The sequence below is a fragment of the Acanthopleuribacter pedis genome (assembly GCF_017377855.1).
GTDB classification, from domain to species: domain Bacteria; phylum Acidobacteriota; class Holophagae; order Acanthopleuribacterales; family Acanthopleuribacteraceae; genus Acanthopleuribacter; species Acanthopleuribacter pedis.
The window spans coordinates 1-57,671 of sequence record NZ_JAFREP010000016.1; the positions used below are offsets into that span (position 1 = coordinate 1).

General features: G+C 55.6%; 48 protein-coding genes and 2 tRNA genes (1 of these 50 running past the window's edge). 23 read left to right on the top strand and 27 right to left on the bottom strand.

What is annotated here, in order from left to right; all coding sequences use genetic code 11:
• Positions 1 to 451: 451 nt before the first annotated feature.
• Positions 452 to 1,468 carry a LysM peptidoglycan-binding domain-containing protein gene (locus J3U88_RS16920; RefSeq protein ID WP_207860112.1) on the top strand — a complete coding sequence of 339 codons (1,017 nt, stop codon included), beginning with the start codon at positions 452 to 454 and terminating at the stop codon, positions 1,466 to 1,468.
• Positions 1,465 to 2,370 carry a hypothetical protein gene (locus J3U88_RS16925; protein ID WP_207860113.1) on the top strand — a complete coding sequence of 302 codons (906 nt, stop codon included), beginning with the start codon at positions 1,465 to 1,467 and terminating at the stop codon, positions 2,368 to 2,370. Before J3U88_RS16920 ends, J3U88_RS16925 begins: the two co-directional genes overlap by 4 nt.
• Positions 2,371 to 3,058: 688 nt before the next feature.
• Here J3U88_RS16925 and J3U88_RS16930 read toward each other — a convergent pair.
• The 8 genes from J3U88_RS16930 to J3U88_RS16965 form a co-directional block, all read right to left on the bottom strand.
• Positions 3,059 to 3,670 (bottom strand): integrase core domain-containing protein, encoded by a 612-nt coding sequence (locus tag J3U88_RS16930; RefSeq protein WP_207860114.1) that lies wholly within the window; start codon positions 3,668 to 3,670, stop codon positions 3,059 to 3,061.
• Between the two features lie 98 nt (positions 3,671 to 3,768).
• Positions 3,769 to 6,852 (bottom strand): tetratricopeptide repeat protein, encoded by a 3,084-nt coding sequence (locus tag J3U88_RS16935; RefSeq protein ID WP_207860115.1) that lies wholly within the window; start codon positions 6,850 to 6,852, stop codon positions 3,769 to 3,771.
• A gap of 256 nt (positions 6,853 to 7,108) precedes the next feature.
• Entirely contained in the window at positions 7,109 to 7,867 is a 759-nt protein-coding gene (locus J3U88_RS16940) for a nitrilase-related carbon-nitrogen hydrolase (RefSeq protein WP_207860116.1), read from the bottom strand.
• An 8-nt stretch (positions 7,868 to 7,875) separates the two neighbouring features.
• Positions 7,876 to 9,042 (bottom strand): methionine aminotransferase, encoded by a 1,167-nt coding sequence (locus J3U88_RS16945; protein WP_207860117.1) that lies wholly within the window; start codon positions 9,040 to 9,042, stop codon positions 7,876 to 7,878.
• Between the two features lie 146 nt (positions 9,043 to 9,188).
• The gene (locus tag J3U88_RS16950; RefSeq protein ID WP_207860118.1) at positions 9,189 to 10,523 is read right to left on the bottom strand and encodes an SRPBCC family protein; all 1,335 of its coding nucleotides are present in this window, start codon (positions 10,521 to 10,523) and stop codon (positions 9,189 to 9,191) included.
• A gap of 31 nt (positions 10,524 to 10,554) precedes the next feature.
• On the bottom strand, positions 10,555 to 12,558 hold the full coding sequence (locus J3U88_RS16955) for a pyridoxal phosphate-dependent decarboxylase family protein (protein WP_207860119.1): 2,004 nt from the start codon (positions 12,556 to 12,558) through the stop codon (positions 10,555 to 10,557).
• A 249-nt stretch (positions 12,559 to 12,807) separates the two neighbouring features.
• Entirely contained in the window at positions 12,808 to 13,725 is a 918-nt protein-coding gene (locus tag J3U88_RS16960) for a methionyl aminopeptidase (protein WP_207860120.1), read from the bottom strand.
• A 64-nt stretch (positions 13,726 to 13,789) separates the two neighbouring features.
• On the bottom strand, positions 13,790 to 13,957 hold the full coding sequence (locus tag J3U88_RS16965; protein WP_207860121.1) for a hypothetical protein: 168 nt from the start codon (positions 13,955 to 13,957) through the stop codon (positions 13,790 to 13,792).
• 469 nt (positions 13,958 to 14,426) lie between these two features.
• On the opposite strand from J3U88_RS16965, the gene J3U88_RS35030 reads away from it, so the two are divergent.
• The 4 genes from J3U88_RS35030 (at position 14,427) to J3U88_RS16985 (ending at position 17,309) form a co-directional block, all read left to right on the top strand.
• Positions 14,427 to 14,729, top strand: coding sequence for an HU family DNA-binding protein (locus J3U88_RS35030; RefSeq protein WP_207860122.1), 303 nt, complete (start codon positions 14,427 to 14,429; stop codon positions 14,727 to 14,729).
• 152 nt (positions 14,730 to 14,881) lie between these two features.
• Entirely contained in the window at positions 14,882 to 15,574 is a 693-nt protein-coding gene (locus J3U88_RS35035) for a MerR family transcriptional regulator (protein WP_207860123.1), read from the top strand.
• Between the two features lie 31 nt (positions 15,575 to 15,605).
• A tRNA-Pro gene (locus J3U88_RS16980) sits at positions 15,606 to 15,682 on the top strand.
• A gap of 217 nt (positions 15,683 to 15,899) precedes the next feature.
• A complete protein-coding gene (locus J3U88_RS16985; RefSeq protein ID WP_207860124.1) occupies positions 15,900 to 17,309 on the top strand; it encodes a DUF512 domain-containing protein in 1,410 nt (469 codons plus the stop codon).
• Positions 17,310 to 17,321: 12 nt separating this feature from the next.
• Here the strand turns inward: J3U88_RS16985 and J3U88_RS16990 are convergent, their stop codons facing one another.
• The 6 genes from J3U88_RS16990 to J3U88_RS17015 all read right to left on the bottom strand — a co-directional run bounded on the left by J3U88_RS16990 (position 17,322) and on the right by J3U88_RS17015 (position 21,013).
• Complete coding sequence (locus tag J3U88_RS16990; RefSeq protein WP_207860125.1) at positions 17,322 to 18,110, bottom strand: aminotransferase class IV; 789 nt, start codon at positions 18,108 to 18,110, stop codon at positions 17,322 to 17,324.
• Between the two features lie 2 nt (positions 18,111 to 18,112).
• Entirely contained in the window at positions 18,113 to 18,643 is a 531-nt protein-coding gene (gene hpt, locus J3U88_RS16995) for a hypoxanthine phosphoribosyltransferase (RefSeq protein ID WP_207860126.1), read from the bottom strand.
• A gap of 42 nt (positions 18,644 to 18,685) precedes the next feature.
• The gene (locus J3U88_RS17000) at positions 18,686 to 19,153 is read right to left on the bottom strand and encodes a hypothetical protein (protein ID WP_207860127.1); all 468 of its coding nucleotides are present in this window, start codon (positions 19,151 to 19,153) and stop codon (positions 18,686 to 18,688) included.
• 195 nt (positions 19,154 to 19,348) lie between these two features.
• Positions 19,349 to 19,747 (bottom strand): hypothetical protein, encoded by a 399-nt coding sequence (locus tag J3U88_RS17005; RefSeq protein WP_207860128.1) that lies wholly within the window; start codon positions 19,745 to 19,747, stop codon positions 19,349 to 19,351.
• Positions 19,748 to 19,838: 91 nt separating this feature from the next.
• On the bottom strand, positions 19,839 to 20,408 hold the full coding sequence (locus J3U88_RS17010) for a hypothetical protein (protein ID WP_207860129.1): 570 nt from the start codon (positions 20,406 to 20,408) through the stop codon (positions 19,839 to 19,841).
• Positions 20,405 to 21,013: an RNA polymerase sigma factor gene (locus J3U88_RS17015; protein WP_207860130.1), complete on the bottom strand. Its 609-nt coding sequence runs from the start codon at positions 21,011 to 21,013 to the stop codon at positions 20,405 to 20,407. The genes J3U88_RS17010 and J3U88_RS17015 overlap by 4 nt, the downstream gene beginning before the upstream one ends.
• Positions 21,014 to 21,259: 246 nt before the next feature.
• On the opposite strand from J3U88_RS17015, the gene J3U88_RS17020 reads away from it, so the two are divergent.
• Entirely contained in the window at positions 21,260 to 21,817 is a 558-nt protein-coding gene (locus J3U88_RS17020) for a hypothetical protein (RefSeq protein ID WP_207860131.1), read from the top strand.
• A gap of 1 nt (position 21,818) precedes the next feature.
• Here J3U88_RS17020 and bioA read toward each other — a convergent pair whose 3' ends face one another.
• Positions 21,819 to 23,126, bottom strand: coding sequence for an adenosylmethionine--8-amino-7-oxononanoate transaminase (gene bioA, locus J3U88_RS17025; protein WP_207860132.1), 1,308 nt, complete (start codon positions 23,124 to 23,126; stop codon positions 21,819 to 21,821).
• A 223-nt stretch (positions 23,127 to 23,349) separates the two neighbouring features.
• Between bioA and metH the strand changes: the two genes are divergently transcribed.
• Positions 23,350 to 27,054: a methionine synthase gene (gene metH / locus J3U88_RS17030; protein ID WP_207860133.1), complete on the top strand. Its 3,705-nt coding sequence runs from the start codon at positions 23,350 to 23,352 to the stop codon at positions 27,052 to 27,054.
• 88 nt (positions 27,055 to 27,142) lie between these two features.
• Here the strand turns inward: metH and J3U88_RS17035 are convergent, their stop codons facing one another.
• Positions 27,143 to 27,949, bottom strand: coding sequence for a flagellin (locus tag J3U88_RS17035; protein ID WP_207860134.1), 807 nt, complete (start codon positions 27,947 to 27,949; stop codon positions 27,143 to 27,145).
• 125 nt (positions 27,950 to 28,074) lie between these two features.
• Between J3U88_RS17035 and J3U88_RS17040 the strand changes: the two genes are divergently transcribed.
• Together J3U88_RS17040 and J3U88_RS17045 are read left to right on the top strand one after the other, a co-directional pair.
• Positions 28,075 to 28,674, top strand: coding sequence for a hypothetical protein (locus J3U88_RS17040; RefSeq protein ID WP_207860135.1), 600 nt, complete (start codon positions 28,075 to 28,077; stop codon positions 28,672 to 28,674).
• A gap of 9 nt (positions 28,675 to 28,683) precedes the next feature.
• On the top strand, positions 28,684 to 29,226 hold the full coding sequence (locus tag J3U88_RS17045) for a GNAT family N-acetyltransferase (protein WP_207860136.1): 543 nt from the start codon (positions 28,684 to 28,686) through the stop codon (positions 29,224 to 29,226).
• 95 nt (positions 29,227 to 29,321) lie between these two features.
• Here J3U88_RS17045 and J3U88_RS17050 read toward each other — a convergent pair whose 3' ends face one another.
• Positions 29,322 to 31,139: a M14 family metallopeptidase gene (locus J3U88_RS17050; RefSeq protein WP_207860137.1), complete on the bottom strand. Its 1,818-nt coding sequence runs from the start codon at positions 31,137 to 31,139 to the stop codon at positions 29,322 to 29,324.
• Positions 31,140 to 31,449: 310 nt separating this feature from the next.
• Between J3U88_RS17050 and acs the strand changes: the two genes are divergently transcribed.
• The gene (gene acs, locus J3U88_RS17055) at positions 31,450 to 33,423 is read left to right on the top strand and encodes an acetate--CoA ligase (protein ID WP_207860138.1); all 1,974 of its coding nucleotides are present in this window, start codon (positions 31,450 to 31,452) and stop codon (positions 33,421 to 33,423) included.
• 428 nt (positions 33,424 to 33,851) lie between these two features.
• A complete protein-coding gene (locus J3U88_RS17060) occupies positions 33,852 to 34,796 on the top strand; it encodes a coiled-coil domain-containing protein (RefSeq protein ID WP_207860139.1) in 945 nt (314 codons plus the stop codon).
• Here the strand turns inward: J3U88_RS17060 and J3U88_RS17065 are convergent.
• The 4 genes from J3U88_RS17065 to J3U88_RS17080 all read right to left on the bottom strand — a co-directional run bounded on the left by J3U88_RS17065 (position 34,788) and on the right by J3U88_RS17080 (position 37,757).
• Entirely contained in the window at positions 34,788 to 35,030 is a 243-nt protein-coding gene (locus J3U88_RS17065) for a hypothetical protein (protein ID WP_207860140.1), read from the bottom strand. The two genes, J3U88_RS17060 and J3U88_RS17065, sit on opposite strands and share 9 nt — an antisense overlap.
• The gene (locus J3U88_RS17070) at positions 35,027 to 35,566 is read right to left on the bottom strand and encodes a hypothetical protein (RefSeq protein WP_207860141.1); all 540 of its coding nucleotides are present in this window, start codon (positions 35,564 to 35,566) and stop codon (positions 35,027 to 35,029) included. Before J3U88_RS17070 ends, J3U88_RS17065 begins: the two co-directional genes overlap by 4 nt.
• A gap of 197 nt (positions 35,567 to 35,763) precedes the next feature.
• On the bottom strand, positions 35,764 to 36,678 hold the full coding sequence (locus J3U88_RS17075; RefSeq protein ID WP_207860142.1) for a TIGR01777 family oxidoreductase: 915 nt from the start codon (positions 36,676 to 36,678) through the stop codon (positions 35,764 to 35,766).
• A gap of 26 nt (positions 36,679 to 36,704) precedes the next feature.
• Positions 36,705 to 37,757: an alkane 1-monooxygenase gene (locus J3U88_RS17080; protein ID WP_207860143.1), complete on the bottom strand. Its 1,053-nt coding sequence runs from the start codon at positions 37,755 to 37,757 to the stop codon at positions 36,705 to 36,707.
• Positions 37,758 to 37,796: 39 nt separating this feature from the next.
• Between J3U88_RS17080 and J3U88_RS17085 the strand changes: the two genes are divergently transcribed.
• Positions 37,797 to 37,994, top strand: a complete 198-nt coding sequence (locus J3U88_RS17085; RefSeq protein ID WP_207860144.1) for a hypothetical protein — start codon at positions 37,797 to 37,799, stop codon at positions 37,992 to 37,994.
• On the opposite strand, the gene J3U88_RS17090 is transcribed toward J3U88_RS17085, so the two are convergent.
• Both J3U88_RS17090 and J3U88_RS17095 read right to left on the bottom strand, forming a co-directional pair.
• Positions 37,976 to 38,047: transfer RNA gene (locus J3U88_RS17090), tRNA-His, on the bottom strand. The genes J3U88_RS17085 and J3U88_RS17090 overlap by 19 nt on opposite strands.
• An 88-nt stretch (positions 38,048 to 38,135) precedes the next feature.
• Positions 38,136 to 38,909, bottom strand: a complete 774-nt coding sequence (locus J3U88_RS17095) for a transglycosylase SLT domain-containing protein (protein ID WP_207860145.1) — start codon at positions 38,907 to 38,909, stop codon at positions 38,136 to 38,138.
• Positions 38,910 to 39,179: 270 nt separating this feature from the next.
• On the opposite strand from J3U88_RS17095, the gene cls reads away from it, so the two are divergent.
• A complete protein-coding gene (gene cls / locus J3U88_RS17100) occupies positions 39,180 to 40,592 on the top strand; it encodes a cardiolipin synthase (protein ID WP_207860146.1) in 1,413 nt (470 codons plus the stop codon).
• Positions 40,593 to 41,252: 660 nt separating this feature from the next.
• Here cls and J3U88_RS17105 read toward each other — a convergent pair.
• The 3 genes from J3U88_RS17105 to J3U88_RS17115 form a co-directional block, all read right to left on the bottom strand.
• On the bottom strand, positions 41,253 to 41,900 hold the full coding sequence (locus tag J3U88_RS17105) for a hypothetical protein (protein ID WP_207860147.1): 648 nt from the start codon (positions 41,898 to 41,900) through the stop codon (positions 41,253 to 41,255).
• A complete protein-coding gene (metG, locus tag J3U88_RS17110; protein WP_207860148.1) occupies positions 41,900 to 42,277 on the bottom strand; it encodes a methionine--tRNA ligase subunit beta in 378 nt (125 codons plus the stop codon). Before metG ends, J3U88_RS17105 begins: the two co-directional genes overlap by 1 nt.
• 197 nt (positions 42,278 to 42,474) lie before the next feature.
• A complete protein-coding gene (locus J3U88_RS17115) occupies positions 42,475 to 44,331 on the bottom strand; it encodes a DAHL domain-containing protein (RefSeq protein WP_207860149.1) in 1,857 nt (618 codons plus the stop codon).
• 569 nt (positions 44,332 to 44,900) lie between these two features.
• Between J3U88_RS17115 and J3U88_RS17120 the strand changes: the two genes are divergently transcribed.
• From J3U88_RS17120 to J3U88_RS17155, 8 genes are all read left to right on the top strand, one after another.
• The gene (locus J3U88_RS17120) at positions 44,901 to 45,947 is read left to right on the top strand and encodes a lysylphosphatidylglycerol synthase transmembrane domain-containing protein (RefSeq protein WP_207860150.1); all 1,047 of its coding nucleotides are present in this window, start codon (positions 44,901 to 44,903) and stop codon (positions 45,945 to 45,947) included.
• A 236-nt stretch (positions 45,948 to 46,183) separates the two neighbouring features.
• Positions 46,184 to 47,515 (top strand): divergent polysaccharide deacetylase family protein, encoded by a 1,332-nt coding sequence (locus J3U88_RS17125; RefSeq protein ID WP_207860151.1) that lies wholly within the window; start codon positions 46,184 to 46,186, stop codon positions 47,513 to 47,515.
• A gap of 62 nt (positions 47,516 to 47,577) precedes the next feature.
• Complete coding sequence (locus J3U88_RS17130) at positions 47,578 to 48,612, top strand: UbiA family prenyltransferase (protein WP_207860152.1); 1,035 nt, start codon at positions 47,578 to 47,580, stop codon at positions 48,610 to 48,612.
• Between the two features lie 326 nt (positions 48,613 to 48,938).
• Positions 48,939 to 50,828 (top strand): 30S ribosomal protein S1, encoded by a 1,890-nt coding sequence (locus J3U88_RS17135; RefSeq protein WP_207860153.1) that lies wholly within the window; start codon positions 48,939 to 48,941, stop codon positions 50,826 to 50,828.
• A gap of 81 nt (positions 50,829 to 50,909) precedes the next feature.
• Complete coding sequence (locus J3U88_RS17140) at positions 50,910 to 51,326, top strand: (deoxy)nucleoside triphosphate pyrophosphohydrolase (protein WP_207860154.1); 417 nt, start codon at positions 50,910 to 50,912, stop codon at positions 51,324 to 51,326.
• A 212-nt stretch (positions 51,327 to 51,538) separates the two neighbouring features.
• Positions 51,539 to 52,108 carry a hypothetical protein gene (locus tag J3U88_RS17145; RefSeq protein ID WP_207860155.1) on the top strand — a complete coding sequence of 190 codons (570 nt, stop codon included), beginning with the start codon at positions 51,539 to 51,541 and terminating at the stop codon, positions 52,106 to 52,108.
• A 14-nt stretch (positions 52,109 to 52,122) separates the two neighbouring features.
• Entirely contained in the window at positions 52,123 to 53,553 is a 1,431-nt protein-coding gene (purB, locus tag J3U88_RS17150) for an adenylosuccinate lyase (RefSeq protein WP_207860156.1), read from the top strand.
• 2 nt (positions 53,554 to 53,555) lie between these two features.
• Complete coding sequence (locus J3U88_RS17155) at positions 53,556 to 54,326, top strand: Rossmann-like and DUF2520 domain-containing protein (protein WP_207860157.1); 771 nt, start codon at positions 53,556 to 53,558, stop codon at positions 54,324 to 54,326.
• A gap of 40 nt (positions 54,327 to 54,366) precedes the next feature.
• Here the strand turns inward: J3U88_RS17155 and J3U88_RS17160 are convergent, their stop codons facing one another.
• Positions 54,367 to 56,769: a bifunctional serine/threonine-protein kinase/formylglycine-generating enzyme family protein gene (locus J3U88_RS17160; RefSeq protein WP_207860158.1), complete on the bottom strand. Its 2,403-nt coding sequence runs from the start codon at positions 56,767 to 56,769 to the stop codon at positions 54,367 to 54,369.
• A gap of 734 nt (positions 56,770 to 57,503) precedes the next feature.
• Between J3U88_RS17160 and J3U88_RS17165 the strand changes: the two genes are divergently transcribed.
• A protein-coding gene (locus J3U88_RS17165; RefSeq protein ID WP_207860159.1) for a hypothetical protein crosses the window boundary here: on the top strand, positions 57,504 to 57,671 show its 5' portion. It continues 90 nt past the right edge of the window; only the first 168 of its 258 coding nucleotides appear in the window; it begins with the start codon at positions 57,504 to 57,506; its stop codon lies beyond the right edge, outside the window.

Consider the following 57,671-nt stretch of genomic DNA (forward strand, 5'->3'; position numbering starts at 1 on the left):
AAAAAAGCTTGGAAAAACTGGTCGAGCTCGTCTTGGAGAGAGCCTTTTAAGAAGTTGGCAAGAAAAAGGACCAAAATCGGGAAGCTGAGTTTACGGCAGCGCGTGAAAGCCGTGGGGGAAAGCCGGTGCTTTTCCTTAAAGTCCTGGGAAAAAATAACTTCCTTGGTTTGCTCGAGCAAAGCAACGTTGAACGACTTCGTCTATAAGAGAAGATTTCACACGAGACGACTTTTTGACCTTTTCTGGTTTTAAATCGGCGATTAATTAACCTCTCCTCCTGTCATAAAAACCTCATTTGAGAATAAATTTCGGTGGGCTTATCAATCAAGCCCGCCAGAGCATGTCTCATGCCGCAATTTTACCATAAACACCTAGTTACAAACAGGTTAATCTGTAATTTTCTCTCTTAACTTAACGGCATTGACCGTATGCGTATGCTGCCGGTAACCCGATGATGTTCTGGGATCCTGATGGTAAACATTGGCTAGCCGTAGAAGAGGGCCAAACACTAACTTCTATAGCAAAAAATGAAAATGTATCGTTGCAGTGGTTGATTCTCGCGAATAACATTGAGAATCCTGATCTCATAAGGGCAGGAAGCAGGCTATGGATACCTGAGGTTAAGGAAGAAGGGGATTTTGTAGAAATGGTAGAAGAATCAGTTAGTTCCGATGGAACAATGATGCATTTATATATATCGGAGCTTTTTGTTGATGGGCAATACCAATTCATAAAAAATTCTTCAGCTATGAACTTTTCTGATGCGCATTTTATGGATGAATATACTGATTCATGGCAACACATGAATGGACGCCTGATTAGATCTTTGAGTGACTCCCTTAATCGTATGAAGTACAACCAAGGAATCGGTAAGATGTCTAGAATTTTGAAAGAGGCTGCAAAGAACCAGAACAACACTTCTCAGAAAGCTAGGTTGGCTTACGATTTAAGAAACAGGCTACTGGATCAAACTAGAAGTCGCCTTACTCGAGAAGGGCGAGCATTGTCTGAGCTTTTGAAAGATAAACCAATGCCGTATGAAAAATTGATAGACCGTAGAATAGATAAATTCATCAAAGCCCACGGTCGTCAGCCTACTGCAGCCGAGATAGAAAATGCAATAATTGGTTCGGCTGGACGTTCTAATATTATGGTTACTAGAATAGCCAAAGCCAGTATTGTCGGCGGAGTAGTACTTCTGACATACCAAGTTTATGACGGGGTTTCATCTACTGTTAATGCTCCAGAGGGATATAAAACTCAAGTTGCATCTTATAATTTGGGTCGATTCGGAGGAGGCATGCTTGGCGGCGTTCTTGTTGGAGCCGGGGCTGGCGCATTGATCGGATTGTACACGACTAATCCAGGTGCGATTTTTGCAGGGGCTTTACTTGGTGGTATTATCGGTGGCTATCTTGGAGAAGAAGCGGTGATAGTTGTGCTTGATGAGATGTGGGGTCTCAAATGAAACAGGAGTATTCATTCACCTTTGCAACTGACGAATTTTTGATCGTGGATTGGTTTGGAGAGAGTTATTTTGAAATAGAAAGGCCAAAGTCTCTCTATGATGCATTTCTTTTTTCATCTCGCGAGGAAGTATTTCTAGTCTGTAAAATTATAGGATCTGCGGATTTGATTTTTAAAATTAACGGAGATGGGCTGAAGTCTTTCAAAGGAACACCTCAAAGATCTCTGTTTAAGTCCTGTGATGGAAAAAGTGTTTTTGCCGTCGAAAAACATATAGTACTCGTGTTTAAAGATGGAGGGTGGGAAAAAGCAGCAAGTTTAAGTAGTGGTTACAACATATTCAAGCTAAAAGGATCCCTAGGAGCTATGTATGTTATTGCTTCTGATGGCAGCAATGCGCGGGAGTTTTACCTTGCTCATGAAGAATGTTTAGTCATTGACGATTTCAAAGTATTGAAACCAAAAGGCCTAAGAAGACGCCTTGTCAGCCTTTTCGATTTCTCAAGTGACGGTTTTCATATACATAATTTCGGAAAAGCAGGGAATTCTCTAATTGCATTTCTTAGCTCCTCTGATTACAACAACCAACACCAGCTAGTTTCATATCCTGACGGGCTCTTAATAAAAAAATTCGTTGATCGGTTTGTTTACTCATCTTTTCGCGATGGCAAGTTATTATTACTATCAGATTCAGGTAAGTTGTTTTTGTATTCTGATACCGAAGGGTTCGAATTAAAAGAACAAGCGTTCTCTGTTCAAGGTGCAACTATGTGCAATAAAGGGTGTTTGTTTTATTTAACAACAAATGAATTGAGAGGCGAAAATGGTGCTATTCTAAAAGTACTCCCTGCTGAATACCAAGCCAAGAACAAAGTGATTTTTGATATTTTGTTTCGCCCGTAATGTCTCAAAAAGATCTCGAACTCGAAACGGAGCTAACCCGTTTTTCTCCAGCCTCTTGACAGCGCTCTGGTTGACAAGAAAAAGGAAACAATCCAAAGCCAACATACCAAGTTATCACTCAGCTAAATCAAAAGGAGTGATAACTATGTAAGAATCGATCAAGCGTTACGTAAAATGGTACAAATCCAGAATCAAAAACGAGGTAGCACAGCGCTATCTTGACAGGCTAAATCTCAACAACCAGGATGCTATCGAGAAGTTTGAAATTGCTTATTGTGATGGAAGCTATCTGAAACACATCAAGCGACAATCATCTTCTCCTTTGTCATACAAGAACTTCAAACAGAGTTTTGCCGCCGATGGTTTGTTAGATGGAGGTCATCAAGAGAAGTTTCGTTCGGGGCTCATTTTCCCGTTATACGGCGACGATAATTCTTTGAAGCAGGTGTGGGTTAGCAAGGTTAGTGAACGTTTGAAATCGGGACGATATGAGCTTCTTTTGAACGCGTAGTGTCCCAAAAATAACAAGGCTGGCAAATCAACCTGAAATCCGCGTTACGGAAGGGACATTAGCCTTCCGCCTTGGTGAAAAATGGCCAAAATTTTGTCGGGGAGTGGACCGTTTTTGATGCAAAGTCTTCATTTGGGCGCACTTCTGCCTTGGACTCGGATCCAATCCACCCTCTTCCTAACCTGAAACGCGATCATAAAAGCTGAGCAGGCCGCCCAGCCGGGTTCGTCGTCGGATTTTGCCCTGTGACCGGCCCTGTTCGCCGGAGATCAGCCGGTTACCGAGTCCTGGGTGGGGGCGTTTCTCATGGTAGTGGATCACGTATTCACGCAAAAGGTATTCATGTTGTACCCTGGAGAAAATCACGAATCGATCCAAGCATTCCTCTCGGATGCTGCGAATTACGCGTTCCACATGGGCGTTCAGGTTGGGTGAACGGGCCGGTAGTTTTACCGTGGTCACGCCCGAAGCCGCCAAGGTTTGTTTAAATTTGTTGCCGAACACCGCCGCCTGGTCGTGAATGAGATATGATCCCGCTTTCAGGAACCCGTGGTTTTCGTCGGCTTCATTGCAGGCGATCTGAACCAACCACGCCTGCGTCGGCTCATCCGCGATGCCGGCGATGTGGATTCGTCGTGACGCCAAATGCATCATTACCAAGACATGCACGCGCTGAATGCCCCAGCCGCGGGTCAGTTCCACCGTAAAGAAGTCCTCTGCAATCATACGCGACCACTGCTGCTCCAGGAAATGACGCCATGATCGGGCGCGTTTTGGGGCGGGGTTCAAACCGCCGTCCTCCAAAATCCGTGCCGCGGTGTTTTTCGAAAGCGAAACGCCGACCTGCTTCAGTGGTCCAACGGGTGACCGGGCTGTCGGTCGGTTCGTTATGCGGCCAAGTCGTTGCCCATGGGTAGGTGGATGCGGACCCTGGCGCCTTGGTCGGGGCCCTCGCTGAGGATGTGGATCTCGCCGTTGGCCAAGGCCAAGGCGTTGGCGGCGTAGTGGAGGCCGGAGCCGGGCCGGCCCGGTCTCGTGGTGTAGCCGTTTTCGAAGAGTTTGTGGTGCTCTTGTTGGGCGAAACCTTCGCCGTTGTCGGTGATCTCGATGATGACCTCGTTCTCCGTCCCGTCCAGCGCGGTGATGGTGACCAACCCGGTTTTTACGTTGCTCGCGGCTTCGATGGCCTGGAACGCGTTTTCCAGCAGGCAGGATAAAATTCGGTGGAGTTTGAAACGGTCCAGGGTCACGGGTGGTAACTGCACCAGATCGCAGCGGATTTCGATGGGTTTTTCGAAGGTGCGGTGGCGCTCTCTGGCGACCAGTTTTTCAATCAGTTGTTTGAGGTCAGTGTGTTTTTCGTAGCGGGCGTGGGCGACGCGACGTTGCTCGGCGAGAATGGCTTGGATTTTGGCGACACACTCGCCGAGGCGGCGGTTCTCGGTTTCGAGGTTTTCGACCTGTTTGTTCCACGACTGGGAAATACTTCTCAGGGCGCCCGGCAATTTCTCGAAATTGGCCTGGTGGGAAAGTGCTTCCAGGGCTTGGCGGTGCTCCACGAAGATGTCGTGGATTTTTTCCAGCAGGGCGCGTGGCCGTCGGTTGTTGAGTTCGCTTTCCATAACGTGCAGGGAGGTGCGCACGCTGGTTAAGGTGTTGCCGAGGTTGTGGAGCACCTCGCCGGCAACCTCGGCCATCCCGGCCAAGTGGGCGGCCTCGGTGAAGTCTTCTTGGGTTTCGGCCAGTTCGCGGATCATGGCGGCTTTGGTAAAGGCCAGGATGGCGTGTTCGCGGAAAAGCTCGAGCCGCTCCAGGTCGGGGTCTTTTAAATCGGCGAGGTTCATCTCAAAAATTAAAAAACCAAAAATCCGGTTTTCCTCGCGGATCTCGGCCACCAGCATTTTTTCGGGGAGTTCTTGGGCGCGCCATGCCTGAAGGTAAGGGAATTCAGGCTTCACGGTCGCGATGCTAATGCCGTCGCCGATGGTTTTGGCGGAGGCGGCCAAGATGCGCACTGCTTTTGCCGGAATGTCTTTGATGGGCTTTTGACGGCCTTGATCGGTACGGTAAACCAGGTCGGGCCCGTTTTGAAGGAAGGCGACGTTGTCACAGCGGGGCAGTAAGCGGGCGCCCTGCTTCAGTAAGGCGTCGATGACGGCCTCGAACTCAAATTCTTGGTTAATGGTGCGCACCAAATCTTCAAAAGTTTCCAGTTCATCCATGCGTTTTTGCAATTGGGCGGTGCGGTCCTGGACCCGTTCTTCCAAGACTTTGTTGTGTTGTTCCTTTTCGTGAAGCAGGCGCGATTGGGCGTAACGGTTGTAGACCAGCAGGCCGACGAGCGCAACCAACAAGGCGACCACCAGCCAGGTTGCGTAAAGCTGCGAGGCCGCCTTCTCTTCCTGGAGGCGCAATCCTTGAATTTGGTTGTCCTTTTCGAGCATGTCGATTTTGCGTTGGCGCCGAACCAGCTCCACGCGCTCATCCAGGCGATTGCGTGCGATGATCTTTTCATCTTCTGATAAGTTGTCTCGAATGGTTAGGTACCGCTTGTGATACTGAAGCGCCTGTTCGTAATTGCCGCGTTTTTCCCAGCAACGGCTTAATTCCAGGAACACATCGCGCAGCAAGGGCTTTGATTCGAGACGGCGGGCGATGCGTTCGGTTTCTTCCAAGTAGCCGACGGCGGCGGAAACCTGGTCGGTAGCCAACGAAACGCGGGCGAGGTTGAGCGCGGCCTCGGCGGTGGCGGATTCGTTGTGGCGTTCCTCATTAAGTGCTTTCTCGGTTTGGAAAGCGTCTTTGGCGGCTTCATAGTCGCCGGTGAGCATGTGGAGCCGCCCGTAAAGGTTGAGAATAATGATGGATTGTCGCTGGTCCTGCTCGGTTTCGTTGAGGGCGACGGACTTTTCCAAGTAGTCTTTCGCCTCGGAGACATTACCGCGTTCGACATGGAGTGCGGCCAGGTTGCGGTACCCGATGGACAAACCGCGGCGGTTGTTGATGCGGGTGTTGATGGCAACCATTTCCTCAAGGTAGGTTTCGGCCTCATCAAGGCGGTCCATTTTGTAGTGAATCGAACTGATGTTGTTAAGGGTGAGCGCGGTACCCATGGCGTGGTTGTTTTGGCGATGGGCTTCGAGGGTGGCGGAGTAATATTCGAGCGCGGTGTCCCAGTCGCCAAGCCGAGCGTAGGTAAGCGCGATGGTGTTGAGGTAGTCGGCCTTATCCCGGCAGCCGGGGTGTTGTTGGCAGGCGGCGAGGGCGCTTTCGGCGTGGTTCAAAGCTTCCGGGTAAGCGCCTTGGAAGTAGTGAATGATGGCAAGGTATGAATATAAAGCGGCGGTCACCCGGGGGTCACCCGCTGTTTCGGCCAACTGCAGGCCTTCTCGAAATGCGGTTTTGGCGTCCTCGTAGCGACCGGCCGAGCGGTGGATTTGTCCGATGACTCTGAGGGTGTCTGCTTCGCCGGCGGTGTCGCCTTGCTCTTGGTAGCGGGTCGCGGCCTGGCGGCAGAGGGCGAGGGCCTCTTCAAAGCGTGCCATTTTGCGAAACACGAGGGCGTTTTCCAATAAGATCTTGGCAAGCATGCGGCTATCTTCGAGGTTTTCCGCCTCAGGTCGCGCGCTGTTTAAATCGGCAAGCGCTTCTTCGTAGTTGCCCATGTGTCGGTGGGCCTTGGACCAGGCGAGGAACAACCGAATTTTGAGCGGTGGATCCGGTGGGTTGTTTAAAAGCAGCACTTGCGCCTTTTCGGCATGATGGTGGGCTCGCGCCGGATCTTTTTGAGCGTAAATTTCGAGCAGTTCGATGTGGAGCCTGAGGGCTTCGCTCGGCTGCGCCTCAAAAAGTTGTTGTTCGCGTTGCGCCTCTCGCGGGGGGGACTGGGCCTGTCCGGCGAGACCGATGAACAGCAACAGACATCCTAGGATGCGTATCAATTCGGTGTGGCTGGCGAGAAGGCGGTTCATGGAAGCATCTCAATCGGCGGTAATCGAAGGACCTGTAGTTGGTTTCGTCAACCTCGTCTGGGAACTAAAACAACGCGACGATGAACCTTGTTTTGTATCAGCGTTGATGCTTCAGGTGGGAAGGGTGAGGTGGCTTTGGCGCGCGGGCCGGGCAGGCGGGGTGTTGCCTGCCACTTGGTTGGCACCTGAGCGGTTTTGACCGGCGCGAAGGCCGGGCTCGGCCCCACCGCCGTGTTTGTTCATGATTGGGATTGGGTTACTTATCATTGAGGAACGGCCAGGTTGCACGGGTCTCCCGCACTTCCTGGGGATCGATTTCAGCAAGGAACAGACCTTCTTGATCGCCACAATCGAGTACGATGTCGCCCCTGGGGCCGATGAGGAGCGATTGACCGTTGTAATCCAGACCGGCGCCGTCACGGCCGACGCGGTTCACGCCGATGACGTAACTCAGGTTTTCAATGGCACGGGCGATGAGCAAGCTGCGCCAATGGTGAACCCTGACGGCGGGCCAGTTCGCCACGTAACTGATGATGTTGGTTTCCGGTACCATGGCGCGTGGTAACTCGGGGAAACGCAGGTCGTAACAGACGAACGGGGAGAGTTGGAAGCCGGCAACGGGCAGGCGCAGGGATTCACTGCCGCGTTGGTATTTTTTGTGTTCGCCGGCAAAGGTAAAGGTTTTAATTTTGGCGTACGCGGTGCTTTGGTCACCCTCGACGAGGTAGCACCGGTTTTGTTGCCCGCCCTCGACCTGGTGCGGCAAACCGCCGAGAACGGCACAGTCGTGTTCACGAGCCAAAGTCTTCATGGCCTCATGGCCCGCGTCGAAGGTTTTGTAGGCTTCGAGGTTCATGGTGAACCCGCAAATCCACAATTCCGGGAGCACGAGCAAATCGAGCTTGGGGCTACCTTGCGCTTGCAAACCGGTGCGTACCAGATCGGTCACCTTGGCGACGTTGCCCGCGGGATTTTCCCAGGCGATATCAAATTGCAGCAATCCAATGCGAACCATCATGCCTCCTAAGCATTTAAGCGGCGAAGCTGGGCGACGCCGGCTTGTAGGGTGGCGTCGGTTTTGGCGAAACAGAAACGCAGGTAGTTGGTGGGTGCTTCGTCCTGGTGCTGGTAAAACACGCTGATGGGAATGGTGGCCACGGCGACCTCGCTTTCAAGCAGGGTAAGTGCGTAATCCAGGTCCTTTTGGTCGCTAAAGGGTGAGAAATCGGCAAGCACGAAAAAGGTGCCCTGCGGGGTGGTGACGTTAAAACCGATGTCGGCGAGGGCGTCACATAGGAAGGATCGTTTGGCGGCCATTTCGGCGGCGAGTTGCGGAATCAACTGGTGGCGCCGGCGAAGCGCGGCGGCAATACCGTGTTGGAGCGGGGTGGCGACGGCAAAGGCGATGAACTGGTGAATGCGGCGGATGGCCTCGGTCGCCTTGGGTGGCGCCAAGGTGTAGCCGATTTTCCAGCCGGTGAGTGAAAAGGTTTTGGCGGTGGAGGAAATGGTGATGGTGCGTTCACGCATGCCTTCAAGCGCGGCCATGTGGATGTGTTTGTGATCGTCGAACACGAGGTGTTCGTAGACTTCGTCGGTGATACAGATGACATCGTGCTGCAAACACAGCTTTTGGATGAGACCCATCTCCTCGGCGGTAAAAACACGACCGGTGGGGTTGTGCGGGGTGTTGACGATAATGGCGCGGGTTTTGTCGCCAAAAGCGGCGCTAAGACGGTCGGCGTCGAAGGTGAAATCGGGTGCTTGCAGCGGGACGGCGATGACCTTGCCGCCGTTCATTTGGATGACGGGCAGGTAGGTGTCGTAAATGGGTTCAAAGACGATGACCTCGTCGCCCGGCTCGATCAGGGCGGTTAAGGTGGCGTACATGGCCTCGGTCGAACCGTTGAGCACGGTGATTTCGGTTTGGGGATCGAAATCAAGGCCGGCTTCTTCATTGTACTTTTCCGCGAGTGCCTGGGTCAGTGGAGCAACACCCGGAAGGGGCGCGTATTGGTTATGTCCGTCGCGAATGGCCTGACAGGCGGCTTCTTTCACGGCCTCGGGTCCGTCAAAATCGGGAAAACCCTGACCCAAATTCACGCATTTGCGTTCGCGTGCAACCCGGCCCAGGGTCGCAAAAATACTGGCACCATAAGGTTTTAACTTCTCAGACATCCATGAAGGCATTGGTCCGTCTCCTGAGATTCATTTTAGATATACGCTCGGGGAAACCCGGTCCGCTCAGCCCAAACGGGAGCGCACAAGATACAGGTGTTGGCTGGGAGAAGCAGGTCGCGGGAAACATGCCAATATAACATAAGGTCTCGGCGGGGTTATTCGATCAGCTTGCCCTCTTCCAAATCAAGGGTGGTGGCGAGGTCGGTGGTGAGCGGGGTAAAGCCGTGGTCCATGATGTTTTCGACCTGGGCGAGTTGGGTGTTCATGCCCGCGGGAAGACCGGGACGGGTCCAAGGTAAGATCTTGAGAATGCGGTGTTTGCTGTAGCCAAAAAAGCGGCGTTTGATCAGTAACCGCTGGAGTTCGGCGCGGGTGGTGGTCTCGCGATGGGCCAGGCAGATTTCACCTTGAATCCCAGGGTTTTGGATGAGGTGGAGCACCGCACCCATAGCGTCTTCTTGGCTGATCCAATAGAACTCGGGCGTCGCTTTGCCGTCTTTGAGAAACACGTAGGATTCCAGGCGCAGCAGCAGTTGGGTGAGCTGTGGCATGGAAGCTGAAACCATGCAGCCGAGATAGGCGAGGGTACGCGAGGCGACGCGGGCCAGGAGAAAAGGCATTTGCTCGCCGGCGTCGGCGAGGGGGCGTGGTTTGGGTGGGTCAAAGCTGATAAAGGGTTCACGGATGAAATGGTCGAGGGATCGCTGGAATCCGTGACATTCGATCAGGTGGGCGTGGTCGTTGCCGGCAACCTCGAGTAATTGGGCCAAATCGTAGAGGTAATCGAAGGTGATTTCCGGGTCGCGGCTTTCGCGGTAGGGAAGGCCGCTGTGCAACAAGATGTCCGCTTCTTCCAAGGGGTAGCGCGAGCCGCGGCCCGCCAGGCATTCGAAGCGCCAGGTTTGGTTTCCGCCCGGATCGGCCGCGCACATATGGTAAATCTGATGGCCGCCCACGCTGAGGAAGGAGGCGAGGCGGCGCAGGAAGCGGTTGATTTTGCCAAAAAACACCAGGGTTTTGGGTTCGCCGTCCCCGGCGAGGTGACGCTGGAGATCGTGGCGGGTGCGCTGGTGCCGAAAGCGGAACATGCGGTCGAGATCGGCGCGAAGGAAGGGGCCGCCGAACAAAGCGCCGATGGGTCCCATGGGCAGTTTGTAGGTGATTGCGTCGGTTAATTTTGCGCGGTTGGCCGAAAGCGCTTCAAAACCGTGGACGTGGCGCCAGGCGGCAAAAGGGCCGCGCGCTTGGCGGTCGACAAATTGTTTGTTGGGTTGGTAGTCCTCGTGTTCCGCGCGCCAGGTGATCCCTAGCGGACCTTGGTGAATTTTAAAGACGAGCAGGTCACCGTCTTCAATCGTACCCTTTTGGTCGATTTTGCTGAGGTGGACCCAAGGCGGGACCAGGCGATCAAAAGCACCTGGCCGCGCGTGGTAGGCGAAAAGTGCTTCGACGGGGCAGGCGAACTCGGATTCCATATGGAACAAAGGCATAAAGAAGCCTACTGTGTGGCAAGTTTGATGACTAACCGCGACCGATGGCACGACCCATTTCGGTTTTGATGGCGCGGAACAAGAACGCACAATAGCGATCAATGTAGTTCATGCCGTTATCCTCGTACATCAACCAAGGATTCATCAAGGTGTGGCGAATCAGGTAGATGTGGTCGGATTCACGGGTGCGGTCCGTGACATGGTGACAGAAGGTATCACCATTAATGCCCAACTCCTCGAAAATCCGTGCGGCATCTTCATCGGTTAAGGCGTCTTTGGACAAAGAGGTGAAAGAACCGAAGAAGTCGTGGGCTTGAAGCGGCTGTTGCGGGTTGATCTTCATGTGCTGGAAGACCTTGCGAGAGAAGTGGTTAAGCAGTGCCAAGTGAGGATTGCCCTTTGGGTTGATGGCGAAACAGACGAGGTTGGTGTCGGGCGTAAACGGAATGGTGATGGTCACCAGTTCTTTGAGATGGCGGCGTACGTCCATCAACTTGTCATAGAAATACTCGCAGGCGCGCATGGAGTGGGCCATGATGCGGCCGAAACCTTCGTTGTGCAAGGGGATGCAGCGATGGGTGACGTAGGCGGCGGCCGCGGCGGAACCGGGTTTCGACCCTTCCATGATGTACTGACCCAAACCCAGGAGCTTCTTGGCGGCGGGTTTTTTGAGGGGATCTTCTTTAACGTCAAAGACATAAGCGGCTTTTTGACTGATGAAGTCAAGCACACCGGAATCTTTGCTGACGAAGGCGCCGCAGGGGAAGGGAAGGTAGCCGAGCTTGTGGGGGTCGATGGTGATGGAGTCGGCCTCGGAGACGGCCTTGAAGGCTTGCCAGGTACCCTTGTGGGGGAAGTATTTGAATTCTTTACAGACGTCCTCGTGGGGAACAAAACCGCCGTCGGGTAAACGAAACAACGAGGTCATGTAGCCGCCCCAGGCGGCGTCGACGTGGATGCCGAAATAAAAACCTTTGGCGGCGTATTCGTCTCGGACTTCCACCATTTTGTGGATGGGATCGACCGAGCCAAATTCGGTGCTACCCAACACGCCGATCATGCCTAGAACGGGGATTTGTTGCTGGTAATGCTCCTCGATCACCTCTTTCAAGTGACTGATTTCCATGCGCATGTGGACATCGGTGCGAATTTTTTCGATGTGCGCGGTGCCCATGCCGAGGATCTTCATGGCTTTTTCCCATGAATAGTGGGCCGATTGGGGGATGACCAGTTTGGGTTGTTTGATTTCGGGGTGGCGCAGGAAAAAGCCGGCCATGCCAAGGTGTGCCACGCTTTCTTTGATGACGGCTTCCGAAAAGGCCTGGAACTGTTTTTTCTCGTATTCTTCTTTGACGTGGGCGGTCACCTTGCGCATCAGCAGGATGGTGTCGCGGATCGAAAGGTTAAAGAGTTCCCACTTGCTGTATTGATCGAGCTGCTGATTTTTGGGACCGACATCCGGTAACTTGATGCCTAAATCTTTAACGGCTTGTGCCAGACTGAGCGGGTAAAAACGGACGGAGCGCAAATTCCAAATGCCCTCGTAGTTGGCGACGGTTCCGCCGGAGGTGAGGTGACCCCATGCGCAGGGTTCTTCGCTCGGGTCGGTGTTGTAGCCGAACATACGCGCGAGCTGGGTGCCGACTTCGAGTTCTTTGGCGAGGGTGGCGGGGGCGGCGTCGTCACTGACATTGTTTGGGTTATAGAGGATCGTCATGATCTGGGCGAGCACACCGGGCAGCAGCAGATCGGCAGCCATATGGCCCATGTAGCGGGGACTGAAAAAAGGCACCGATTTTTTGAGATCGGCACTCAAGGTGTGGAGTTCTTGCTGCATTTGGGCGAGGAACTCGTTGTAATCTTCACGGTACGGCGCGTTGGTCGGAATGGGTGGTCGGTTTTCAGGGTGAAAATTTCGACGCCAATAAGCGTGATCGCGCAAAAACTCCAACAACGTCTTTTCGAAGACGTGGTCGTTCTCGGCATATGCGCCGAGGAAGAAGGGATGCATGAAACTCAGATCTGAATGCGGCATGCGCTCTCCCCGGTATGAATCGCGTTAAGTACCAGATTTTGCTTGAATTCTACTAGTAAATCCGGTGGCTGGCAATAAATTATCGATTTCGAGAAGGAAACCGACTGCGGTGGAAACTAAAGCCGGTTATTGCATGAAAAAGTCTGGTTTTATTGAAGGTTATCTTTTTGTGTTTAAGACGTGGTGTCGCCTGAATTGGGCGTTAAGCGGCGGCCTGTTGTGGTTTTGGGCGTCCCGGAAGCGGCGTTTTTAGCCGGGAAGGGTGAGAATTTCGTGACCCTCGTCCGTGACGAGAATTGTGTGTTCGAATTGCGCGGAAAGGCGGCGGTCCAAGGTGTAGACGGTCCAGCCGTCGCGTTGATCCAGTTCGGTTTCCCAGGTGCCGGCATTGATCATGGGTTCAATGGTAAAGGTCATGCCTGGGGTGAGTTGGCCGTCATTGGCGGGGCTGGGATAATGCAGGACTTGGGGTTCGGCGTGAAAAATGGTGCCGATGCCGTGGCCGGTGTATTCCCTTACAACGCCCAGCTTGTGTTTGTCGGCGTGTTTTTGGATGGCGCGGCCGATATCGATCAGGCGATTCTTGGGATGGACGGCTTCAATGCCGAGCATCAAACACTCGCGCGCGGTTTCCGTGACCAGGCGGGCTTCCTCCGAGGGGGTGCCGACGTAAACGGTGCGGCTGGTATCGCCGAAGTAGCCGTCGAGGATGCAGGTGACGTCGATGTTGACGATATCGCCGTCCTTCAACACGTCGTCGGCGCTGGGGATGCCGTGGCAGACAATTTCATTAATAGAGGTACAGCAGTTTTTGGGAAAACCGCCTTTTTTGATGACGGGATTGCGCGGATCGGTGTGGCCCTTGGGGTAGTTGAGTGGGGCGGGGTAGGCGCCTGCTTTGAGGGTGAGATCCAGAACCCAGTTGTCGATTTCAAGGGTGGTGATCCCGGGTTTCACCTTGTCGCAAACCTCGGCAAGGATGTTGGCGGCGAGGCGACAGGCGGCGCGCATTTTCGGCAAGGTTTCGGGCGTCATGATTTGTACGCTGCGATCCGGGCGCTTCATGTTGGTGGCGATGGGACCTTTTTCCCCCAAGGGACCGTGACATTTCTTGAATTTTTTGCCACTGCCACACCAGCAGGGTTCGTTACGACCAATTTTTCCCATCGTTTTCTCCTTCCAAGATCAACAAAAAGGCGTCCTTACCGCTGAGTTGCCGGGTTAAAGGAAGCTAGCGGCGGGTGGTCACCTTGATCCTCGCGGTGGAAAAGCCGTGAGGAAATACCCCGTTGGTTTTTTGTTCGCCGCCCGTGTCGAGGGCAAGGGTCACCAGTATCATGGTGTTGTGCGCGGGACTGGCGGGTAATTCGCGGTGTTTGCGGCTCCAGTTAGTCCGCATTTCTCACATGGGTTTCTGCTTCGTAGCAGAATTCCTTGTGAGAAATGCGGGTCAGGCGGTCACAAAAAAACCAGGCTGCCTATTATCGTGCAAGAAAGCGCGAGAAACAAGGGGCCAAAGGGCGCGAAAACACGGGCCTTTCCGTGTTTCTCCGGGGCAGGGCCGGTGGGTTAATCCATGGACATGCCGTCTTTTCCATGACGGGTGGCGCGAACCTGGACGGGCGGATGCTCGGATCCATTTGGAAATGTCGGTTTTCAGGGCGTTGATGGGGGCGGATAACTGGATTACCGCGAGGTGCATGCAGCAATCGTGCGCCACCATTTGCGTTTTGACGCCCGCGTCAGTAGGGGAAGGGGACTGCTGTCTCGGTTCGTGCTTGCCGTGCCGTTGTTACAATGAGCACAGAAAAAAGAACCTTCTTAGGCCAGGATCGGTTTCGAGGACGGTTGTTCAAGGGGAGGCGTTGGTGATTAAAAAAGACATCGCGAAAGAGTTGCATGAACTGCACGGCGGCATGACGCTGGCCGAATCCGAACAGCACGTCAATACACTGCTTGACATTATGAAAGAAGCGTTTACCTCGGGGGAACCGCTCACCATTACGCATTTTGGGAAATTCAAACAAAAGAAGAAGGTCGTTCGCGATGTTCAGCTTCCCTCGGGCAAACAGGTGATGTCCTCGGCAGGACACCGCGTCCAATTTTTGCCTAGCCCCAAACTGAAGGCCAAGGTCAACGCCCGCGAGGAAGTGCTTACCGATCAAGGTTAGGAGGGTCGCGATCCAACCTGCTCTGATGCCTGAATGATTGTGCCCCGGCGTAACCCGGTGGGTTGCGCTTACCGGAGGGTACCAACCCTTCATCCTCAAATGGGCGCCAAACGTGAATTCCTTCTCCGCCAACGGCGATGGCGCGACGGGTCGTGCATCATTCGGTTGCGGGCTATTTTGTCTTTGCGATCCGCGTTTGCCTTATGCCGGGCTCCTGGGTCACAATCGGGGACGCATGGTGGGATCACCCGCCTGTGCCTGGAGTGACCATGAGCGAAAAAGAAGAACAGCTTTCTTTTGAGACCGAAGCCGCCGCGCCTGCTCCGCCCTCGGCCGAGGCGACGGCGAAACCACCGCAAAAAGAAGTGGCGCCGGTGGAAACCGCGGCACCTGCTGAAGCAGCGCCGGAAGAAGATGGAGTACCCGCTGGAACAGCCGATGCGAAAGTCGGTCCGAGCGCACCCGACAAAATTGCGGTGGTTCGCCGCGACCTAATTAAACCTGGCAAGATCTTTTACAAAATGGGCGACGTCTGCGACATCACCGGGTTGGAGGCCCATGTGCTGCGTTTTTGGGAAGCCGAGTTTGAACAGCTCCAGCCCAAAAAGAACCGTTCCGGCCATCGCATCTACACGGTGGAAGAGATCGAACGGGTGATTTGTATTCGCCGTCTTTTGCACGAGGAAGGTTACACAATTCCCGGTGCGCGCAAAAAACTGGAAGATCCGGCCTATGAAAGTGGAGAAAATCACGGGAAACCGCGAGAGATGCAATTTATCTTGAATGAAATCAGTGGCATACGAAAGAGTTTAGAAAGTGCGATAAAATTGCTTGACGGTCCATAACCCCTTGCCTATAATCCTGCCTTGCATCGGTCGGAGCGTGGCGCAGTCTGGTAGCGCACTCCCTTGGGGTGGGAGAGGTCGGAAGTTCAAATCTTCTCGCTCCGACCATTTAACCCCCTCGATCCCCATGAGAGGGTCACCAAAAAAGAGCCGCTAGGCTCTTTTTTTGTTTCCGGCAAAAGCGTGTTTGGCAGGCCGACGCCCATCTTCGTGGTTTTTGAGCCGCCCGTTTTTGCGTTCTCTTACAATCGCGATTCACGATGTTTGGTAAAATAGTCGTTTCCGCGGCCGCGCCGGCGCCGGAATTCTTGTTTTGGAGGCGACTATGGCCAGGATTCCTGGGACGACACATCGACGCAAAGGCGGGGTTGTGGTGCAATCGGTGACCACGGATTCAATTGCCGCGCTGTGTGGCATCGAACCGGGGGACAAGATCCTTTCGATCAACGGCCATATGATTCCCGACAGCCTAAGCTTCTCCTTTAACATCACCATGCCCGAGCTTTACATCGTGGTTGAGAAGCAAAACGGCGAACACTGGGACTTGGAAATTGAAAACGACGGGGACGCTGCCTTCGGTGTCGGCCTCGAAGAAGACGAAATCATGCTTTGCAAAAACAAGTGCGTGTTTTGTTTCGTTGATCAGAATCCCAAGGGTTACCGCCGCTCATTACTTATTAAAGATGAAGACATTCGTTTGTCCTTTATGTACGGCAATTATTCGACCTTGTCCTCGACGGACGCCGCGGAAGAAGCGCGGATTATTCGCGAGAAAATTGATCCGCTGTACGTTTCCGTTCACGCCACCGACCCCGAGGTGCGTGTGTTCATGTTGAAGAACAAAAAGCAGGGCGAAATTTTGGCGCGGTTGAAACGCTTTGCGGCGGGTGGCATCCATTTTCACGCCCAGGTGGTACTTTGTCCCGGCGTGAACGACGGCCCGATTTTGGCCAAGACCCTCGAAGAATTGGCGGCATTGCACCCCTACTGCCTGTCCATCGCGGTAGTTCCGCTGGGTATTACCGAACACCGCGCCAAGTTGACGGTGCTCAAACCGGTTTCCGATGCGTACTGCCGCGAAACGGTGGCCTTCTGTGAGGATTACCGGCATCGTTTCGAGGCCGAATACGGCGATCCCATGGTGTTTCTCGGCGATGAATTTTACCTGCGTGCCGGGTTGCCGATCCCGCCCAAACCCGATTACCGCGATTTTCCCCAAATGGAAAACGGCATCGGTATGGTGCGCCGTTTTGTAGATGGTTTTGAAGAGGGCCTCCTCGACCTTAAATTAGAGCGCGGCCTCAAAGGAACCCTGGTGACCGGAACCCTGTTTGGGCCGGTTCTTTCGCGGTGTATTGACCGCCTGAACCAAGTATTTGGTACCGAGTTACGGGTGGTGCCGATTCGCAACGACGCCTTTGGGCCAACCCTGATCACGGTTGCCGGCCTGGTTCACGGTCGCGATACAGTGACCCAGTTGCGCGGCGGCGATATTGGTGATTTCGTGGTGATGCCCCATGTAATGCTTAAAGACGCCGACACCGATCCTATTATGATCGACAACTACTATCCCAAGCACTTGGCTTCGCTGCTTAAGGTGCCGGTGGTGGGGACCCCCAACACGGCCGACGGTTTGCTGGATGTGCTGCGGGATTGGCGCGAGCATGTGCTTGCTTGGACCCCCAAACCCGGGGAGAAGGTGACGGCCCCGCGTGCGCCCGTGGCGCATGGGTGATTTGTTGGTGGGTTAATCGGTGTGCGCGGGGTTGTGAGTCCCGGCCTCGAATTGATCGAGGGTGGTTGTTTCCGGCTCAGGGAGGCCCGCGATCCAGTTCGCCGCGGCCTCGGTGTTAAACCTTTGTGTCATGACGGCACGCACCGGTTTTGGGCCGCTCACCGCGTTGGTGGTGACGACCGCGCGGAAACGGGGCAGCTCCTCCAGTTTAATCGCGGCTTCCGCTACTTTGCTTTGTTCCAACAGCCTTTGGCGGACGGTGCCGGGGAGAAGCCCGCTCGCAAGCGGCGGCGTGATCCAGGATCCGTCTGCCCTCAGGAAGCACAGGTTTGCGGTGCCGGCTTCTAGGATAAAGCCCTTTTGGTCCACGATGAGGCCGTCGTCATATCCCGCTTGCTTGGCGAGGCGCCCGACGATTTGATAACCCAAGCGTGCGCCCGATTTGAGCTGCCGCCAAGGGTCGTTGCAGGGGAATCGGTGTTCGCTGAGATGGAGGGCGAGCGAGGGACGTGAATCGCCGGCGTATGGCTTGACCCACACGTGGCTTTTCGTTTTGAAAGCCGGGTTTGCGGCCCAGCGACCGCCCTGTTGCAACAGCGTGAAACGCACGACCCATGCGCCCTCGGCGGGCACCGCTTCCCGCAGCGCACGTGCGAAGGCGGCGCGATCCGGCGGCTGCAGCAGGACTTGCGCGGCCGCGGTGCCGAGGCGCTGGAAATGGCGGTCTAGGTCGCGGTAGCGACCGTCGCGGGCGATCAGGGTTTCGAAGAGACTATGACCGTAAAGGGCGTAGTCGTCCATGCCTAACCGTTGGGGTCGAGCACGCCGATGTAGGGCAGGTTGCGGAAGTATTCGTCGTAATCAAGGCCGTAGCCGATGACGAATTTGTCTTCAATGGTGAACCCGGTGTAGGCGATGTCGACATCCACCACGCGGCGGCTGGGTTTGTCGAGCAGCGAACAAACTTTAAGCGAGCTCGGGTGGCGCACGGAGAGCAATTCAAGCGTGCGGTGCAAGGTGCGCCCGGTATCGACAATGTCTTCAATGATGAGCACGTCTTTGCCGGAAATATCGACGTCGAGATCCTGCAAAATCTTCACACTGCCGGACGATTCGGTGCCGCCGCCGTAGCTGGAGGCGCGCATGACGTCGACCCGAACCGGGATGGTCAGGTGACGGACCAGGTCCGCGCAAAAAATGATCGAACCTTTGAGCAGGCAGACGCCGAAGAGCTCGGTGTCCTTGTAATCTTCGTTGATTTGGGCGCCGAGTTCGGCCACCCGTTTTTGAATTTGATCGGCCGTCAACAGGGTTTCGGTGACTTTACCGCGCATGCAGGGAACCTCCGGGAACGGGTTGGGGCAAAATAGGGTGGTTTAGAAAAAGGAACACTGGCCGGTGCTGGGCAGGGCCTCGCGGGCGTCGAGATCGGGAATGCCGGCGAGCATGAAAATCGAGGGGTTCCACACGCTGGGGTCCAGGGAGAACATGCCGGCCAAACGATGGCTGTCGGAGCACTGACGCAAAATGGTGACCATGCCGGCGCGGTTCAGAATGGAGAGGTAGGCCAGGGTGGCCTCGACCGGAATACTCGGCAGGCCGCCGCCTTTTTGGAATAACAAAATCAAGTAAGGCAAGCGGGTTACGATCTCGGCAATATCGTCCTCGGGCAGGTCGGTCGACAGCACCTCAAGGGTGCGGGCGATGGTTTCCGGGTCCTCGATCACGACCCAATGGTAGTTACCGGTGTCCTCGGGAACGTAGCGGTCAAACTGGCTGAGGGCCCGGCTGATAAGTCCTTGGAGGCTGGTATTCAAACGCACGAATTCAAGTTGTTGACCCATCTTTATAACTCCGATGTTTTCAATCGGTTTCCACATTTTATCTCGGAGAACCTGTTAATCGCTTAACTTATACACCAGCCGTCCCGGTGCCGCAAGCGCGGGAGGGGAAAACCCACCTTTGGGTCGGGGAAAGGAGGGTTGGTGCGAAAAAAACGTGGTGGGCGCAAAGTGGCGGGCGCTGAAAAACAACCTTGTTTAATTGCGAAAACGGTTGTTGCGTGGGTTGCGCTGATTGGGACGGTTTAGCTGGCGGGCACGCTGTTGTACCTTACGCTGAAACTCCTGGTAAAACGTAAAAAATTCGATGGTTTCGTCCGGGGTCAGCAGCTCGCGGACTTTTTTCCACATGGCCATCTCGTTTTCATGGACCGACACCTTTACGGCAAAGTATTCGTCAATCAGTTGTGCCTTATCGGCGGGCCCCTCGTTCAGGCGCATTTTGAGCCGCCGCTGCCGTTGCTTGAGCTTGAGTTGGTTGGCCTCGTATTCGTCCAAGATCTCGTTGAGATCCAGCAACTTCTCATCCGAGAAATCGAGATTTTTGCGGGTCTCGGCCAAACGCACAAAACGGAGCGTCTCCTGGATTTTTTCCAAGTTGGCCCCGGGTTGCGCAACAAGCGGTAGGAGGCAACACCCAACCGCCAAACATACTGTTGTCAGGATCCTTAATCGCGGTCCGCGCACATCAACCCTCCGCATTCCAAAGCGATTTAAACGCTTCACTATCAAAATTTTCATCAAGCGGCAGGTCCCCGTCTCGTTCCAGGAATTGGCTGTCCTCGCCCAGGTCGTCCAGCAGTTGGGCAACGTCGCTTTCTACCAGGTCGCTGAGGTTGCCGTCCAGGTAATCGTCGCTGTAGAGTTGATCGATAAAGGCCAAATCTTGTTCGGACATCTGCGCCCATTGATTATCGCTCGGGTTCAGATCGCTTTGACGCGGGGTGGACGGCATCAGCAAAAAGCCGAGAACCAGCAAGCCGGCAAAGGCAAAAGCGGTGGTTTGCCAACCGCCGAAGAAAAAGCGCCAACTGAAGCGGGCGCGCTTGCGCGGGCGGTTCTCCAAGCGTTGTTGAAGGCGATGGTTGAACTGATTCCAATACTCCTGGCCGGGGTCGGGTGCCTCAATGGCTTCAATCGATTCCATCATGGCGATCAATTCGGCGGCTTCCTCACGCGCGGCGGCGTCGTTGGGGTTGTCGAGGTAGGCCGCAAAGGCTTCTTGCTCGGTGCGCGGCTTGTTTGGGGTGTTGTTCATGAGTTCACTCCCACCTTCAGAAGGGTTCGCAATTTTTTGACGGCGTTAAAGACGTTGGCTTTGACGGTGCCGGGCGAACACTTCATGATTTTAGCGACTTCTTCACAGGTCATGTCTTGGAATGTTTTTAAGAGCAGGGTTTCTTTTTGTTTGGGGGGTAACTGATTGATGGCGGCATAAAGTTCCTCGTGGCGCTGCTCCTGAATGAGCCGGGCCTCGGATACCGCGCCCTTGCCGTGATCGTGGTCCTCGACCGCATCGCCGCTGTCCTTGGTGACGCGACCGCTGCGGGTTAAGTTGATGCTCAGGTTGGTGCAAATCTTAAGGAGCCAGGTCTTGAGGCTCGCTTCCTGACGAAAGTTCGCCAGCCCGTTGTAGGCGCGGATAAATGTCTCCTGGGTGAGATCGTCCGCCTCCGCGTGGTTGCGGGTGAACCGGTAGGCCACGGCGTAGACCTGTTTGCGGTATTTCAGCGTGATCTGTGTAAACGCGGATTCTTCACCGTCCAGAAAACGCTGGACGAGGGCTTGGTCCTCGCTGGTCGGAATCGCCTGGGGGTTTACCTGGATGGTCACGCCAAATCCTTGCAGGGATGTCGTCGTCAATGGTCCTACCTCGTCCTCGCCCTCGCGGGCAAACGGTCTGGTGATCCGTGCCGTGTCGGGATAGGAGCACCTTCGTTGTGGACATGGACCGTTCGGGAGCCTCTTTGGTTTAATCGGTTGCATCAAAAAATTTCTAAATCCGCTTATTCAACTGAGAACGTGGGCCGTATCACGTGGGGTCAAGGCCGAAGCGGTTTGCCGAGCAGCGCCGTATGCGCCTAAAATGGGTTGAGAAAGGAAGGTTTTATGAAATGGACGACGATTGCGATGTGGCTGTTTTTTGGTTTAGCGTTTACCGCGGCACCTCAAGCGGACCTCGACGAAGCGGAGGCGCAACCCTTCATTACCCGCGTCCAAGAAAGTTTCCTGGCGTTTAACGAGCACGCCGAGTTGGGCTTAATCCTTCGTGTATACCCTTGGTTTGAAACCAAATCCTGGCGAGCCGTTGTGGTGGAAGGGAGAACGCGGGTTGTGTTTGAAGGACGGATCAACGACGCCAAGGCGGTCCAAGATTTTAATGAGCGCAACAAATACGCTTGGCCGGAGTCCTTCAAGGCGATGCAGCTCAAAAGTTACTACCATCTTGAGAAGGACAAGCAAGGGCTGGCTTTTCGGTTGTTTTTTGATTTTAGCGACGCCCGCAACTATGCCCCGGTTGGCGGCGCGTTAGGCGTTCAGCGCGCATCGGATGATGTTTGGACCTACCAACCCATGAGTGAAAAAACCTTTGTCGCGGTTTTGGAAGGTCTGTACAACCGCGATGATCCTTACCTGATCCTGGTCCACGGCTTGCCGTACAAATAGGTCATGCGTCGGCGAGGACCTGGTGAATGGCGGCAGTGAGGTGGTCCAAGTCGTCGGCTCCCATGACATAGGGCGGCATGACGTAAACCAGCTTGCCGAAGGGCCTAACCCAAACGCCGGCTTCGACGAAACGCGGTTGGATTTGGTGCATGTTCACCGGCGCCTTGAGTTCGACGACGCCGATGGCGCCCAACACGCGGACCTCGGCAACGTTCGGTAAATCCCGACACGGGGCCAAGCCACGGTTCAAACGGGTTTCAATGCCGTGGACCTGATCCTGCCAGGCGCCCGTCTGCAAAAGGCGAAGACTGGCGAGCGCCGAACTGCAGGCCAATGGGTTGGCCATGAAGGTCGGGCCGTGCATCAGCGGGCCTTTGCGCGAAATGGTGTCGGCAACTTCCGGGGAGGTGATCGTGGCCGCCAGGGTCATGGTGCCGCCGGTAAGTGCTTTGCCCAGACAAATGATGTCGGGAACGACGTCCGCGTGTTCCATGGCGAAAAGTTTGCCGGTACGGCCGAAGCCGGTGGCGATTTCGTCATGGATGATGAGGATGCCGTGTTCGCGGCAAACGCCGTGCATGCCGCGCAGCAGGGCGGGATGGTAAAAACGCATGCCGCCGGCGCCTTGGACGATGGGCTCAAGGATAAGCGCGGCGATGCTTTTCCCGTGTTGGGCCAGGCAATCGCGCAGGGGTTGTAGGGCCGCTTCTAGTTGGCGCGGGGTGGGGTCCGCGTGGAAGGGCAGGGGTGGCGCGGGCAGGAAATGGTGTTGGGTGAGGTTTTGGTTGAACCAGCCGTGCATGCCGGTTTCGGGATCACACACGGCCATGGCGCCGAAGGTATCGCCGTGGTAGCCGCGGCGTACGGTGACCAGTTTTTGCCGTTGCGGCTGGTCTCTGCCAAGCCAATATTGGACCGCCATTTTGACGGCGACTTCTACCGAAACCGAACCACTGTCGGCGAAAAACACGCGGTTGAGGTCGGCGGGCAACATCTCGGTGAGGGTTTTGGCCAGCTCAATCGCGGGTTCGTGGGTTAAACCGCCGAACATCACGTGGGGAAACCGGTCGATTTGGGCTTTCATGGCTTCTGTGAGGGCGGGATGGTTGTATCCGTGGATCACCGACCACCAACTGGCCATGCCGTCGATAAGCGTGCGACCGTCGGCGAGTTCCAGCCGCACGCCGTCGGCGGCAACAACCGGGAAAATCGGAGGGCCGTGGCCAATCGCGGTGTAGGGATGCCAAATGTGGTCGTGATCAAACTTAAGGCGTTGGCGCCATTGGGTGTCGGTGGTTGATGTCAACATCTTGCTCCTCACTGAATCGCCTCACTCTACCACTAAATTGACGCGGTTCGACCGGGTCTCCAGGGTGCCGGAGTTGGATGTGCGGCTTTTTCGCGGCGGAAATGAGGTGAAATCAAACACAAACACGGCTAAACTGGAGCCCGTTTACCCGAGCCTACCTTTTCCGCCGCTAGGTTTGCTCGGGTCCGGGCCCCCATCCAACTGTAGCTCCAGGAGGACGAACATGTGGACGCGTACTGAACGCAACACCATGTTGCTCGAGCAACTCCGTCGCCGAATTTTGGTGCTCGACGGTGCCATGGGTACGATGATTCAGGCCTATGAACTTGAGGAACAAGACTATCGCGGCGAACGTTTCGCCGACCACCCTTGCGATGTCAAGGGCAACAATGACCTGCTCTCGCTAACGCGACCCGACATCATCGCCGCCATTCACCGTGCTTACTACGAGGCCGGCGCCGATTTTGTTGAAACCAATACCTTTAGCGCGACGCAAATCGCCATGGCCGATTACCGAATGGAACATCTGGCCTACGAAATCAACGTTGCCTCGGCCAAGCTGGCCCGCGAGGTGGCCGATGAATTTACGCGTGCCAATCCCGAACGGCCGCGTTTTGTTATCGGCATTTTGGGGCCGACCAACAAAACGGCTTCGATTTCGCCGGATGTCAACAACCCCGGCTTTCGCGACATCACCTTTGAGGCCCTGGTTGCCAACTACCGCGAGAATGCGCGGGGACTGATTGACGGCGGTGCCGACACCTTAATGATCGAAACGGTGTTCGACACCCTCAACGCCAAGGCGGCGGTGTTCGCGGTGCGCCAACTTTTGGCCGAGCTAAAGCTAGATGTGCCGCTGATGATTTCCGGCACCATTACCGACGCCTCCGGCCGCACCCTTTCCGGGCAAACCACCGAGGCTTTCTACAACTCCTTGCAGCACGGTGAACTGCTGTCGATCGGCCTGAATTGTGCGCTCGGCGCGGACCTGTTGCGGCCTTATGTCGATGAGTTGGCCCATGTGGCCGGCACCCGTGTTTCCTGCCACCCCAACGCCGGTTTGCCCAACGAATTTGGTCAATACGACCAATCGCCCGAGGAGATGGCGTCGATTGTGCGGGAATTCGCTGAAGCCGGGCTGGTGAACTTGGTTGGCGGCTGTTGCGGCACCACGCCCGATCACATTCGCGCCTTGGCCGATGCGATGGAAGGTTTACCCCCTCGCCCCGAAACCGTTGCCAAACCCTACCTCACCCTGAGTGGTCTCGAACCGCTGACGGTAAGCCCGGAAACCCTGTTTCTCAATATTGGGGAACGCACCAATGTCACCGGTTCCCGCCGATTCGCCAAGCTGATCAAAAAAGGCGATTTTGAAAAGGCGCTTGAAGTTGCACGACAGCAGGTCGAAAGTGGCGCGGTCGTGATCGACATCAACATGGACGAGGGTCTGCTGGATTCTCAAGAAATCATGGTGCAGTACCTCAAACTTTTGGCTTCCGAACCCGACATTAGCCGCGTGCCCTTTATGATCGACTCCTCCAAATGGGAAGTGATCGAAGCCGGCCTGCAATGGGTTCAGGGCAAATGCATTGTCAACTCGATTAGCTTGAAAGAAGGCGAAGAAGATTTTATCGAAAAAGCCACCTTGGTGCGTCGCTACGGGGCTGCCGTTGTGGTGATGGCCTTTGACGAGACCGGTCAAGCCGACAGCTTCGCCCGCAAGGTTGAAATCTGTACCCGCAGCTACAAGATTTTGACCGAGGTGGTGGGTATGCCGCCTCAGGACATAATCTTTGATCCCAACATTTTTGCGGTTGCCACCGGCATCGACGAACACCGTCGATACGCCATCGATTTCATTGAGGCCGTGCGCGAAATCAAACGCACCTTGCCCCACGTCCACATCAGCGGCGGCGTCAGCAACCTGAGTTTTTCATTTCGCGGCAACAACGCGGTGCGCGAGGCGATGCACGCGGTGTTCCTCTACCACGCCATTCAGGCCGGCATGGACATGGGCATCGTCAACGCGGGCGCCATGCCCGTTTACGACGAAATTCCCAAGGATCTGTTAACCGCGGTCGACGACGTGTTGTTTGACCGCCGCGACGATGCGACCGAGCGGCTGATCGATATGGCCGCCGGTTTAAAGGGTACGGGGAAAACCAAAAAAGAGGACCTGTCGTGGCGTGAGTTGCCCGTGACCAAACGCATTGAACATGCTTTGGTTAAGGGGAATATGGAGTACATCGTCGCCGATACCGAGGAAGCCCGCCAAGGTGTGCCTTTTGCCTTGGAAGTCATCGAAGGGCCGTTGATGGACGGTATGAATGTGGTCGGTGACCTGTTCGGTGCCGGCAAAATGTTCCTGCCGCAGGTTGTCAAAAGCGCACGCGTCATGAAAAAAGCGGTTTCCCACCTGGTGCCGTTTATCGAAGAGGAAAAAGCGCGGGCCGGTACGGCCAACCGTTCCAAGGGCAAGATTCTGTTGGCAACGGTTAAAGGCGATGTTCACGATATCGGCAAAAATATTGTCGGTGTTGTTCTCGGCTGTAACAACTACGAAATCATTGACTTGGGCGTGATGGTTCCCGCCGGAAAGATTCTTGAAGCAGCCAAAAGAGAAGATGTCGATGTGATCGGGCTTTCCGGTTTGATCACGCCCTCCCTGGACGAGATGGTGCATGTCGCCAAGGAAATGGAGCGCGACGGTTTTAAAGTTCCGCTGTTGATCGGTGGGGCGACCACCTCGCGGGTTCATACCGCGGTGAAAATATCGCCGGGATACGAGGGCGCCACGGTTTACGTGGAAGACGCCTCGCGCAGTGTCGGCGTGGTTAGCAAACTCTTGGCCGAATCCCAACACGCGGGTTACGTGGCCGATGTGAAACAGGAATACAAGCGCATTCGCGATTCTTACGGGGATCGCAAAGCCAAAACCAAAATGTTAACCATGGCCGAGGCGCGCAAACGCAAGTTCCCGATTGACTGGAACGGGTACCAACCGCCGAAACCCAAGCAGCTTGGGGTAACGGTGTTTGATGACGTGGACCTCAAAACCTTGCGCACGTACATCGACTGGACGCCCTTTTTCAAAACGTGGGAATTGGCGGGACGTTATCCCAAAATTTTGAATGATGAAGTGGTTGGCGAGGAAGCTCGGCGTTTGTTTCACGATGCCGAGGATTTGCTGGAGCGAATCATTGGTGAGAAGCGGTTGACGGCGCGTGCGGTGGTGGGTTTGTTCCCGGCCAACAGCGTCAACGACGACGACATCGCGGTGTACGCGGATGAATCGCGTTCGGAAACTCTTGCGGTCCTGCGTGGTCTGCGTCAGCAGTTCCAGAAACCGCCTGGCCGGCACAACTTCTGTCTGGCGGATTTTGTGGCGCCGAAAGAGACGGGTTTGGCCGATTATGTGGGTGCTTTCGCGGTGACGGCTGGGATTGGCACCGCCGAATTGGTGGCTGAATTTGACGCGGCCCAAGATGATTACAACAGCATTATGGCCAAAGCGCTGGCCGACCGTTTGGCCGAGGCCTTGGCCGAGTACATGCACGAACGGGTGCGCCGTGAGCTGTGGGGTTATGCGGCGGGGGAGCAGCTTGACAACAACGCCCTCATCCGCGAGGACTACCGCGGGATTCGCCCCGCGCCGGGTTACCCGTCTTGTCCCGACCACACGGAAAAATGGACCTTGTTCGAGCTTTTGGATGTGACCAACCGGATCGGTTTGGAACTCACCGAAAGTTGCGCGATGATGCCGGCCGCGGCGGTGAGTGGTTGGTACTTCGCCCATCCCGAGAGTTTCTACTTTGGTTTGGGTAAAATCGACGAACGCCAAGTCGCCGATTACGCGGAACGTAAAGAGCTTGATATCAAGGTGATGGAACGCTGGTTACGCCCCTCTTTGGTGTACGACCCGGACTAGGGAACAAGGTGCTTAAAAAGCAAAAACCCGAAACGAAGCAGTTGCTTGGTTTCGGGTTTTTTTGTGGGCGTTTCTTAGGTTGAAACGTTTAATTCAGCAGTGACAACACATTTTGGGCGCGAAGGTTGTTGCCCTGGGCCAGCGCGGAGACATTGGACTCGGACAGAATCTTCAGCTTGGTCAGGTTCACCACTTCCTCGGCAACGTCGGCATCGGAGATTTGGCTTTCGGCCTCTTGGGTGCTGATGACTTGGGACTGAATGCTTTCGATGGTGGTGTTCAAACGCTGCTGGGTCGCGCCGAGGCTGCCGCGCGAGGCGGAGACCTGTTCGATGGCACCGGTAATTTGGCTGATGGCGGCGGAGGCTTGGGCGGGATCGTTGAGATCAATGCCCGCCAAACCCAAATCGCCGGCGCTGAGGTTGTCGACACTAATGTTGACCTGCTCACTGGCATTTTCGCCCACACGCACGCCGATGTCGGAGCCAAACAAGGCCTGGCCGTCGAAGCGGGTATTCTGACCGAGCGAATCCAGTTCCGCAAAAATGCCCTGTAGTTCCTGGTTGAGCGCGTCGCGACCCGCGTCACTGGTGGTGCCCGAGGCGGCCTGTAAGCTGATCTCCGCGGCACGGGTCAATAAATCGTTGGCTTGGGTTAGGGAGCCGTCGGCGATGTTGGTAATGGCGAGGCCGGTGCCCGCGTTGCGTTGCGCTTGGTTGAGCACGCGAATATCGGCGCGCAGGTTGTTTGCGATTTGCAAACCGGCCGCGTCGTCCGAGGCGCTGTTAATGCGACGCCCGCTCGAAAGGCGATTCAGGGTGTTATTTAAGCCGTTTTGCGCTTGGCCGAGACGGCGTTGCGTCCCAAATCCTTCATTATTAAAGATGCCTACCATGCTGCAAACCTCCCATCCTATTAAATATAGGAACCGGGTGGGCCTTGCGCAAGGCGCGTTTTTGTTTTGTGTGCTAGCTTACGGTTTTAATTGGGGGGCTGTGCCATGAGGGAGGTGGTGTGGTGATGTCTGAATCGGTGCTTGACGAAGTGGTGGGTTATTTCCGATTTATGAGCCGCACCTCAGACGCGCTTCAATTTCGGCGGGGTTATCAGTTGGCGCTTAAGTTCTGCCGCCTGCGTCGGTTTCGCTTTGTTTCAGAACGCGATTTTCACTGTTTTCTCGCTGAAATTGAATTGGTTGACTGCCCATGCCTCAATTACGTCCTGTTCTGGGGAATCGTACGCCGTTGGGGATTTCACAAGGGGTTTCCCGTGCCGGACCAGTATCCTCGGCTTGAACCCCGTCTTGAATTACGCTGTATCGACAACCAGGGTTTTCCCCATAATTTGACCCTGGGCGCGCGTTATCGCCTACAGGAGCGTGCGGTTGTGTGCGAAAAGGTACGGGTCTGGGATGACAACAATCGACTTCGTCGTTTTCCGATAAAGTGCTTTGATATAAGTCCTTTGGTTGAAAAACCGCGTACCTGGACGATTCGAAATCAAGCCGGGGAGGCGGTGCCCACACCCCATCCGGCGGGGATGCCGCACGGTCCGATCCGGCGTTTGCGTGCCCAGGCGGGGCCCGGCCAAGACCCATGGATTGAACCCTTTATTTTATAGGAGGAACGCATGACCTTTTTAGTACCGGCCGAGGTGGAAACCGAACGGCTGTTGATGCGCCAGTGGCGCGCGTCGGATTTGGACGGCTACGCCGCTGCTTATGCCGATGAAACCCACGCCAAATTTATCGGCGGGCCTTGCTCGCGTCACATGGCTTGGCGGCGCATGGCCACCGTAATCGGCCATTGGCATTTGCGCGGTTACGGTTTTTGGGCCGTCGAAGAAAAGGCAAGCGGTCGCTTTGTCGGCAGCATTGGCTTGTGGTACCCGGAAGAATGGCCAGAATTGGAGGTCGGTTATTGGTTGGCGCCCGATATGGTGGGCCGTGGTTACGCCACCGAGGCGGCGCGCAAATCCCGCGATCTGGCCTACGAGCATTTGGGTATCAACACCCTCATCAGTTGTATCGATCACGACAACCACGCCTCGCGTGCGGTCGTCGCGCGCTTGGGTGCCGTTTACGAGCGGGACCACGAACTGCTGCACTTCGGTAAGGTCCAGATCTACCGACACCCAAGCCCCGAGGCCCTGAAAAAAAACACGTCGGCCTAATTACCGGCCGGCGGTAATGAACGATCCCATGGTGGTTCATCCCTCTCGCGGCTCGCTGATCGTTCATCGCTACGGTCAGGGGCCATGGACGGGTTTTACTTGGTTTCCAGCGCGACCGGGTACCACATCCACCGATCATCCATGTAGCCGGTTTGTTTGAAGAACCAGTCGAGAATGTCGCGACTGCTTGCATCGGGGTGGTTTTTGCGCCACTCATCAAACGCTTTTTTGGTATCCGCGTCCGCCAGCATTTCGGCCGCCATGGGTTCTCCCACATAGGCTTCGAAATACTCCGTGCGCTGTAGTACCTCGAGGAAGTAGCCCCAACTGAAAAAGGAATCCGGTGCACCGGGTTCAAGTAACGCGGCCGCCAATTTGCCGAGTGGTTGGTCGAGCGGGACGTAGACACTGCCAACCTGCATGGTCACCTTGCGGGGCAGGCGTTCGAACTCGGCTTTCACCGGCATGCGGCCCTCAAAAGGCGCGGGTCCGAGGACCGGGTTTTTGATGCGGTACATGATCGCGTCGACCTCGACCAGCTCGTGGGCAACCTCGAATTGGATGTCGTGCAGGGCCAGCTTCTCAATCACCTCCGACCATGCCGCCGGTACCCAGTAACCCTTGGGCATGTCAACGGTGAGACCCGGCTTGGTAAAGGGAATCACCGGAATGTTCATGGTTTCCGGTTTGCCGTGCCATTGAAGCCATTCGCCGCCGGACAAAGCGGATTGTTTTTTGGTGTGTTGGATGCCCAAAAAGGGTTTGATCGGTGGGTTGTCGGTGTCGGGTAGCCATGCGAGGGTCAATTTCTCGGGACGCGCGGCACGGTCTGAAGCAACGGCTTTTTTGAGTTTGGCGCCGTGTTCGGCCAGACACCGCAGGGTTGCTTCCAGCATGACCCGCGTGCCCAAAACCCGCTGGTGGTAGGGCTTTAGGCTGTGGTTTTCCACCAGGATCGTGGGGAGGTGACGGAAATCGCCATAACCGTTGGAGTACCGGGGGGAGGCGGTCCAATCCGCGATGCCCTTGCTAAGGTCGTTGTTGTCGGTAGCGAAAATCAACGGCCCGGGGATGTGGCCCATTTCAATTAAGGCCTTGTCGACAAAAGGCCGGTATACCGCGCCTAACCATTTGGCGATTTCCGGGGAGGCGCCGTGGACGCCGTTGCTCCCCCAGGTGATGTCGTACTGGTAATCGATGCCGTCGGTGACGTGGATGTCGAGGTACAGGTCCGGGTCGAAATCGCGCACGACCTCGAGAAACGCCTGGATACCGGGTGTTTCCGCTTTGGAAAAATCGCGGTTGAGGTTGAGGTTGCGTCCGTTGGTTCGCCAACCCATTTCCTCCGGTCCCCGTTGGTTGATCCGGTTGTATTGCGAGCGGCGTTCGTGGCCGTCGACGTTGAGGATGGGAATGAAAAGGATGTTCACTTTTTGGAGCAGGGGTTGCAGGGTGCCGCGTACCGTTAAATCGCGCAGCAGCATCATACCGGCGTCTTTGCCGTCGATTTCGCCCGAGTGAATGCCGGCTTGAAATAGGACCGTGGGTTTGTCCGAGTTTTTGATCGCTTTGGCCGAAAACAGGCCTTCCGAAGAGGCGATCACCATCAGGATTTCCCGTTTTTCCTGACTGGTGCCGATGCTGTGCATTTTGAGCTCCGGCGCCTCGTGGACCAGCTTTTCCAGCCAGGCCGCGGTGTCGCTATAGGTGGGCGAGTGGTTCTGACCCAAGCGTTCGAAATCGGTGGCCCAGGGGTGATCGGGTTTGACCGCCAGGGTGGCGCTTTGGCCGGACCAGGGGGGGGCGGGTGGCAAGAGCTTGTTTTGGGGAATGGTTTTTGGGCCACTTGCGAAAAGGGTGGTGACCGTTAGGCAGACGAGCAGCACGGGCCAAATGGGTTTCGTATACGACATAACCGACCTCACGGGAGGGGAGAATAGGGGCTTTCACAACCCAGTATCCACGGCTAACCCCAAAAGAACAAGGCCCAAGCCGGTGAAACACGGGATTTTTTGCGTTGCCGGGGTTTGGCGCGGAAAAGGACAGGGTCGACGCGCGCAAAAGCGTCTTGGAACAGTGCGGATGTTAGTTTGTTTACTCGGTTTACAATTGTTCGGTTGCGTCTGAAACCACCCGGATATACAATGGGCTTCATTATTGATCTCACCCATTATTGATAAGTCCGGCCCACAGGTTTGGTTTGACTTTATTCGGAGGCTGTTGATGTCTGTGCATGAGCACCCGGCCAGGGTATACCCTGTCCACAAGAATCTTAAAGAAAACGCGGTTGTCCAAGGAATGGCGGGCTATCGGACGCTGTATGAAGCGTCCCTCGCCGACTCAGATGCTTTTTGGGGTGAAATCGCGTCCCGTATCGATTGGTTTCATCCTTGGAGCCGGGTATCCCAATGGGATTTCCACAAGGCCCAAGTGGCTTGGTTTCTCGATGCCAAGTTAAATGTGGCCCACAACTGTATTGACCGTCATTTGGCGGAACGCGGGGATCAGACCGCGATCATCTGGGAAGCGGACAGTCCCGAGGATACCCGTCACATTAGCTATCGCGAACTCCACGAAGAAGTGTGTCGTGCGGCTAATGCCCTGCAAGCCAACGGTGTGCGTCGCGGCGACCGGGTTTGTATCTACCTGCCGATGATCCCGGAATTGGCTTATGTGATGTTGGCCTGTGCCCGCATCGGCGCGGTTCATTCCATCGTGTTTGCAGGCTTTTCCGCGGATTCGTTGAAAGACCGCATTCTCGATTGCGAGGCCAAGTTGGTGGTCACCGCGGATGAAGGTTTGCGGGGGGGTCGGAAAATCGGCCTAAAGGCGATCACGGATCAAGCCCTGGCCAACACGCCTTGTGTTGAACGCCTGTTGGTGGTACGCCGTACCGGGGCCGAGGTGCCCATGGTTGAAGGCCGCGATCTTTGGTACCACGATGAAGTTGCCAAGCAGCGCGCCTACTGCCCCGCGGCCTGGATGGATGCGGAAGATCCACTTTTCATTCTCTATACCTCGGGTTCAACCGGCAAACCCAAGGGTGTTCTGCACACCAGCGGTGGGTACATTACCTATGCCGCCTTTACCCATCAGTATGTGTTTGATTACCGACCGGGAGACATCTACTTCTGCGCGGCCGACATCGGCTGGGTTACCGGCCACAGTTACATCATCTACGGTCCCTTGGCCAATGGGGCGACCACGATTATGTTTGAATCGACCCCGCTTTTCCCCGATGCCGGTCGTTACTGGGACGTGGTAGAACGGCATAAGGTCAACATTTTCTACACCGCGCCAACGGCGATTCGCGCCTTGGCTGCCGAGGGCGATGATTTTGTCAAGAAATACGACCGCTCCAGTCTGCGTGTGTTGGGGACGGTGGGTGAACCGATTAATCCCGAGGCCTGGGGTTGGTATCACGATGTTGTCGGCGAAGGCCGTTGTGCGGTGGTGGACACTTGGTGGCAAACGGAAACCGGCGGCATTATGATTACCCCGCAACCCGGTGTGAATGACATGAAACCGGGTTCGGCGACGCTGCCGTTTTACGGTGTGGAACCGGTGATTGTCGACGAGGCATGTAACCCACAAGAAGAAACTGAGGCGACGGGTTTGCTGTGCATCGCGCGCCCCTGGCCGGGCATGGCACGCACGGTTTACGGCGATCACCAGCGCTATTTCGATACCTACTTCAGCAGGGTTCCGGGTTATTACTTCACCGGCGACGGTTGTCGCCGCGATGAGGACGGTTATTACTGGATTACCGGCCGGGTGGACGATGTGCTCAACGTTTCCGGCCACCGTTTGGGGACGGCGGAAATCGAGGCGGCCGTGAACGCCTGCGACTGGGTCGCTGAATCAGCCGTTGTCGGTTGTGCCCATGAAATCAAAGGTACCGGCATTTTTGCTTTTGTTGTGCTCAACCGTGAGAACACCGATCACGGTGACGACATGGACAAGGTTTTTACCGTCGTGCGCGAACAGGTGACCGTGGATATCGGCAAAATTGCCCGTCCCGATCACATTTTGATTTGCAGTGGTCTGCCCAAAACCCGCAGCGGCAAAATCATGCGACGGATTTTGCGGAACATCGCCAAACACGAGTACGAAGACATGGGCAACATCTCAACGCTAGCCGATCCATCCGTGGTGGCGTCCTTGATCGACGGACACCGCCAACGCTTTGGTAAATAACGGGATCTGCGTGGTGCCTTTTTCGGTGCCCGCGTTGGATCATCCGGTTAGGTGACTGAGAGCGAGGTTTCGGCCTCGCTTTTTTTGGGTTGGTCGATTCTCACCTGTCGCAACGGTGGGGGTTCGTTTCACGTGAGGACTCGGTTATAATTCGTAATACCCTAATACCTAAGAAGCGCGTAAGTCGTGGTGATTTAAGCTAAATATCTGGGCTGCAACGGCCTGTGAAAATGCTCTGGGCCGGCGGGTGCGGTCGTGCCCGATCCCGGTCTGCTTTTACCAAACCATTTCGCTCCAAATTTTTAGCCAAATCCCTCGCTTCAGCGCCGCTTAGGTAATAACGAACCCATCCTTTCCGGCTCACGTTGCGACCAACGCTTGGTGTTGGTGCCCCGTTATCCGGCCAATCAACATAAGTGAGTGGTTTTATGGACCTAAACCCGATCACAAGCCGACTGACCAAAGAGCTCAAACTCGAGCAGTGTTTTTTATTTGAAAAAGAGGGTCGGCAGTGGGTTGGGGATCAACCCTCCAGTCAACTGCGGCAATTTCTGGGCAAGCTGTTTCAATCTAAGCCGGAAGATTACTTTACCGAGATTCGGTTTTTTCAGATGCGCGAGGAAAAAAATGCTGTCCTGTTTCTCGCGCTTGTCCCCATTAAGATTCGCGAGACCGAACTGCGTTTTCTCGGCCTCATCTACAACCAACAGGATCACTTCCAAGAATTGTTGCGCTACCGCGTGCTGCCCACTCATCTGCGTATGTGGGTCCATCAGATTGCCGTGGAAGAACGACTGCGCAACAAAGACAATCCCCAATCCAAAATGCTTCTGGACGCCTTGGACGAAAAGCGGATTTACGCGGAGCAATTGGAAGAGAAAGTACAAACCCTGCGCGATCAACTCAATCGCATTCGCGAGCAGGGAATGGATCACGATCAGGAAATAAGCGCCATGCGCAAGCTGCTCGTGCATCAGGAAGAAGAATATCGCTCGCTGTCCGAGGCCTACCAGGATTTATTTGAGACCTTCGAGCAAATGCAAGGCGAACACATTGCGACCTGTGTTGATTTTGAGCAGACCATCTTCCACTTAGAAGAAGAAAACGACGAACTGGTGCGCGATCTCGCGGCTCGGTCCAATTTGCGCATTGGGCACATTCGCAAACAGCGTGATGAACACCGTCAAATGAAAGATGACTTGGAAAAAGCCCAGGCTGAGTCGGCGCGTTACAAAGAGCAATGGGAAACGCTCAAGGCATCTTACGGCAGCATGACCCCGGAAAAGTTGGACGCCTTGCGGTCGACCATGAACCAATTGGAAAGCAAGTTGGCTTATTACCGCAAACGTTGCCTGGAGCTGGAACTAAACTGAGTCCTCACCCTTTTTTTGTGTTGCCGTGCGGTCCAGGCGTTTGGCGATCACCGTGGTGGCGTTAAAGAAACCAAGCGAACTCATGAGTAAGAAGAAAACGAGCAACATCGAACCGGTGCCCGTCATGGCGTTGCGTCCGTAAACAGCCACGCCGCAGAAAAGGAGGACCAAGCCACAGGCGATGAGGGTGCGGCTCAGCGGTCGAAACCAGGCCGGTCGGGATCCGCGACTCATTTTTTCTCGCTTTTGTGAAAGGCCGGGTTGGTGCGGGCCGCGCTTTGGATGATGGCCTCGTAAAGGGCCGTACCTGTTTTTCCAGAGCGGCAGTTTTTGACGACGAGCCAACAAAAGGTGGGGCCGTCGGGGTGGCCGTATTTGGCGAGGTCGCGCTTTTCCAGCGCGTTTACCTGGGAAGGATCCTTCATGGCCTGTCGCGCGCGCAATCGGGCGTTGTGTCGAATAGAAAAAGCGCAGCGGGCACGCTGTGCCGTGTCGATCCCCGCCTCCTGCCAGGCTTTTTCCAAAGCGGGGATTTCAGCGACCATGGTCTCGTACCAAATGCGAATGGCCTCGTTGTCGTCGGAGGGCGGCCCTTTTTCAAAGTCCATGGGAAGGCCGCACTCGGGTTGGGGGTTGGCGCTGAAAGACAGCAACGTGGCGACCTCGGCCGCCGGTAAACAGGGGCTGAGTTGTGCCTCGGAGCAGGTGATTGTGTCACTACATGAGGCCGTCACCAGAAGGGTGAACAAAAGGACTAGAGCACGGACCATAAAACTTCCCATCATAAAACCCTATTCTCACTTGTTCGCCGTTTGGGCGCAAGTACTGATAGGTGGAGACACCAACCTTTTTGTGAAGCGTTTATGATGGATTGTTTTTGCTTAAGCTGCTCTGGGTGTTGGGTTTTCAGTTTTAGTTAAAGTAATTGAAACTATAATTTTTTAACTTCGGCGCTTGAGAAGGCCGCTTACGCCTTGGATAAAGCGTGTTTGAGGCCCGCTTCAAGTCCCGCGGTTTTGAAATTGAAGCCGGCTTCTTCGAGTTTGCGAGGCACCACATGGGCGCCGGACAGAATCAGGGTGCGCCCCATTTCCCCGAACAACAAGCTGACCGCCAGGCCGGGCACCGGGATAAAGGTGGGCCGGCCCAGGACCTTACCCAGGGTTTTGGTGAAGCGTTTGTTGGTGGCGGCGTCGGGGGCGACTAGGTTCACGGGGCCGCTGAGGTTGGGATTGCTTGTGCAGAAGGTGATGGCGCGAACTACGTCCTCGGTGGTAATCCAGCTCATCATTTGTTTGCCACTGCCTACGACCCCGCCGACGCCCATTTTGAAGGGGGTCAGCATCTCTTTGAGAGCGCCGCCTTGGGTGTCGAGGACGATACCGATGCGCATGTTGACCACGCGGATGCCTGCGTCGGCCGCCGGTTGGGTTGCCGCTTCCCACGCGGCACCTACCTCGGCCAAAAATCCGCCGCCCTGGGGCGCGGATTCGTCGAGGGGCCGGTTGTAATCGGTTTGATCGTAATAGCCGATGGCGGAAGCACAGGCAAAGACCGTGGGTTTTCGTTTGAGTTTGGCCATGGTTGTGGCCAGGAGGGTTGTGCTTTTGACGCGGCTATCGAGAATGCGTTTCTTTTTGGTTTCCGTCCAGGTGCCGGTGATGGTTTCGCCGCCCAGGTGGATGACCGCATCGAGGCCTTCCAGGTGTTCTTTGTCCAGGTCGCCGTTGGCGGGATCCCAAACGATGGTGGAAACCTTGTCAAACCCGGTGTGTGAGCGGCCGGGGCGAACCAATTGATAAATGTGAAAGCCTCGGGTTTGAAGGTGCGCGACCAATTGTTTGCCGATCATACCGCTTGCGCCGCCAATCGCAATTTTCATAGCTCCGCCTCGTGGGGCGGTTGTCGTTAGCCGCCCGGATGTTTTTGGTGTGCGCGTACCAAGGGGTCCATTACCCTGCGCCAAAGGGGGGGAATCATTGCCAATAATATCATTCCCGCGTAACCGGTGGGGAGTTGTGGGCTTTCGTCGAAGTGGCGCAGGGTTTGGTAGCGACGGGTGGGATTGGCGTGGTGATCGGAATGGCGCTGTAGGTGGAACAGGAACCGGTTGGTAAGCCAATGGTCGGCATTCCAAGAGTGGCGCGGGCCGACCTTCTCGTAGCGACCGTCCGCGAGCAGGCGACGCTGCAGGCCGTAGTGTTCGATGTAATTGACCATTTCCAGCAAAATAACTGCAACCAGTGCTTGCAGATAGAAGTACAACAGTCCAGGAAAACCGCCCAATAGCCAGGCCGCGAAGCCGAGCAGGATCGGGCATAAGCTGTACCCGATCATGGCGTTGTGGTGGGACCAAAACGCCAGTTTCTTGCGGCTGAGGCGGCGTTGCTCCAAGCCCCACGCGTGCTGATAACTACCGAAAATGGAGCGCACTACAAAAACGTACAGCGACTCACCGAAGCGGGCGGTGGCGGGGTCCTTGGGGGTGGCCACGTTGGCGTGGTGACCGTGGTTGTGTTCGATAATAAAGTGGAGGTAACAGACCGGGGCGAGCAGCATTTTGGCCATGAATTGCTCGAATTTGTTGTTGCGGTGGCCTAACTCGTGGGCCAAGGTGATGCCTAGAGAACCGGTGACCATGCCCGCGGCAAGTGCCGCCAGGCCGATGACCCACCAAGGCTGGGTCTGCCAACTCAATGCCCAGGCGCCGCCAAGTGCTACCATCCATTGGATGGGGACAAAGGTATAGGTCAGGAAACGGAAAATGCGGTCATTTTTGAGCTTCGTGTATTGGCCGTCGCTTAGATTGCGGGTGTCCCGGCCGATCATATGGTCCAGGCAGGGGACCAAGCCGAACACGAACAGCGGTGTGGCGAGATGCCACATGCCGCCCATGTGGGTGCCGGCAAAAAAGATACAAGGCACGATGATCGCAAAAAAGCCAAATTCCCACCAACGCATGGTTCCCCCCCTGGGTCGGTATTGTTGAAGTTGACGTGCGTGTCACTTTTTTGGATTATACACGGACTTTGGCTTGGCGTTTTAAAAAAGGTTGTGGCCGGTTTTGTTGCGGATCAAAAAGAAAGATGGGTTGGTGGAAAAATGTTACCGCTGCTTAGCGGATTTGACGGTATGAAAAGAAATAAAAAAAGCCGACCCGAAGGTCGGCTTTTTATGAGGGAGAGTGATGGGGTTTGAACCCACGACCGCCGGAGCCACAATCCGGAGCTCTACCACTGAGCTACACCCTCCATTGTCAAACAAGGCCAAAGGATACATGAAACCTTTTTGCATGACAAGTAAAAAAAGAAAAAGAATTGAAATGGGGGTTAAGCCTTTCTAGGGGAGTGGTTTAGGTGCTGCTTTTGGGACGGTTAGGGCCTGCCCCGGACTGATGTGGTTCCCCACCAAACCATTTAGCGCGCGCAGCTCATCCACGGGTACGCCATAGGTTCGAGCGATGCTGTACAAGGTGTCGCCTTTGAGCACGGTGTGGCGCAGCGGGGTTTGTGGATTCAGGTTGCCCAAGTGGCGATTACCGATGATTGCCGCCGCGCGAATTTTTTCCACGTAGTTTTGGGTTTCCTCGCGTACGAAGGGGCGAACTTCCTCCCAGGTCAGGCTGTTGCGTGCCGCCATGGTGCGTCTCAGATCACCCTCGCCCAAGTTGTAGGCGGCCAACACCAGGTCCCAGCTCGCGAATTTCCCGCGCAGGTAACGCAAGTATCTTGCCGCGGCGGCACCGGCTTTTATGGGTTCCAGGCGTTGATCGGTGCGACCGCGAACGACCAAACCGAAGGCCGTGGCTGTTTCACGTTTGAATTGGAACATGCCGACCGCCCCGGTAGGGCTTTCCACATGGTTGCGAAACGAGCTTTCAATCAGCGCCAGCCATACCAAATCCTCCGGCACACCCTCGGCGCGAAAAAGCGGGCGGATGAGGGGAACGAAATACTCGGCACGGTCCAAAGCGTCGCGGGTTTGATCCCGACGTTCGACAAGGAGAAAGTCCTGCCATTTCAGCGTTTCAGCGCGCTCGCGGTGGAGTGGGAAACCCTTGGCTTCCGCGGTGGGAAATGTAAACGCATGGAGCAAACACAAGAGGGTGATCATGGTTGAGGGTCCCTTTCAATTTGGGTGGATGGGTGCGGTGGAAGGTGCGGGCGCAGCGCGGCGGTGTTTTTCAAAAGCCTGATCCATGGGGAGACAGCCTAAAAAGTAGCATAAATCAGGCCGGCATTTCGTGTTGTGCAAGGATGCGGCGGGGAACCACGTCTTACACGGGGGGCTCGGTGGATTTTGGGAGGCCGTGTAATGGTGAAAAGCATCGCCCTGGAAGCGAAGACCTTACGTTAGAATGGAACCCAGGAGGGACCGGCACCCATGAAACTTGAAGTGGTGGTCTTGATATTGTTACACGGGCTGGGGCTTGCCTCGGCGGTGCGGGTTGTCATGGAAGACCGCTCGCCCCAGGGTGCCATCGCTTGGGCATTGTCGCTGACGGTGTTCCCCCTTGTGGCGTTACCGGTGTATTGGGTGTTCGGGGGACGGCGGTTTCACGGTTACGTGGCGGCCAGGCGTCGCGATGATCTAAATATGTTTCGGCATTCCAAGACCTTGGAAGCGCAACTGCCGCCGTTTCTGGCACCTCGCGAAACACGGGTTCACTCGGGGTTAGCCCGTATCGCCTACGGTTCCTGGCTGGAAGGACACCGGGCCGGGTTGCTTATTGACGGCAAGGCCACGTTCGACGCTATGTTTTCGGCGATGGAGCGTGCCGAACACACTGTATGGGTTCAATTCTTTGCGATTCACAACGATCAGCTAGGGCTGGCTTTTTGTGAGCAACTCGCGGTTTGTGCGGGGCGCGGCCTGACCGTTTTGCTGCTTTACGATCCTATGGGCAGTCACCAATTGAGCCGCCGGCAGTTACGCCTCTTGGCCGACGCCGGGGTTCGTGTCGCTTCTTTTTCGACGGTGCGTGGCTTGGGCAAGCGGTTCCAAATCAATTTCCGCAACCATCGCAAACTGGTGATTGTCGACGGCGAGACGGCTTTTGTCGGTGGCCACAATGTCGGTGACGATTACCTTGGCAAAAACCCCGAGCTTCCTTTTTGGCGGGATACCCACTGCTGGGTGCGCGGCCCCGCGGTGGCCTGTCTCGAACTTGCATTTCTCGAAGATTGGCACTGGGCTACCGGAGAAATCCTGCCTTTTCAACCCGTGGTTTCGCGCGACGCCAACCCCGGCATCAAGGTATTGTCGCTGCCGACCGGACCCGCCGACGATTTTGCCGGCTGTCACCTGATGTTCCTCGATTTGATCCACAACGCCGTGGATCGCCTGTGGATCGCGACCCCTTATTTTGTGCCCGATCCAGCGGTCATCGCGGCCTTAACCCTTGCCGCGGTGCGGGGGGTCGAGGTGCGGGTGCTTCTGCCGGAACGCGCCGATCACCTCGCCGTATACCTTTCCTCGTATGCCTACATTAATGAACTGGACGGTTTTGGGATTAAGTTCTACCGCTATCGACCGGGTTTCCTGCACCAAAAGGTCGTGCTTGTCGACGACGATCTCGCGGCCGTCGGCACCGCCAACTTTGATTACCGCTCCTTTTTCCTCAACTTCGAAATTACGCTGCTTTTCCATGACCGCGACTTCGCCGAGCAAGTGCGGCTCATGCTAGAGGCCGACTTCGCGCGGGGGCGGCGGGTGACGGCCAAATCCTTCCGGGAGCGCCCCTTCTGGTTCCGGTTTGCGGTGAGCGTGGCGCGGCTTTTTGCGCCGCTCCAGTGAGGATGCTTTGGGGCAGACCCAGCAGGGCATGGCTTGGTATGCGTTATTTCTTAGGATGAAAGGATGAAATGAGGATGCGGATGAAGCGCCGCCCCCTCGGAAAACGATTCCCGACGCGGATAAAGCCGTCGCTCCGAAGGGGCTAAAGGTGGTTTCCCGGATTGCAGGATGAACTAACCCAGGAGAGATGATCGATTTTTGGTTGTCTATCGAGGCTTTGGCACATCGCCGATAACGGGGTTGCGATAAATGAGCACGCATTGCGAACAAGGATTCGTCGCAGAATTCCTTGTGAGAATGCGGGTTAGGGCCGCGACTGAACCGGGTTCCGCCATGGCATGGTTTGCATCAAATGGAAGAGGGCGGCAGCATGGGCGGAATCACCCACTTCAGCTCTCCGGTTTCTTTCCCCCATTCCTGGTACGCGAGGCCGCAAAACACAGGGTGAGGATCGCTTTGCGCTTCAACGAAGCTACCGCTTCATCCGCGTCGGGAATTGGCTGCCAAGGGTTTTACCCTTTATCCGCATCCTCATTTCATCCGAGGATCCTGAGAAATCACGAATCCCAAGCCAAGCGTACGAGGGGCATACCCACGGTATTGACCCAGCATTCCCGGAAAGCGAAAAGCCAAGCCCAAAGGGACTCGGCCTATCCATTGTTAGAGGAGATTAAAGCGGGGCAGCCCAAAATGATCGCGAATCGAATCGCGTAACATCCGCGCAAAGAGTTTTGGCTCCTCCGCCTCGGGCAACACTTCCTCAATATCCTCGCGCATGTAGCGCAATTCGTCGGCCGAGAGCGACGCGGTCAGCGCTTCGATCAGCATCTCTTCGATCTGTTGCAACTCAGTGTCCACGGTATCCACATCAACAATATCCACGACCTTCACCGCCTTGAGCGCGGCCAGACTTTGTTCGAGGATGGCGAGGTGTTCGGGATACTCCGGTACCAGCTTTTTGAGACGACGCTGAATGCCCGCCAGCTTTTTGCCGAGCAAATCACCGTTCTCTTCGTTTTCCCCTTCGCCTTTGTGAAGGATATCGTACTCGCGATGGACCTTTTGAACGGTGCTGTCCACCTGGGTCAAGAGCAGCGAGGTTTTGCGACGCGGTGATTTATTTTTCTTTTCGATGAACAGGTCGATGGCCCGCAGAACGACCGGCAGCGGGACCTCGGCCTGGTGCCAACGCTCCATGGCTTCAAATTCAATCGGTGAAACGATCATTTGATGCTCACGGCGCCAGCACCAGTGCAGCTCAATCTCGCGATAATATTCGCGGTAGGAATTATGAGCCGGTGAGGTCATTAGCGAACCTTGGAACCGAGTGGCAGACCCTCGGGCAGGGTAATCAAAGCGGGAACCGCACCTTCGCCCTCGGGTGAGGCGGCCAGCAACATACCTTGTGACTCAATGCCCATCAGCTTGGCGGGTTTGAGGTTCGCGACGACGACAACGCGACGGCCGAGCATTTCCTCCGGCAGGTAATAGGGGGCCATGCCCGCCAAGATTTGGCGTTTTTCAAAACCCAAATCAACTTCCATTTTGAGCAGTTTCTTGGATTTTGGGATGCGCTCGCAGCTCAAAATTTTGCCGACACGCAAATCGACTTTCATGAACTGTTCAATGTCGATGCTGTTGTCGACGGCCGCTTCAGTTTCGGCGTTTTTTGTTTCCTCGGTCATGGTGATCTCCTGAATGAATCGAAAATGGGGTTTCGTTTCTAATAGTGTGGGACTGGGGTGGATACATCCGCGCAAATTTTGGCGCGAGCCGCGCCAAAGGCCGCGCACCATAGGTGTTCCATGAGGCGCCCGACTGGGCGGCACATTGTAACCCGATTCAGGTGTGCGTCAAGCAGATCCTGGTGTTTCTTGGCGGCTTAGGCGGGGGTTTTTTCGCTGATCCCGGCCGGCTTCAGGCGTTTTGGCAATACGATGGTGAATTCGGTGAATGCGCCTTCTTCCGACTGGACCTTGAGTTCGCCCTGGTGGCCCTGGGTAATGATTTCCCAACTGATCGAAAGGCCCAAGCCGGTTCCTTCGCCAAGCGGTTTGGTGGTGAAGAAGGGTTTGAAAATTTTTGCGCGGATATCTTGGGGGATACCCGGCCCATTGTCGCGAACCCGAATCACCACGCGGTTCGCGCTGTTTTTGGTAGTAACGACCAGTTTGGGTTCGTAGTTTGGATCGGCTTCGCTCATGCGTTTCTGCAGCGCGTAAAAGGCGTTATTAAACAGGTTGATGAGCACCTGAGCCATGTCCTCTACCTGGAGGGTGAGGTTCTCTACCTCGGGGTCCAGGTCCTTTTCAATCGTCAGCGAGAATTTGGGGTCTTTGGCTTTGACACCGTAATAGGAAAGCCGCAGAAACTCTTCGATCAGGGTGTTGAGATCGGTTTGATGCCGCTCCTTGCCCTTGGCGTGGGCATGCATCATCATGCCGTGAATCAACTTACGCAGCGAGTGTTCGTGCTTGAGCACCACCTCGATGTGGCGCGACAGCATCTCGCTTAAGCGCATTAATTCTTGTTGGCCTTTGCGGCTGACCATTTTCTTTTTCGAGCGAATCTCGCTGAGCAGGTGCGTCGCCTGGGCCTCGGCATCCCAGGCCGACCTTGCCAATTTGTCCAGGGGCTCTTGAATCTCGTGGGCGATGCCCGCGGTCAAGGCGCCCAAGGAGGCCATTTTTTCCTGAATCACCATTTGGTCGCGCATTGTCTGCAGCTTTTCAAGGGTTTGCTCGAGTGCCTCGTTTTTGGCTTTTAGCTCTAAGGTACGGGTTTGAACCATGTTTTCCAGGTTTTTGGTGTAATCCTCTAGGCGAAGGTTGGCCGTTTTCAAATTGGCCCCAATGGTGCCGAGACGAAGTAGGGTCACCATGATCAGGGTTACCAGCAAACAGGAGCAGGCGAACAGCCACAGGCGGAAATGGTTCGACTCGGTGAGTGCAATTTCGTAGTAATGGTTGTAAGTGCTTTTGATCGAGCCGAATATTTGCGAGGACTGCGGCTGGAGCGCGATGTTAAAGACGTGTAGCAGTTTGTCGATTTCACTTTTGTAAAACAGAATGTTTTCCACATGGTTGATCACGATCAGCACGTCTTTGTTGCTTTTGGCGTTGGGGTTTTCGTTGGCCAATTTTTTGAGCTGGGTCATGCTGGATTCGATTTGTTCGCGCATGCGGTTGGTGGTGAGCACGCTCTGGGAATGAACCACTTCCTGCGCGGAAGCCATGTGGTACAGCAACACCTGGTTCTGTAAATCCATGAGCAGCGCGCGTTTTTCACGGTCGCCGCGGTCGGTTAGTTCACTGGCTAAGTCTTCAGAAAGTGAGGGGAAATACCTGAGCGAGTTGCGCAAAATCGCGTATTTGCTTTTGTAGTCCTCTAGCAGCTTTACCTTTCGCTCCAATGTGTTGCGGTAGGTTTTGAGATCCGCGCGGATGGCCTCAATCCCATCGGGGTCAATGAAGGCGGGAACATGACTCAGTTCCTCCAACAATTCGACCGGCACATTCTCAATCGCCGTGGCCGGTCCGACGTGGGACAACAAGCCGTAGGTGGTTTTGAGCAAATCGCGCGAGAGGGCGCCTTCCCAGGCTTCGACCTTGCGCAGGCGTTCGATGAAATAATAATGTTCGCCGGGATCGACCGTTATCGAGCGGCGATACAAATACCCCAACAGTGGTACAAATGCTAAAGCAATAAAGATAAGTTTGTACTTGGCAAGGCTTTGCATGATAGCTCCGCCACATCGCGATGCGGTGGGAAAAAGGGATTACAAAAAGGTGAAGGACCCAAGGAAACACGGAACCCGCGGCCACCTCATCGCAGGATTGCAAGATGGGAGCAAACCCTGGGTGCGGTAGTTCGGGTTGTAAACGCTTAGTCCAAATTCTATTACGTTCGTAGGTCCGCTTAAAGTAAAACATTTTCAAATGAACGAAAACTCGCGTTTTTGATGTAAGCATCTTGGGATAATGAGGTTGTCTCGCGTGATCAGGGGTGCTCGTGCAGGGGTGCTTTTTACCCAAGGTCGCGTGCGCACGGCCCGGCGGGTGGGGGTGTGCGGTGTTTTTTACCGGGAGGGGCGGCTGTATCTGTCTCGGGAGACAGTCGTGTCGGTGAGGTACTCGCCGGCCTAGGCCGGGTGCGCGGGCCGGTCCGCAATTATGCCGTCCATCGTCTTGCGCACATCCGCATCGTGGGCGCGCTTGTGTTATGGTTCGTGCCGGGCTTTTCGGCATACCTTGTGCTAAGCGTTCACCGGCGTTGTGTCGCCTTATTCTGTGAACCTCGGATTTCATTTTGCAACAGTCACACGTTTCTCCCCATTCCGCCGCCGGCGCGTTCAAACGCCACGCGGCGACCTTGGCCGGTTTGGTTATCGGCTTTATTTTTCTGTACCTCGCCTTTGCCAAGGTTGATTTGAGTGAGGTCTGGCGACAAATCAGCAATCTGGCCTTGTACCAAACCTTGATAGCAACGGCGCTAACCCTTTCCGCTTTGTTGCTGCGGGGTTTGCGTTGGTGGTATTTGTTCCCGCGTCCCCACCGTCGCGGTGAACTCTGGCAAAGTATCCGCGCGTTGAGTATTGGCTACGGTGTCACCAACGTCGCCTCGCGGTTGGGCGAGGTCGTGCGGGTCGTTTCCTTTTACCGCCGCACTGATCGCGATATCGGCGCCGTTTCCGCCACCGTGGTGCTGGACCGTATTTTGTTGGATCTCAGTGTCTTTGCGTTGCTTGTTGGATTCTCGATGACCGTGTTCCACGAACGCCTGACCACGCTTTTTCCCAGCGCCGCCTCCGCCCTCTGGGCCCTCACCGGCCTCATCGGTTTGGGTTTGGCGGGACTGTTTTGGACCGCCGCGGCGCCTGCTTCTCTGAAGAAGCTGGTCGCCTTCACCGGGTTGCCCCGATTCCCCGCGGTTTGGCAGCGCTTGGAAAACCTGATTGACCAAGTTAGCGGTGGCTTAACCGTGATGACTTCGCCCTCCGCGTACCTGGGCCTTTTTGCCGTCAATACCGCTGCATGGGGCGCTTCCATCCTCATGCTTGGTTACATCATGACCCTGTTTGGTGTCGCGGCGCGTCCCGCGGAGGTGTTGCTGATTTTCGCTGTCTCCAACCTAGGAATGATCCTGCCGAGCCCTGGCGGAATTGGTACCTATCATTATTTCACCGCCTTGGGATTGACGCGGCTGATGGGTGTCGACGAAGTCACCGCCTCGGCGCTTGCCGCTTACGCGCATGGGATTTCCTATATCAGCTACTCTTTGTTCGCGTTGGTTGCTTGGCTGATTCCCGGCGAGAAACCCGCGGCGACCGCGGCGGCCTCCGCCGAGTTGGTTTGATTATTGCTTTGCTCCTTGGTGTAAGTTTTGGGTTGGCCGCGCTTCAAGGGTGATTACTGAATGGAGGATGCCGACGCACGACCAACGGTTTTGCGAGGCGGGTCACATGGGTCCGGGCTCGCTTCACAGGGCATGCTCAGGTATGATGGTGTCTTTGTCGGGCTTCGCCCCCGCCAAACACACCAGGCGACACGACCCCACCAACCGATTTGTACGAATTTGGGACATTAACTTTTATGGCTGCTAGAAAAACACGAAGTACCGGAAGCAAAGGGCGGACCTCTTCCGCGCGCAAGAAGAAAAAACCGCAAACCAGTGTCTGGGATTGGGTGCGTCGTCTCCTCGTTGCTTTGTTCATGGGGTTTGTCGTGCTGGGCGCGGTGGTGGTTTGGCTCAAGTTCGAATGGCCGCAAGGGCAGGGCCCGGTTAACGCCGCCATGGTTCAGAGTGTTTTGATTGCCGCCCAGGCGGACGGGGATACCAGCATCCAGAAAGTCACCAAGGACGGCATTGAGCGTTGGAAAGTGGCCGTGCCTACCCGGGCGCGTAAAGACGCCATCATTCGCGCGCTACAAAACATGATGCTCGACCAGGGATCCCATTTTGATCCCGGCAAAGAGCGTCGCCACAAGGGCAAGTTGGTACAAATCGTTGCCCTGGAAATCGAAAACAACAAACCCCTGCGTTTGGTGTTTGTGGTAGAGGGCAAAGCTTCCGCCAAACCAAAACCCAAACGGAACAAGCCGCTTCCCGTCGCCGATAAACCGAAGCCCGAACCCAGCCCGGAAACCGATACCGAACTGGAAATTGCCACCACCGCCGTGACCCAAGACATTGCCGCGCGTTTGGCCGCCAAGCCGGCGACCCTTCCCGCGAATCCCAAACGACCCATGATTGCCGTGATTATCGACGATGTCGGGCATAAGGGGATTCGCCAAATTCAGCCGCTGCTCGACCTGAAGCTGCCGGTCACCTTTGCGGTCCTGCCGCACCTGGCCCATTCCTCCACCAACAGCGTGCATTTGCATCAGCATCATTACGAGGTGATTCTGCACATGCCGATGGAGCCGGATAACTTCCCCAAAACCAATCCGGGTGAAGGCGCGATTCTGTCGTACCTCAATGAGACCGAGGTGCGCACCGCGGTGCGCAAGGCACTGAAAACCGTACCTTTTGTGGTTGGTGTCAACAACCATATGGGTTCCAAAATTACCGCCAACCGTGCTTTGATGGACGCCGCCTTGGAAGAAGTCAAGAAACACGATCTTTATTGGATCGATTCACGGACCAACCCCAAAACCGTGGCCTATGCACTGGCCAAAAGTAAAGGCATGCGGACGACGGAGCGCGATGTGTTCCTCGACGCCGAAGAGAGTTATGCCTTTACCATCAAACAACTCAAAGAGACCCGGGCCGTCGCCGACCGCGAGGGACGTGCCGTTGCCATCGGGCACCCCTACCCCTCGACCATCCGTGCATTGCGCGACGTAATGCCGCGCCTGGACCGCGAGGGTTATCAGTTTGTGTTTGCCTCCCGTTTGCTTGAGGTGCCAGGTGACTCATTCTGAACCTTTAGTAATGATGTGAATGCGTACCGAACTCTGTTGATGGTTCGGAAGGAGATCCCTTCATGCGTGACCTGTCGCTTCAGCGACCGGCTTCTTTTGATGAACGACCGGCTTTTTTCGACCAAATGCGTCAATACCTCATTTTTTCTCGGCCCTTCACCCTCATTGCCCCCATGTTGGGTGTTGCCTCCGGCGCCCTGACCGCCTGGGGCTCGCGCCACAGTGCCTTCAGCATGGTTTTTTCCTGGGACTTGGTGATCTTGGTCGCCGTCGCCTCACTGGCGGCCGGGCTCTTAAACGCGGCCAGCAACGGCCTCAACCAAATTTACGATTTGGAAATTGATCGCATTAACAAGCCGGACCGTCCACTGGTGACGGAGGCGATTAGCTTGCGCGGCGCCCATATCTGCACTTGGTTTCTGTACGTGCTTAGTGTCGGCATGACCTGGCCGATTGTGGCCGACCCCAACTTGACCTGGGCTGAGCGCTGGACCGCGCCGCTCGCCCAGCACGAATGTTTCTTTTTCTACCTCACCGCGGCCGTCTTCACCTGGATCTACTCCATGCCCGCCTTCGGGCGCACCAAACGGCTGACGTTTGGCGCCAACCTCACCATCGCGATTCCGCGCGGTCTGATGCTCAAGGTTGCCGGCTGGTCGGTTTTGGCCGGCATTAGCGCCGTTGAGCCATGGTTTATCGGTCTTTGTTTCTTTTTCTTTTTGATCGGCGCGGCAAGTACCAAGGATTTCAGCGACATGAAAGGCGACGGTCACGGCAAGTGTTTGACCTTGCCGCGTCGGTTCGGCGTGCGTCGTGCGGCGACCTATATCGCCCCCTGTTTTGTCCTGCCCTGGCTTTTGATTCCGCTTGGGGTTTTTCTGAACATCGACGGACAACCCATTTTGAGCGGTGATCCGGTGTTGCTGGTGTTGTTGGGCCTCTCTTTGGCCACCTGGGGCGGGTACACCGTTTACCTGATCCTGCGCGATCCCGAGGCGCTGAGCCGCATGGAGAACCACCCGTCCTGGAAACACATGTACCTGATGATGTTCTGGGCACAAATGGGATTTGCACTGGCCTATTTGGTCCGCTTGTAGCCCGCGCACGGGTGCTGATTTGCCGCGTTGTGTCGAATGGGTTGTCGGATGCGATGCAGTTTTCCCACTTTTCAACGGAAAATCAGGGCATTTGCTATTTTAAAACGAGCCCTATGTCGTTTTCGCAGCACAAATTGTCGCCGGCAAGGTCCGTTCTGGATTTAGCTTTTCCGTTTCATGAAGTTGTTTGTTAAAATACGGCTTTGGCTTTTGGGTGGCGTGGGAACTAACCAACACAAACCAACTATTAAAAACTCCGAAGGCCTTCAAAACGTGAACTCATTGGAGGTTTTGAAACAGTCATGACGAACGAGCACCAAACTGACATGAAACAAACCGAAGCTACAGCAGAACAAAAGCAAGACGCAACTGTTGTAGAAGGAACGCGCGAAGCCGAAGCGGCTCCGGTTGCGGAGGAACAACAGCCTCCGGTTGCGGAGGAACAACAACCTCCGGCAGCAGAAGCCGCCGCCCCGGCGCTCAAATCCGACCACATATCCGAGCAAGATGACGACGATGTGGAAGAAGAAGCAGCCGAAGAAGGCAAGAGCTTCGAGGAATTGCTCGAGGAATACGACCAATTCCGCGAATATCGTCCAGGCGAAATTGTCACCGGGACCGTGGTGAACATCGGCGAACAAGACGTCGTTGTCGACATCGGCGCCCGCGTGGAAGGCACCGTGCCCTCCACCGAGTTCCAGGACGAGGAAGGAAACCTCAAAACAAAAGAAGGCGAACGCATCAAAGTGATGGTGCTGCGTTTCAATCCCGAAGCGCAACACATTCCGTTGTCACACGAGCGCGCCCGCATTGCCCATGTTTGGGACGATATTGAGGAAGTCGCCACCAAAGAAAAGACGCTGAAAGGCGTCATTATTGAGAAAGTGAAAGGCGGCTTTATTGTCGACGTGGGTGTTCGCGCATTCTTGCCAACCTCACAGGCGACCCTGAAGCCCCAGAAGGATTACCAAGACCTGCTCGGTAAGCGCTTCGACTTCAGCATTCTCAAAATTCAACGTCGTCGCGGGAATTTGATTTTGTCCCGCAAGGATCTGCTCCAAGCCGAGTTTGAAACGAAGCGCACCGGCCTCTTCGACAAACTCCAGGAGGGAGCGGTACTCACCGGCTCGGTTAAAAACGTCACCGATTACGGCGCCTTTATCGATCTGGGTGGCCTCGACGGTCTGCTGCACATCAGCGACATGTCTTGGGGCCGCATCAACCATCCCAAGGATTTGGTGACGGTTGACCAAGAGATCGAAGTCAAAGTATTGCGTTTCGACCCGGATAAAGAAAAAGTCAGCTTGGGCCTCAAGCAGTGTATGCCCGATCCCTGGTTAAGCGTTAGTGAGAACTATCCTCCCGGCAAATCCGTGAAAGGAACGGTCTTGAACCTGACCAGCTACGGCGCATTTGTCGAACTGGAGCCCGGTGTTGAGGGCATGATCCACGTTTCAGAAATGAGCTGGACCAAAAAAGTGCGCAACCCCGGCCAAGTTTTGCAAAAAGGCCAAGAGGTCTCGGTGAAGGTGTTGGATCTCGACTCCGACAAGCGCCGCGTCAGCCTCAGCCTCAAGCAAACCGAGGACAACCCCTGGGAGTCCCTGGCCGAGCGTTTCCCTGTTGGCAGCAAAGTCAAAGGCAAAGTCCGCAACATCACCGAGTTTGGTGCCTTCGTTGAAATCGAAGACGGCATCGACGGCTTGGTTCATGTCAGCGACTTTAAATGGGGCGAGCGCACCGCCGACCCCAACGAGTACGTGAAAAAAGGTGAAGAGGTCGAGGTCGTCATCCTCGCCGTCGACACCGAGAGCAAGAAGGTCTCCCTCGGCATGAAGCAGATGGGCAACGATCCTTGGCTCGATTTCACCAAAACCTACCGTGAAGGTGATTACATCACCGCCAGCGTGACCAAGGTAACCGATTTCGGTGTCTTCCTGCAGTTGGCCGAACACGTTGAAGGTCTAGTTCGCAATAACGAACTCGACATTCCCCGTGGCGCGAAAGCGAACGACCACTACAATGAAGGCGACGAAGTTCAGGTGATTGTCACCCGCATCAGCCATCGCGAACGCAAGGTTGATCTGAGTGTCCGCCGCTTGCGTCAAGACCAGGAGCGTCGTGCCATTGCCGAGTACACCAAAAGCAATGACACCGGTGGCGCCACCATGGGCGACGTGATGGCTGAAGGCCTGCGTCACTTGATTAACAAGTAATCACCACACCCAAAAGCCACTCAGCGCAACCCCTCATCGTTTCGGTGAGGGGTTGTTTGCTTTTGGGCATAAGGGGGTCTTATGTCAGAACCGAAAACTCTGCGTGTTATGGTTGGTTTGTGTTTGGACGACGACCGCATTTTGATTACGCGGCGGCCGGACGACACCCATTTGGCGTTGAAGTGGGAATTTCCCGGTGGCAAACCGGAAGGGGACGAGGACAACCACGCCGCCCTCCAACGCGAGTTTCTGGAAGAGGTCGGGCTGACCATTGAGGTTGGCCGCCTGTTTCATGAAAAGGTGTTCACCTACCCGGAACGTCGGGTACATCTCTTTTTTTATCTGGTGCGGACCCCGATCCCCCAAGCCTTGTCGCTACGCCAGGTGGCGGATGCCAAGTGGGTCCCGTTTTCGGCGCTGGTCGACGAGGATTTTCCGCCCGCTAACGCCGAACTGCTGGACTGCTTGCGGCGCGATCAGCCTCGATTTAGCGCTTAATCCCTTTTTATCGGTTGTTGCGGGGTCCGTCGAACCTGTTGCAGTATCGAAAGTTAGACCATGTCGCCTGATCCCACCGCGGGGTTGTGTCGTTTCCCGTTCCCGTTTCCCAGCGCCGCCACGCGATCCTAACCGCATGGAACCCCGCTTTATGGTATGATGCCATTGATCCTTTTGAAAACGCATGCATGGAAGAGGGTTAAAGCTTTTAAATGGAACCACTTGAAGATACCTTGGTCTATCAGGGCGGCGAAATTCCGCTTCAGGCGCCCAGCGAAGAAACCCACGTTTACACCCATGCCCAAAAAACCCGCCTTCTGATCCTTGTTATTTTCCTGTCCTACCTGGTGGTGTTTTCCTATTTCACCAGTTATGTGGTGCAAAAGCTTTCCGAACCCGATTCGCTGCCCCCGTTTTTGTGGATCGCCGGCGATCCCAACGTCACCTACTGGTTTTATTTTGCCGTGTTTGGGGCCGGCTTCCTGATCGCCTTCGGCATTTTTATGTATTTCCTTTATTCCGTGGTGGATATCTGGGGTCTGGAAGTCTGGGTCAACCAACAGGAAGTACGGGTGGTGAACACCCTCACCGGGCCTTACTTTCGGCGCTTTACCGGTGTCGGCCGCCTTTCTATGGAAGATATTGTTCGTTTGCGACCAACCACCACCGCAACTTTTGTCCTTGGTAAAAGCGGTGTGATTCGCTTTACCCCGGTCGACCAAGTGGAAACTTTAATCCAAACGATCATCATGCATGCGCAAGATGTCACCATCGACGACTAATGGAAGAGGAAAACATGTCTATTCCCAACTACCAAAACCCTTTGGTGGAGCGTTATTGCTCTGCCGAGATGTCGCACATTTTTTCGCCCGATTTCAAGTTCCGCACCTGGCGGCGGCTTTGGATTGATCTGGCCAAGGCCGAGCAAGCCTTGGGTTTACCGATCACCGATGCGCAAATCAACGAGATGGAACAGTTTCGCGACGACATCAACTATGAGGTTGCCAAAAAACGCGAAAAAGAAACCCGTCACGATGTGATGAGCCACGTCTTTGCCTACGGCGAGCAGTGTCCCAACGCCAAGGGGATTATCCACCTGGGCGCGACCAGCGCCTATGTCGGTGACAATACGGATTTGATCCAAATCAAAGCCGGCTTGGAACTTGTCGGCAAACGCTTGCGCGCGGTGATGGCCTCCCTGGCGCGTTTTTCTGCTCAATACGCGGCCATGCCCACCCTGGGTTTTACCCATTTCCAACCCGCTCAATTGACGACGGTCGGCAAACGTGCGGCCCTGTGGTTGCAAGACCTGTTGCTGGACCACGAGGACCTAGCCCACCGCCTTGAAACCTTGCGTTTTCGCGGCGTCAAAGGCACGACGGGTACCCAGGCCAGCTTTTTAGAATTGTTTAACGGCGACCACGACAAGGTGAAGGAACTCAATCGCCGCGTCAGTGAGGCCGCCGGCTTTCGCAAAGGGTACATTACCGGGCAAACCTACCCGCGTCGGGTCGACGCCCAGGTCACCGGCGTTTTGTCCGGGATTGCACAGTCGGCCAGTAAATTCGCGCACGATTTGCGCCTGCTCGCCAATCTTAAAGAGTTGGAAGAACCTTTTGCCAAGGACCAAATCGGCTCCAGCGCCATGGCTTACAAGCGCAACCCAATGCGTAGCGAGCGCATTTGTTCGCTGGCGCGCTACGTGATTACTTCAGCGCAATCGCCCGCTTTCACCGCGGCAACCCAATGGTTTGAGCGCACCCTCGACGACTCCGCCAACAAGCGTATTTCGATTCCCGAGTCCTTTTTGGCCGTGGACGCGGTGTTGCTGATTTTCAAAAATGTGGTCGACGGTTTGGTGGTTTACCCCAAAATGATTGGACGCCGCATCGCCGCCGAACTGCCTTTCATGATGACCGAAAACATCATGATGGAAGCCGTGAAACGCGGTGGTGACCGGCAGGAATTGCACGAGGCCGTTCGGGTTCATTCTTTGGAAGCCGGCCGTATGGTTAAGATGGAAGGCCGCGAAAATGATTTGCTCGACCGCATCGCCGGGGACCCGAGTTTCGGCATTGACCGCGCGGGCCTCGACGCCATGATGGAACCCTCCCAGTACACCGGTCGTTCCGAACAACAGGTTCACGAGTTTTTGGCCGAGGAGATCACGCCGCTTTTGGCCCGATACAACGACGGCGACGCCGACGACGTGGAACTCAAAGTTTAACCATGACACAAAGCGTCGGTATTATCGGCATGGGTCGCCTGGGTTGTTCCCTGGCGACTTCCTTGCGCGATGTGGGTCGGCCGGTCCAGGAACGCCGTCGCGGCGACGCGCAACCGCTCGCGGCATGGCTCAAACCCTGTTCCGTGGTTTGTTTGACGGTTCGTGACGATGAACTGGCACCCTTGGTCGCCGAATTGGCCGCCTTCCCCATGGTGGGCAAAACCGTGCTCATTTTTTCCGGTGCGACGCCGTTATCGGTGGCAAAACCGCTGGAAAATGTCGGGGCCGTGATCGGCAAGCTCCATCCGTTACAGACCTTTGCGCAAAGAGACCGCGCGCCGATGCCGCCCGATACGCACTATGCGTATGAAGGGGAGGTTGCCGCCTTGGTTACGCCTTGGGTGCAGGCATGGGGTGGTCGCTTGCACCAATTGACCGGGGATCAGTGGGCGCGGTACCATACCGCCGCCGTATATGCCGCCAACTTCCTGCCTTTGATGATTCGTGCCGGGTGCCAATTGCTGGCGCCTTTGGCGGCGGATCGACAGGATGCGTTGGATTGGCTGGCGCCCTTGATTCAAAACAGCGTGGCCAATGCGCTGGACGGTGGCCAAGACCTGCCGTTTTCGGGGCCGGCGATTCGCGGTGACGCCGCGGTTGTCGCCCGTCAGGCCGAACTTCTTGAACAGCTTGAACCCGAACTGGCCGACCTTTATCGCCTGGCCAGCCAAATGGTTGCGGCAAAGTCCGGGCACGATGTGGCGGGTCAATAGGCGTCAAAAGCCGGCTGTGTAGGCGCTCCGCGTATTTTTTTTATTCATCTACCGCGACCAAACGGAAACCGATGCCGCAGTCGCGGTGGATCGGCGGTCTGCTGTCGCGGTTTTGGCAGCGGCATTCGCCCGCGTCTGTATTGTAGGCGCCGCCGCGAATGACGCGCTGTGAGCCCGAACTCGGCCCGGTTGGGTTGGTGCGTGGCGCGCGTTTGTCGTAACCCACCTCGTACCAATCCTGAACCCACTCCCACACGTTGCCTTGCATGTCGTGCAAACCAAACTTGTTGGCCGCTTTTTGGCCCACCGCTTCGATGCCGCTCGTGTTTGCTGCGAACCAGGCGCTCGACGGTTTGGCGTTATCGCCCGCGCAGGCGTATTCCCATTCCGCCTCGGTCGGCAAGCGAAATTTCCGACCCGTAAACATCTGTAATCGCGACAGGAAACTCTCGATTTCGCCCCAGGAAACCCCGTGGACCGGCAAAGTTTCGGCCTTCGTGCAGGAATTGTTAAAACCCATCACCGCCGACCAAAGCTCTTGGGTGACCTCGGTTTTGGTGATTTGGAAAGCGCTCATTTCGATTTTGCGTTGTGGGCGCTCGTCCGGGTAGCGCCGTGCGCGGGTTCCCATGCGGAAGGAACCCGCCGGCACCGCGACAAAGGTTACCCTTTCCAGCAGTCCTTGGATCTTTCGGCGTTCCCGTGCTTCCCGAGCTTCCTGGGTTTCTTTCGGCTTTGATCTCGGGGTTTCTGCTGTTGTTGTGCTCGGCTTTGGTTTGGAAACGGGTTCGGGTACGGGTTCGGGCTTGGGCGCTGGGTTGCTTTCCTCCGGCGGTGGTCCCGCCGTGCTCGTTTCAGGTTCCGCCTTCGTTTCCGTTTCCGTTTCTGTTTCGGAGGGGGATGTTTCGCCGTCGGCAAGCGCGGTTTGGAAGGGCGGGACCGCGGGGGCGGAACGGACCGACCAAAGCTGGTCCAGGTATTGGCGGTTGGAGTAGGCGGGGTCGTCGTTAATTCGGGCGAAGGGCATTGGGGCGGGTTGGGAAATGATACCCGCCTCGTCGGCCGGGCTGTCCGCTTGTTGTTGGGCGCGATCATCGAGGATCTCGTCTCGGGACGCTTGGTTCACTGTTTCCGGCGGCGGTGTTTCCTCCGTTTTGTGACCCCTGGGAATCATGAAAAGGCCCAGCACCACCAACAAAAACAAACCCAGTCCTGCCGCGATCCAGATGTTTTGCTGTTTGCGGCGCATGGCGTCGGAACCGACCGCCATCTTGGGTTTGTCCTCCCCGCGCGGGCCGGGGTCGAGTTTTGCGGGCGGCACGTTGGGTGGGGTAACCGTGGGCGAGGCGGTGGGTTGTGCGGCGGGCACGGGTGGTGGTGCCTGTTCCGTCGGCGCCGTTGTTTCTTCAGCGGGCGCGGGCGGTGCTTTCAGGCCGGCGACATTAAAACTGCCGGAGAGGGATGAGTTGGGTGGAATCGTGGTGGGCCGATCATTGAGTAAGCCCAGTTCCTCCAAGGCAAGAACAAATTCGCCCGCGGTTTGAAAGCGTTCCTCCGGTTTTTTGGCAATCATTTTCAGTACGATGTCGTCGAGGCCGAAGGGGATATCGCGGCGGTACTTGTTGGGGTCGGGCGGCATTTTGTTGACGTGTTGGTACATCACCGCGATGGCGTCTTTGCCGCGGAAAGGCAGGGTGCCGGTCAGCATTTGGAAAAAGACCACGCCGAGCGCATAAATATCGGTGCGGCCGTCCACCTCTTCGCCCAGAGCTTGTTCCGGACTCATGTAGTGGGGCGTGCCCACAAAACCTTTGGTGGCCGTCATATTCAAGGTGGCGAGTTGGGTGCCGCTCAAGGCTTTGGCAATGCCGAAATCCAAGATTTGGGGAATGTTGTGTTCGTCGAACATGATGTTGCCGGGTTTGATATCGCGGTGAATCAACCCTTTGCCGTGGGCGTAATCCAAAGCGCTGCCGATCTGAGAAATAATCGTTACGGCCAGGTTGATTTCCATGCCCGTTTGGATCATGTCGGCAAGTGAACCCTGCGACAAATAGGGCATCGTGAAATAGTGGATCGGGCCTTGGGAGCCGACGTTGTAGATCTGGACGATGTGGGGATGGTTCAAACCCGCCGCCAAACGCGCTTCCCGTTTAAACCGGGAGACCAAGTGTTGGTCGTGGGCGTGGGCCAGCGGGAGGGCTTTTAAGGCGACGCGCCGGTCCAGTTCGAGCATATGCGCCTCGAACACCACCGCCATGCCGCCTTTACCCAGTTCGCGAAGGATGCGGTATTCGCTCGCCAAACGGGTGCGCACCAAGGCTTCAAAAGCATCGCTGTCCTGTTCGGCCATGCCCACGTCTTCACCGTGGATCGACGCGCCGCAACGGCTGCAAAAGAAGGCGTCGTTTGGATTTTCTTGGCCGCATTGTTGGCAATTCATCAAGGGTCCCTATGGATACGGGAATGAGGTACCTGTGGAGCGAAACCCCGGCTTGAGTTTCACCTGTCCTACCTATATGGCTTTTCAAGGATTTGGCTACGAACCGAAACAGCCGCAACGGCTTTGGTTTCCTTCGGCGGGGTCATTCCCACGGTCGTAGCATTCGTATTCGAAGCGACTTCAGCCGTTCGTGACGAACCCTGATGTGCAATACGGGCTGGAAGTGTCCTACTCTCCGCATTTTACTTGAGTTTGTGCCGTGTAGGGCCTTTTTTTGGGAAGGCTTTCCCGCACCGCGCCGTCGGCACACGGGTCGGTGCCCGTCCTCACTTGTCTAAGTGGCGGAGTAGCCCGTAATTCTCACAAGGATTCGGTGCGAGAAGCTGAAAGCCTTGTAAGTACGAAGATTACGACCAAGCGCAAACGGAGCGGGGCCGATCGCGGGGCCGACCATTCGGCGTAGCAGCGCACCGTCGCGTATTGCTCGACTGAGTAAAGCGGAAGGCCGCCCCCTCGTAATCGCATGGGTTTCATGCTTCGCAGCAGAACGCCTTGTGAGAAATGCGGGCTTGCTCGCTTTCGGTTTGGATCGGAAGCAAACACCCGTCTTTTCATCAAGTAACCCAAGCGCCAAATTTGATACGATAAAGTTCGAATCTCGTTGCTTATTTTAATGGGAATGCCCGGCGGTGTGGGGGTGTTGACCCTGCCCAAGCCCTAGGGGAGCGAAAACAATGGTAGAAATGAAGGAAGCGGTAAAAATCGCCTTGGAACACCTGAACGTCTTTTTTGATGGTAAGCGGGTTGGTGAGAAATTACTGGAAGAGGTAACCTTGGAGGAAAACCCCGCCTGTTGGCGGGTGACCGTGGGTTTTGATTGGAACCCCACCTCCGGGACCGCC

Bases quoted from the DNA above. Each gene is read 5' to 3' on its own strand.
- J3U88_RS16920 (WP_207860112.1), top strand. From the start codon at position 452: ATGATGTTCTGGGATCCTGATGGTAAACATTGGCTAGCCGTAGAAGAG.
- J3U88_RS16925 (WP_207860113.1), top strand. From the start codon at position 1,465: ATGAAACAGGAGTATTCATTCACCTTTGCAACTGACGAATTTTTGATC.
- J3U88_RS16935 (WP_207860115.1), bottom strand. From the start codon at position 6,852: ATGAACCGCCTTCTCGCCAGCCACACCGAATTGATACGCATCCTAGGA.
- J3U88_RS16940 (WP_207860116.1), bottom strand. From the start codon at position 7,867: ATGGTTCGCATTGGATTGCTGCAATTTGATATCGCCTGGGAAAATCCC.
- J3U88_RS16945 (WP_207860117.1), bottom strand. From the start codon at position 9,042: ATGCCTTCATGGATGTCTGAGAAGTTAAAACCTTATGGTGCCAGTATT.
- J3U88_RS16950 (WP_207860118.1), bottom strand. From the start codon at position 10,523: ATGCCTTTGTTCCATATGGAATCCGAGTTCGCCTGCCCCGTCGAAGCA.
- J3U88_RS16955 (WP_207860119.1), bottom strand. From the start codon at position 12,558: ATGCCGCATTCAGATCTGAGTTTCATGCATCCCTTCTTCCTCGGCGCA.
- J3U88_RS16960 (WP_207860120.1), bottom strand. From the start codon at position 13,725: ATGGGAAAAATTGGTCGTAACGAACCCTGCTGGTGTGGCAGTGGCAAA.
- J3U88_RS16965 (WP_207860121.1), bottom strand. From the start codon at position 13,957: ATGCGGACTAACTGGAGCCGCAAACACCGCGAATTACCCGCCAGTCCC.
- J3U88_RS16985 (WP_207860124.1), top strand. From the start codon at position 15,900: ATGGCCAGGATTCCTGGGACGACACATCGACGCAAAGGCGGGGTTGTG.
- J3U88_RS16990 (WP_207860125.1), bottom strand. From the start codon at position 18,110: ATGGACGACTACGCCCTTTACGGTCATAGTCTCTTCGAAACCCTGATC.
- hpt (WP_207860126.1), bottom strand. From the start codon at position 18,643: ATGCGCGGTAAAGTCACCGAAACCCTGTTGACGGCCGATCAAATTCAA.
- J3U88_RS17000 (WP_207860127.1), bottom strand. From the start codon at position 19,153: ATGGGTCAACAACTTGAATTCGTGCGTTTGAATACCAGCCTCCAAGGA.
- J3U88_RS17010 (WP_207860129.1), bottom strand. From the start codon at position 20,408: ATGAACAACACCCCAAACAAGCCGCGCACCGAGCAAGAAGCCTTTGCG.
- J3U88_RS17020 (WP_207860131.1), top strand. From the start codon at position 21,260: ATGAAATGGACGACGATTGCGATGTGGCTGTTTTTTGGTTTAGCGTTT.
- bioA (WP_207860132.1), bottom strand. From the start codon at position 23,126: ATGTTGACATCAACCACCGACACCCAATGGCGCCAACGCCTTAAGTTT.
- metH (WP_207860133.1), top strand. From the start codon at position 23,350: ATGTGGACGCGTACTGAACGCAACACCATGTTGCTCGAGCAACTCCGT.
- J3U88_RS17035 (WP_207860134.1), bottom strand. From the start codon at position 27,949: ATGGTAGGCATCTTTAATAATGAAGGATTTGGGACGCAACGCCGTCTC.
- J3U88_RS17040 (WP_207860135.1), top strand. From the start codon at position 28,075: ATGTCTGAATCGGTGCTTGACGAAGTGGTGGGTTATTTCCGATTTATG.
- J3U88_RS17045 (WP_207860136.1), top strand. From the start codon at position 28,684: ATGACCTTTTTAGTACCGGCCGAGGTGGAAACCGAACGGCTGTTGATG.
- J3U88_RS17050 (WP_207860137.1), bottom strand. From the start codon at position 31,139: ATGTCGTATACGAAACCCATTTGGCCCGTGCTGCTCGTCTGCCTAACG.
- acs (WP_207860138.1), top strand. From the start codon at position 31,450: ATGTCTGTGCATGAGCACCCGGCCAGGGTATACCCTGTCCACAAGAAT.
- J3U88_RS17060 (WP_207860139.1), top strand. From the start codon at position 33,852: ATGGACCTAAACCCGATCACAAGCCGACTGACCAAAGAGCTCAAACTC.
- J3U88_RS17065 (WP_207860140.1), bottom strand. From the start codon at position 35,030: ATGAGTCGCGGATCCCGACCGGCCTGGTTTCGACCGCTGAGCCGCACC.
- J3U88_RS17070 (WP_207860141.1), bottom strand. From the start codon at position 35,566: ATGGTCCGTGCTCTAGTCCTTTTGTTCACCCTTCTGGTGACGGCCTCA.
- J3U88_RS17075 (WP_207860142.1), bottom strand. From the start codon at position 36,678: ATGAAAATTGCGATTGGCGGCGCAAGCGGTATGATCGGCAAACAATTG.
- J3U88_RS17080 (WP_207860143.1), bottom strand. From the start codon at position 37,757: ATGCGTTGGTGGGAATTTGGCTTTTTTGCGATCATCGTGCCTTGTATC.
- J3U88_RS17095 (WP_207860145.1), bottom strand. From the start codon at position 38,909: ATGATCACCCTCTTGTGTTTGCTCCATGCGTTTACATTTCCCACCGCG.
- cls (WP_207860146.1), top strand. From the start codon at position 39,180: ATGAAACTTGAAGTGGTGGTCTTGATATTGTTACACGGGCTGGGGCTT.
- J3U88_RS17105 (WP_207860147.1), bottom strand. From the start codon at position 41,900: ATGACCTCACCGGCTCATAATTCCTACCGCGAATATTATCGCGAGATT.
- metG (WP_207860148.1), bottom strand. From the start codon at position 42,277: ATGACCGAGGAAACAAAAAACGCCGAAACTGAAGCGGCCGTCGACAAC.
- J3U88_RS17115 (WP_207860149.1), bottom strand. From the start codon at position 44,331: ATGCAAAGCCTTGCCAAGTACAAACTTATCTTTATTGCTTTAGCATTT.
- J3U88_RS17125 (WP_207860151.1), top strand. From the start codon at position 46,184: ATGGCTGCTAGAAAAACACGAAGTACCGGAAGCAAAGGGCGGACCTCT.
- J3U88_RS17130 (WP_207860152.1), top strand. From the start codon at position 47,578: ATGCGTGACCTGTCGCTTCAGCGACCGGCTTCTTTTGATGAACGACCG.
- J3U88_RS17135 (WP_207860153.1), top strand. From the start codon at position 48,939: ATGAAACAAACCGAAGCTACAGCAGAACAAAAGCAAGACGCAACTGTT.
- J3U88_RS17140 (WP_207860154.1), top strand. From the start codon at position 50,910: ATGTCAGAACCGAAAACTCTGCGTGTTATGGTTGGTTTGTGTTTGGAC.
- J3U88_RS17145 (WP_207860155.1), top strand. From the start codon at position 51,539: ATGGAACCACTTGAAGATACCTTGGTCTATCAGGGCGGCGAAATTCCG.
- purB (WP_207860156.1), top strand. From the start codon at position 52,123: ATGTCTATTCCCAACTACCAAAACCCTTTGGTGGAGCGTTATTGCTCT.
- J3U88_RS17155 (WP_207860157.1), top strand. From the start codon at position 53,556: ATGACACAAAGCGTCGGTATTATCGGCATGGGTCGCCTGGGTTGTTCC.
- J3U88_RS17160 (WP_207860158.1), bottom strand. From the start codon at position 56,769: ATGAATTGCCAACAATGCGGCCAAGAAAATCCAAACGACGCCTTCTTT.